The organism is Vibrio orientalis CIP 102891 = ATCC 33934, from assembly GCF_000176235.1.
GTDB classification, from domain to species: domain Bacteria; phylum Pseudomonadota; class Gammaproteobacteria; order Enterobacterales; family Vibrionaceae; genus Vibrio; species Vibrio orientalis.
Genome location: NZ_ACZV01000005.1, coordinates 2,249,188 through 2,306,858, shown reverse-complemented (window position 1 = coordinate 2,306,858; position 57,671 = coordinate 2,249,188). Strand labels below are relative to the sequence as shown.

Below are 57,671 nucleotides of genomic sequence, written 5' to 3'. Positions count from 1 at the left end.
GTACCAAACCTGACCTTCGGTGCGCCAATCTGTCAGGCGCTACGTGACTACGGCATCACGGCACCAATTGATGTTCACCTAATGGTTAAGCCAGTTGACCGCATTATTCCTGATTTTGCGAAAGCGGGCGCGTCGATGATCACTTTCCATATTGAAGCATCAGAGCACGTTGACCGTACTCTGCAACTGATCAAAGAACATGGCTGTAAAGCGGGTGTGGTATTAAACCCTGCAACGCCGCTATCTCACCTTGAGTACATCATGGACAAAGTCGATATGATTCTGCTGATGTCGGTAAACCCAGGTTTTGGTGGACAGTCATTTATTCCTAACACACTCGATAAGCTGCGTGCAGTACGTAAGATGATTGATGAATCTGGCCGCGATATCCGCCTAGAAATCGACGGTGGCGTGAAGGTTGATAACATCAAAGAGATCGCAGAAGCAGGCGCAGATATGTTCGTAGCAGGCTCTGCTATCTTTAACCAGCCAGATTACAAACAAGTGATCGACCAAATGCGCGCTGAGCTAGCAAAGGTAAAGTAATTCGATGAGCAGTATTAAACTTATCGCTTTTGATTTAGATGGTACGCTGCTTGATAGCGTGCCAGATTTGGCGGTTGCAGCGGACCAAGCAGTACAAGCTCTGGGTTACCCAGCGGTAACAGAAGAGCAGGTTCGCGATTACGTGGGTAATGGCGCAGATATCTTAATTGGCCGCGCATTAAGTCGTAGCTTGACGGTCTCTCCTGAGCTTGATCCTGAACTGCACGCCAAAGCGCGTGTGATGTTTGATGATTACTACGAAAAGAGTGGTCACAAGCTTAGCCACCTTTACCCTGCAGTAAAAGAGACGCTAGCTGCGCTCGATAAAGCGGGCTTTACCATGGCACTGGTAACCAACAAACCATCGAAGTTTGTACCAGACGTGCTGGCGAAACATGGCATTGATAAGTACTTTGTTGATGTGATTGGCGGCGATACTTTCCCAGAGAAAAAACCCAACCCGATGGCTCTGAACTGGCTGCTAGAAAAACACGGCTGTCAGCCACAAGAGATGATGATGGTCGGCGACTCAAGTAACGACATTAAAGCGGCTAAGAATGCTGGATGTCATTCGTTCGGTCTGACATACGGCTACAACCACGGCGAGCCAATCTCGGTGTCACAACCTGATTATGTCGCGGATACCATCGCAGATTTGGTTGAAGCTGTCGCTGTTTGTACTGAAGCCTAATAAAAGGTCTTCCAAAATACTCGTTAATGAGTACACTGAGTAAACCGTGTTTCTAGGTGATTAATCCCTAAGTCGACACGGTTTTTTCATTTATTTAGATTAAGAAGTCAAAGGAACTATTCCCATGAGCAAACCCATCGTATTGAGTGGTGTTCAACCATCAGGTGAACTAAGTATCGGTAACTACTTGGGTGCTCTACGTCAATGGCAGCAGATGCAAGACGATTACGATTGCCAATACTGTGTCGTAGACCTTCACGCGGTTACGGTTCGTCAAGATCCGAAAGCACTGCATGAAGCGACTCTAGATGCATTAGCAATCTGTCTGGCTGTTGGTGTTGACCCGCAAAAGAGCACGCTATTTGTTCAGTCACACGTACCAGAGCATGCTCAACTTGGTTGGCTTCTTAACTGTTACACCCAGATGGGTGAACTGGGCCGAATGACTCAGTTTAAAGATAAATCAGCACGTTACTCGAAAGATTCATCGAGCCAGTTTGGTGATGTAAACGTCGGTCTGTTCGATTACCCAGTGTTGATGGCAGCAGACATCCTGCTATACGGTGCGCATCAAGTGCCAGTAGGTAGTGACCAGAAGCAACACCTTGAGCTAGCGCGTGATATCGCTAACCGCTTCAACAACATCTACTCGCCAGAGCAGCCTATCTTCCAAGTGCCAGAACCTTACATTCCAACAGTGAATGCACGTGTAATGAGCCTGCAAGATGCAACGAAGAAGATGTCTAAGTCTGACGATAACCGTAAGAACGTGATTACTCTGCTTGAAGAGCCGAAATCAATCATCAAGAAGATTAACAAAGCTCAAACTGATGCAGAGACTCCACCGCGTATTGCTCACGATTGGGACAACAAAGCGGGTATCTCTAACTTGATGGGTCTTTACTCTGCCGCGACGGGTATGAGCTTCGAAGAGATTGAAGCGAAGTACCAAGGCGTGGAAATGTACGGTCCATTTAAGAAAGACGTTGGCCAAGCATTGGTTGAGATGCTAGAGCCAATTCAAGCTGAGTACCACCGTATTCGTGCTGACCGTGCTTACATGGACCAAGTGATGAAGCAAGGTGCAGAGAAAGCATCGGCTCGCGCAGCGGAAACGCTGAAGAAAGCATACCAAGCGGTTGGCTTTGTGGCTCGTCCATAGACCTAGCTGTTTTCGCGAAACATAAAAAAACGGACTCATTGGAGTCCGTTTTTTTGTCTTAGTATTTTGTCATTCCATAGAGTGACGCAGGAGCGAGTAGGGAATCTCTTAAGGTTTGTGACTACTGGAAGAGATCCCCAATTCGTTCGTTCCTCTCTCTTGAGGATGACAGAGGTGAATCCTTAACTTCGCTCTATTGAGCGCCTTCAAAGCCCATTTGACGCCATGCTTCAAAGGCAATAATCGCAACGGCGTTGGAGAGGTTTAAGCTGCGTGCATCTGGCATCATTGGAATGCGAATGCGCTGTTCCATCGGCATACTTTCGATCAGTTCAGCAGGCAGGCCACGTGTTTCTGGGCCAAACAGCAGTACATCGCCTTTTTGGAAATTGGCATCTACATGGTGACCAGTTGTTTTGGTGGTACACGCGAAGATGCGGTAGCCTTCACGCTCTTTCTCTAGGTACTCAACAAAGGCTTGGTAGTCTTTATGGCGAGTGACTCGCGCAAGGTCGTGGTAATCCAATCCAGCTCGACGCACTTTTTTCTCTTCTAAATCAAAACCTAAAGGTTCAATTAGGTGAAGATTCGCCCCACAATTGGCACATAGGCGGATAATGTTACCAGTGTTCGGTGCAATTTCAGGTTCGTATAGCGCAATATCAAACATATTGATTTCTTTTTAGCTGAGTGGAGAAAGGCTAGAAAGTATAAGGCGGCTTAGATAAACCGCCAAGTCTGACGTTGTCAGTTTTTATGTATGGTTGGCACTATTTGGCTTGGGCAAGTGCAATGGCGTAGTTTTCACTGACCGCATCCCAGTTGACCACGTTCCACCAAGCGTCAATATACTCAGGACGGCGATTTTGATAGCTGATGTAGTAAGCATGCTCCCAGACGTCAAGCGCTAAGATGGGTTCGCCTTGAAGCTCTGCCACATCCATTAACGGGTTGTCTTGATTGGTGGTTGAGGTGATATGCAGGGCGCCATCTTTGACGATCAGCCAAGCAAAACCAGAACCAAATGTATTTATCGCCGCTTGAGCAAATAGCTCTTGGAATTGTTTATAGCTGCCAAAAGTGGTGATGATAGCTTCAGCGAGTTCCCCGGTTGGTGTGCCGCCGCCGTTAGCGGTCATGCAGTTCCAGTAGAGAATATGGTTGTAGTAGCCGCCACCATTATTACGTACCGCCGGAGAGTGCTGAGAGATTTGAGCAAAAATATCATTGAGGTCGGTGGACTCTAGCTCGCTGCCTTTGACCGCGGTAATAAACTTATCAAAGTAAGTTCGGTGATGCTTACTGTAATGGACTTCCATTGTCTTAGCATCAATGTACGGCTCTAACGCATCGTATGAATAGGGAAGTTCTGGGAAAACATGAGACATAGTAAATCCTCCATAATTGAAGGATTTACTTTAAATGATAATGAGATCTATTATCAACTGTCTATTTGTAAGGTTATTCAGGACCACCCAGTGGCAGAGTGATTTCCACTCTTAGGCCACCAAGCTTACTGCGCTTGGCTATGATGCTCCCACTGTGTTGGCGAATGGCACTTTCTGTAATCGTTAGTCCTAGGCCGGTACCACCACTGTGTCGGTCACGGGCGGTGGAGACGCGATAAAACGGACGGAATATCGCATCCAATTCCTGCTCAGGGACGCCTTCACCATTATCATCAACAGCAATGACAATCTGACTCTCAGACGTAGACATCTCAACTTCAATTCGATCTTTGCCGTAATAGATCGCATTACGAACGATATTGTCCAACGCGCTCATCAACAGCTTAGGGTTGCCTGAGATGACCTGATCCGGTATTGCGTTAAAGGTCAGGGTTTTATTCATCTGCTCTGCTTCAAACTGTGCATCGGACAAGATAGCTTCCCACAGGCTGACCATAGGTTGCTCTTCACGGGTTAGGTGACTGTCGGCCTGCATTCTCGACAGTTCAAGCAACTCGGCGATCATCTGTTCTAAACGCTGCGCTTCGGTATCGATACGAGTTAGCTCTGGGCTTTCTCCCTGTTTACGAGTGGCTAGAGCATTGGCCATTCTTAAGCGGGTCAGTGGAGAGCGTAGCTCATGAGAAATATCAGAAAGCAGCCGCTGTTGACCGGAGATCATCTGATTGACCGCCTCAACCATTTGGTTAAAGCTCGCGCCTGCTTGGCGGAATTCACTGGTGCCTTTTTCCAACGCAGGATCGACGACAAATTCCCCTTTCGCTACCCGCTTTGCCGCACGTTCTAATTTTCGTGCCGGTTGACTGAGTGCCCAAGCCAGCCAAAGTAGTAGTGGTGTACTGACCAGCATCACAGCAAAGAGTAGCTGAAACGGCTTATCAAACATACGCAGTAAGAAAGGTGGTGGCTCGTTCCATTTCACACCGACATATAGGAGTAGATCTTCTTTGGCTAAAGTGATCGGCAGTGGGCCAGCCACCATGTAGTGACCATACAGTTTCTGTTGTGGTTGCCCAGGAACTTCGACGCTAGTGATAAAGTTTTGTAGCGCACGATATTTGTAATGTTTCCTATCTTGAGTGGTGAGTATATTGCCTTCAAGATCAGTAACAAAAAAACGTGGTCGCGGGTCTTTTGGGGAACGTTTTGGCTCTTCAAGTTTGTACAGCACGCGAGCAAGGTTATCTTCGTTGCGAAATTTCTTTTCAATACTGGTCTTGATGTCGATTAAACGGTCATAGTGATCGGCTGGGATATCACGCGCTTTTCTTGGGTCGAGGTGAGGTAGTGAGAGCACGGCCACCAAAACCAAAAACATCGTGAACCAAAAGATCGCAAAGATACGGCCATATAAGCTGGTGATCTTAGGTAGACGCATTAGTCCTCCTCAACCAGAAGGTAGCCGCGACCACGAATGGTCTTGATACGTGATTTGCCATCAGCACGTTCAGGTAGTTTTTTGCGTAGATTAGAAACGTGCATATCGATGGCACGATCGAATGCGGCTAGACGCTTGCCAAGTACATCTAAACTGAGTGCTTCTTTGGTTAGGGTATCGCCTGGGTGCTGAATAAAGTGCGCCAACAGGGCAAACTCTGTGGTGGTTAAATCGATCAGTTCACCTTGGCAATAGGCTTCTTGTTTACCCGGAAAGGCCTGAATATCTTGATACTCAATGCAGTCTGAGTTTTTTGCGGCTTTATTGTTCGATGATTGGGTGCGGCGTAAAATCGCGCGGATTCGAGCCATCAATTCTCGGTCGCTAAAAGGTTTTGGTAGATAGTCATCAGCGCCTAACTCTAGGCCGATAACTCGATCAATCTCTTCTCCTTTTGCGGTCAACATTAACACTGGGGTTTCCCATGTTTCACGCAGCCTCTTTAGCGTTTCCATTCCATTGAGTTTAGGCATCATTACGTCGAGTAAGATTAGGTCAATTTGGTCGTTTAATAGCGCCAGACCTTCTTCACCATTGTTTGCCTCCGAAACCTCAAAGCCTTCAAACGACAGCACTTCTTTGAGTAGGCTAGTCAGCTCGGTATCATCATCGATTAATAAAATGTGTGGCATAGCAAAGTCTCTAGGTAATTCTGATACGGTTATATTACTGCTAATTGTGCAATAGATTTAGGGCTAATGTGGCTCTTTACGAATCTTTACGCTCCCTAGACGTTCCTTTACATCCTAGGTCGTATTCTACACTCAAGCGCTGCAGAGAACCGCAGCACAATCCAATAGATAAAGTGAAGGGTACGATTATGAAATTAGCAAAGAAACTAGTATTGGCAGCCGTTGTTGTTCCATTAACGCTTGGTACTGCAAGTGCCTTCGCATTCGGTGGCAAAGACCACAAGAAAGGCGGTCACGGTGAGTGTGGCGGTGGTTTTGACCGTAGCATTATGCGTAAGCTTGACCTAACTGATGCGCAGCAAGATCAGCTAAAAGAGATGCGTGAAGCGGGCAAGAAAGAGATGAAAGCCAACTTCAAAGATAACTTTGAAACGCGCCACGCTGAAATGCAGGCTCACAAGGCAAAAGTTCAAGAGTTGGTATTGGCTGACAACTTTGACCAAGCACAAGCAAATGAACTCGCTAAAGCGATGGTTGAGAAGCAAAGTGAGCGTAAAGTGAAGATGCTAGAGAAGCAGCACCAAATGCTAAGCATTCTAACACCGGAACAGAAAGCGAAGTTTGTTGAGCTATCTCAAGAGCGTGCAGACAAGTGTGCTGAGAAAATGCAAAAGCGTTTAGCAGACTAATTACCTCAAACTGAATCTCGAAAGGCGGCCAATAGGCCGCCTTTTTTATGTCACTTTTATTCAATACTGAAGGCGTTATACTAAAGCTAATGATGTTTTATTGTTCAGAGAGTTATGAAACAAGAGTATGCACGCTTAGTCACAATGGCCGCTTGGACGGCAACCATTGTGGCAACGTTATTGTTGGTAGTAAAAGTCGGGGCTTGGTGGGTAACAGGGTCGGTGAGCTTATTGGCGTCTTTAATCGACTCAATGCTGGATATTGCCGCGTCACTGGTGAATCTGATCGTGGTGAGATACTCGCTGCAGCCGGCGGACCGGGAACACACCTTTGGCCATGGCAAAGCAGAATCATTGGCTGCGTTAGCGCAAGCGATGTTTATTTCTGGTTCTGCGGTGTTCCTGATTCTTAATGGTATCGAACGCTTCTTTAGACCGCACGAACTTCAGTCGCCCGAGTATGGGGTTTACGTTAGTTTATTTGCTATTGTGGTGACCTATGGCTTGGTGACTTTCCAAAAGCATGTGGTGAAGCGTACTGGCAGCCAAGCAATTGCAGCGGACTCGTTGCACTATCAATCTGATTTGTATATGAACGCGGCGATTATGCTGGCGTTAGGCCTGAGTTGGTTTGGCATCACTCAAGCTGACTCAGTCTTTGCGGTAGGGATTGGCGTATATATTCTTTATAGCGCGTTCAAAATGGTGCAAGAAGCGACGCAAACTCTGCTGGACCGTAAATTGCCAGATGAAGAGCTTAAAGCGATTCGTGAGACTTGTGTAAAAGTGGAAGGAGTATTGGGCGTGCATCAATTGCGCACTCGTATGTCTGGGCCAACTCGCTTTATCCAGCTGCATTTAGAATTGGAAGATAATATGCGCTTGCTAGAGGCACATCGAATCTCTGACGAAGTGGAAGAAAAATTACTTGAGCTTTTCCCGCATTCGGATGTATTAATCCACCAAGATCCTTATTCGGTGGTATTAGGGGCGGAGAAAGCGCAGAAGTCTCAAGGTTGGTAAAAAGACACACAGACAAACGGTGACTTATTGACTATCTTTTCAGCGTTACGACTTTTAACGGTGATCCTGATATGTATCAATTAAGTGAAATAGCAAAGCTGTAATACTCTTACATAAGTAGAAAAGTTACATAATTTCGTGCAAATAAAAGTAGTATTCCTGATTAGGAAAGGTAACATATTGCACAGTTAAAGGAATTAAGTCAGTGACTGTTAATGAAAGTGGCTGACGTAAAAATTGAAATAAGATTCCCAAAAATCGAGGGTGAGCATGATTAAGAAGATCGGTGTCTTGACTAGTGGCGGTGACGCACCAGGTATGAACGCAGCAGTTCGTGGCGTGGTACGTACAGCCCTATCTGAAGGTTTAGAAGTTTACGGTGTGTTTGATGGCTACTTAGGTCTGTACGAAGATCGCATCGAAAAGCTAGATCGTTCAAGCGTTTCTGACGTGATCAACAAGGGTGGTACATTCTTAGGCTCTGCACGTTTCCCTGAATTTAAAGAAGTGGAAGTGCGCCAGCAAGCGATCGAAAACCTACAAAAACACGGCATTGAAGCGCTAGTGGTTGTGGGTGGTGACGGTTCTTACATGGGTGCTAAGAAACTAACAGAAATGGGTTACCCTTGTATCGGTCTACCAGGCACTATCGATAACGATATCGCAGGTACGGATTACACTATCGGTTACCTAACAGCACTAAACACTGTTATTGATGCGATTGACCGCCTACGTGATACTTCTTCTTCACACCAGCGTATCTCTATCGTTGAGATCATGGGCCGCCACTGTGGTGACCTAACGCTAATGTCTGCAATTGCAGGTGGTTGTGAGTACATCATCACTCCAGAGACTGGTTTAGATAAAGAAAAGCTTATCAGCAACATCCAAGATGGTATTGCGAAAGGTAAGAAGCACGCAATCATTGCTCTTACTGAGCTGATGATGGATGCAAACGAGCTAGCAAAAGAGATTGAAACGGCAACAGGTCGTGAAACTCGTGCAACGGTTCTGGGTCACATCCAACGCGGTGGTCGTCCTACTGCATTTGACCGCGTTCTTGCATCACGCATGGGTAACTACGCTGTTCACCTACTAATGGAAGGCCAAGGTGGTCGTTGTGTTGGTATCCAGAAAGAGCAACTTGTTCACCACGATATTATCGATGCAATTGAGAACATGAAGCGTCCAGTACGCAGCGATCTGTTCAAGGTAGCTGAAGAGCTATTCTAAGCAAGCCTGCTTAATGCTTTAAATAAAAAGCCAGTTGGGAAACCAACTGGCTTTTTTCGTTTTGCTTGGTGTTAATTACTTGAAACTAGTTAACCAGCATGGTTGAGAGTACGTAGCCGACCGTTGTTGCGGTAATCACGCCAATAAAACCTGGGAGCAAGAAGCTGTGGTTGAGCACGTACTTACCAATCTGAGTGGTACCAGAGCGGTCGAAGGTAATTGCAGCAAGGTCGCTTGGGTAGAACGGGAAGAAGAAGTAGGCATAACAGGCAGGAAGCACACCTATCAACACCGGAGCTGGAATTCCCATTGCAAAACCAAGTGGCAGCATAATGGTTAATACCGCAGCTTGGCTCTTTAAGAACACTGACACAACGAACATTGCAATGGCAAAGGTCCAAGGGTGAGCCGCGACAATATCACTGACTAAGCTAATCAGATATGGTTTGTGGAAACCAATAATGGTGTCACTCATCCAAGCGATACCAAAGATAATGATTACCGCTGTCATACCAGCGATAAACACATTGCTGTGCACAATCTTCTTCGGTTCAACTTTGGTGGTTAACAGAATCAACGCGCCAACGGAAAGCATCAAGAACTGAATCGCCACCGACATTTTCACGCCGTCTGGCAGTAGACCTAGATCTTTACCGAACATAGCGACAAAGATAACCGTCGCAATACCCGCTAGGAAGATGGTTAAGCCTTTCTTAGCTATTCCTTCATGAGCTTGGTTATCTTCTTCGTCACTAGTGGCATCAACCAGCTGTGCTTTGAACTCAGGATCTTGGCAACGCTCAATAAACGCTGCGTCTTGGTCGAGCTCTTGACCGCGTTTTAAGCTCCATAGACAGCCGACGAGCACGCCAATCAGAGTGGCTGGAATGGTCACAAGTAATACGTTAACTAAGCTGATATCTAGGCTGTTATCTGCTGCGGTTGCCATGACGACCGCTGCTGCTGCCGCGATTGGACTGGCGGTAATGCCCATTTGTGAGGCTACGGTTGCCATTGCCATTGGGCGCTCAGGGCGAATGCCTTTCTTATAAGCGACATCGTAAATAACAGGCAGTAGTGGGTAAACGGAGTGACCCGTGCCGACAAGTACCGTTAATGAGTAGGTACAAAGTGGGCCGAGGAAGACGATTTGACTTGGGTGCTTACGTAATAAACGTTCGGCAAATTTAACTAGCAGCTTGAGACCGCCAGTGGCTTCTAAGGTTGCCGATGCGGCGACCACCGCAAGGATAATCAACATCACGCTAATTGGTGGCGAGCCCGGAGCGATACCAAAAACAAAAGCGAGGACCGAAACGCCTAGGCCCCCGAGTAGACCAAAAGCAATGCCTCCGTGGCGGATACCGATAAATATCACCGTCAGAAGCAGGAGCATATGCACGTAAAACATAACTAAACCCTACAATGGTAATGAAACTATCTGTACATTACCCAAAAGTGGTAGGTGTTAATGTGAGGCTTAGTGCTTATATTATGACAAGCTTTTGTTTTCGAACGCTTCCTTGTCTTTCATCAAAATGCGGCGCTGTATCGATAGATTTGTTTCGATTTCGCCGCAATGATCATGGTTTTGGACGAGATACTTTGCGGCTATGGAATTTTTGGTGCACACCACGGCGCAATGCTTTGATTCTATTTTCGGCTCTATCTACCCCAAGCAGGACACTTAATACCAGCAGTGTGATGACAACAGATTGTTGTAAGTAGCCGAGTCCGATCATCATACCTAGCGCAGCTAATACCCAGATAACTGCTGCAGATGTGACGCCATGGATCTTACCATCTAAGGTCATCATTACACCGGCGCCTAAGAATCCAACACCGGTAATGATCTGGCCGAGCACACGCGCTTGATCTAGGGTGTTTGGCGACAGAGAGACTGCCATCGACATAAAGAAATAGGTGCCAGAAATGATCAAGATTGAGGTTCTGATACCAACAGGTTTACCACGAGTCTGACGCTCGACACCGACTAAAATGCCATTGATGGCGCAGCAAACAAGTGCCGCCCAGCTAAAAGGACCAAGGTCGAGAAGTTGTTCGATAGTTGGTTGAATATCTGGTTGCATAGTGACCTCCAAAACGTCGGAGTATGCAGATAATAGACCCGCCTATCGAACAAAAGATTTTTGTCTTGATGATAAAAGTACGCGATCAGCAGCCGTTGGTGGTTAAGGTGTAACTTGGCGGCGCTGTGGATGTCGCTTCATCATATTGAAGAAAGCAGTTTAATCCCGCTTGGCGACGGCTTGCCGGCATATATAGGATAATGCCATCAGTTGGATTGGTATTACTGAAATACCAGTCAGCGCCGTCATCACCCCATGTTGCATCATCAATATTGGCGTCAATGATTTGTGCCCACGCACCAGCGTTGTCTGCACTGGCATAACCAAAAGCAATATCGACGTTATCACCTTCAATGGTGACCGATGCACTGGCGGCGGTATCTAACCCTTGTACAGAAGAAATGCCAATCAATTGATCATTTGCTCCTTGCATCGCCCCTTGCAGTCCATTTAGTGCCGAGATGCGAGCATCACTCTGTAGGTCAATCAGCCTTGGCATCGCGGTAACGGCGAGAATCGCCAGTATGACAATGATGATGACAAGTTCAATAAGGGTAAAGCCTTTGGATTTCATAATTACTCTAAATGCAGATCGAGTGGTGTCTTACTGGCTCTTCCGCCAATTTCACGGGTTAGTTTTGGCACGAGGTAGCCGGAGACTTTTTCCATCACACCCGCCATGATGATTTTGGCTTGTTGATCCGAAATAAAGAAGTGCGCCGCACCTTGCACTTTATCAAGCACATGCATGTAATAAGGTAGGACCCCTGCGTCAAACAGTGCTTGGCTCAAAGTCACTTGGTCATCGATACTATCATTGACCCCTTTAAGCATAACTCCCTGATTTAGAAGAGTAACACCCGCGCGCTTTAGCGTCGTTAAGCTATCTCGCAATTCTTGATGAATCTCTTGTGCGTGATTGATATGAGTGACCAAAATCGTTTGTAGTCGCGTGTTTTCCAGCAGATTAGCCAATGCCGGAGTAATACGAGCCGGAATCACAACGGGCAGTCGTGAGTGAATTCGCAGTCGCTTGATGTGTGGAATATCGGCGATGTGATTGACCAGCCAGTTCAGTTCTTCATCTTTAGCCATCAGCGGGTCGCCGCCGGAAAGGATGACTTCGTCAATCTCAGGGTGCTGCTGAATATAGTCTAAGCTTTGCTGCCAGACCGATTTTGAGCTCTTATTCTCGTCATAAGGGAAGTGACGTCGAAAGCAATAGCGACAGTTGATCGCACAGCCGCCTTTTACGATCATCAACGCGCGATTATGGTATTTGTGTAGTAATCCTGGAATTGAGTTGTTTTGCTCTTCTAGAGGATCATTAGAGTAACCTTCGTGAATTTCAAACTCTTCACTAAGCGGTAGGACTTGGCGTAAAAGCGGATCAAAGGGATTGCCTTTTTCCATTCTATCGACAAAACTTTGCGGCACACGCTGCGCAAAAAGCTTACGAGCGTCAAACCCGCTTTGCCAAGGAGTAGGATCAATTTCAAGCTCCTCAAGCAATTTTGCGGGATCAGAGATCCCATTCGCTAGCTGTTTGAGCCAGTTTTGCTCAACAGAAACAAGTTTTCGGGTTATGATGTGCGGCATTGAATTTAGCTCTAAGAATGTAAGAGGAAAAAATGGCTACTGTTAGCACCAATGAATTTAAAGGCGGTCTAAAACTAATGCTTGATAACGAGCCTTGCGTTATCTTGGAAAACGAATACGTTAAGCCGGGTAAAGGCCAAGCATTCAACCGCGTAAAAATTCGTAAACTTCTTTCTGGTAAAGTGCTAGAGAAAACCTTTAAGTCTGGTGAAACTTGTGAAGTTGCAGACGTAATGGATACTGACCTAGATTATCTATATAACGACGGCGAATTCTACCACTTTATGAACAATGAAACGTTCGAGCAGATCGCAGCAGACGTGAAAGCAGTCGGCGAAAATGCTAAGTGGTTGGTTGAAAACAACACTTGTATGCTAACTCTTTGGAACGGCAACCCAATCGTTGTAACTCCACCAAACTTCGTTGAGCTAGAAGTAACAGATACGGATCCTGGCCTAAAAGGTGATACTCAGGGTACTGGTGGTAAACCAGCAACACTTTCAACTGGTGCAGTTGTTCGTGTTCCTCTATTCATCTCAATTGGCGAAGTGATCAAAGTTGATACTCGCACTGGTGAATACGTAGGTCGCGTAAAATAAGCTCGACTTATGTCAAGTTTTCGAAAAAGGTCACTTCGGTGGCCTTTTTTGTTTTTCACTACATGTCTTGATGTGCCACAATTTTAGTTTAGCCATAGGTCACTACACTAATATTCATGAAACAGTCTCTTAGAATCTGGCTCGATGCCGCTCGCCCTAAAACTTTGCCACTGGCATTGGTCTCTATCCTAACGGGTAGTGTATTGGCGTACTCAACTCATCAATTTTCTCCCGTTGTTGCGCTATTGGCGTTCTTAACGGCGACCTTTTTGCAGATATTGTCGAATCTTGCTAATGATTATGGTGATGCCGTCAAAGGTACCGATAACGAAAACCGTTTGGGGCCAGTACGTGCGATTCAATCTGGTGCGGTGACGCAACAAGATATGAAACATGCCATGGTGATCAACATTATTTTGACCATAATTTCTGGCTTGGTGTTGGTGACTTATGCACTTGAAAGCCTGCAAAGTATTTTGGCCTTTATTGGGTTGGGGGTGCTGGCGATCATTGCTGCGATTGCTTATACCGTGGGCAATAAACCATACGGTTATGTTGGATTGGGCGATATTTCCGTGTTTATCTTCTTTGGTTTACTCGGTGTCGCGGGAACCTATTTCCTCCATACCGGTATTGTCGCGCCACAATTGATTCTTCCGGCTATAGGTTGTGGTTTACTTGCGGTGGCGGTGCTTAATATCAACAATATGCGTGATATCGAAAACGATGAAGTGTGTGGTAAAAAAACCGTTGCGGTGCGCTTAGGACAAAGACGGGCTAAACAGTATCACTTTGCTTTGTTGTCGGGCGCGGTTTTGGCGTTTGCGGCTTATTTGATTCATCAACCAACGCCATTATGGATTAGTTTGCCGTTCTTGCTTAGCCTGCTGGTCACTTATAAGCACGGCAAGGCAGTATGGCTGGCGGACAATCCGGCGCAGATTGCGCCAATGATGCCAGTGATTGTGAAATGTTCAATGGTGACAAACCTGCTTTTTGCGGGTGTGGTTATTGCTCAAACACTAGTGAGTTAAGTGATGCATGTCATTGCATTGACTTACTGACCCTTTATACTCGATTAAGAAACCAACGGTATGGGAAGGAATACTATGGAATACAATACTTCTGCTTTGTGTGACATTTACTTAGAGCAAGTGGATGTTGTTGAGCCAATGTTCAGCAATTTTGGTGGCAGTGCATCATTTGCTGGTCAAATCACCACCGTTAAGTGTTTCGAAGACAATGGCTTAGTTCGGGAGATATTAGAGCAAGATGGTCTTGGCCGAGTTTTGCTGATTGATGGTGGTGGTTCACTTCGCCGTGCATTGATTGATGCTGAATTGGCGTCACTTGCCGAAGAGAATGAGTGGGAAGGCATTGTTGTTTATGGCTGTGTGCGCGAAGTCGATGAGCTAGAAGATATGAGTATCGGCATTCAGGCGCTAGCATCGATCCCCGTTGGGGCAACCTCCCAAGGTGTTGGTGAAGTCGATGTGCCTGTCAACTTTGGCGGTGTTACCTTCCTGCCAGAAGATTACCTTTATGCCGACAATACCGGTGTTATCTTGTCTCAAGAACCGTTGGATATTGAGCTTGAAATTGAAGATGAAGACGCCGCCGCGTAGATAACGAGGCGTCAGTCAATGAAGAGGTTTCCGGTGAGTTCATAGTGGGCTCAGAGGAGCCTCTTTTTAGTTTGTACTAGAGGCGAGATTACTTAAGTACTTTTGACGCAACCTTAATGCGTAAAGGTAGCCCATTAGCCCACCTAAAATATTGCCGCAAGCAATGCCAATAAACAGCCCTTCAATATCATACAGCTGGCTGCCTAACCAAGCACAAGGCAGAGTGAACACGAACAGTCGCATAAAGCTCCATTGGAATGCCTTCAGTGGTTCATGCAGCGCGTTTAAGCCAGAGACCAACATCATCATTACCCCTTGAAAACCATAACTGAATGGCACCACCAGTAGGTAATGCCACAGCAGATCTTGCACCGCTTGCTCTTGGGAGAATAATGCAGCCAAAGGAATACTCAGCGGCACCATCATGACAAAAACGCCTAGCTGAAACACCATTGAAAATCTCATGCTAATAAACAGCCCAGAAAAGCTTCGGCCGGGGTTATTTGCGCCCATATTCTGGGCAATAAAAGGCGTTAGCGCTGAGGTGAGGGACATCAACACTAATATCAAAATCGATTCAACTCGCTGCGCGGCACCATAAGCGGCGACTGCGGCAGTGCCGTGAGCAGACAGCATCACCATGAGCAGTGCGCCTGAGAGAGGCGTCAACGCATTCGATAACGCCGCGGGTGTGCCAATCTTTAAAATTTGTCGCCAATCAGAAATGATGGTTGCTAAGCAGGGTAGCGCAATTAACTTTTCGCGCTTAGCCAATACATAAAGTGAACCACATAACGCACCCAGCCAACTAAACGCACTCGCTATTGCAGCCCCTTGAATACCCAATTCTGGGAAAGGGCCATAACCGAAGATCAGGAGTGGGTCGAGAACGCCGTTAATCATACCGGCAAGCATCATTATTTTGGCGGGCGTTTTGGTATCGCCTGTGGCTCGAATAGCGGCATTGCCTGCCATTGGGATGACCAACAGAGGAATGGTGAGATACCAAATATCCATGTATTGGTGAATGAGTGGCAATAGCGCGCGATCGGCGCCGAGTAATAGAAACAACGGTTCAATTGTGGCTAAGCCGAGCATGGACGCAAGCGCGACAAGCAATACCGCTAACACAAGCCCATGAGTGGAAAAGCGAGCAGCATCTTGGGCGTGACCTTGGCCAAGCAGCCGACCGATGTTGGTCGAGAGCCCCATGCCAATGCCCATGGTAATACAGTTCACGGCGAAGGTGACGGGGAAGGTATAGCTGATCGCTGCCAATGCTTCGGTACCGAGCAAGGAAATAAAGAAGGTATCCACTAGGTTAAACATCAGAATGGCCACCATACCGAAGGTCATCGGGACGGTCATTTGACGTAATACGGTAGGGATGGAGCCGGTTAAGAGGCCATGCTTATCCTGCATCGGGAACAACTAAGTTAGTGACAGAACAGCTAGGATACTTGATTGACGTGTGAGACACAAAAAAGGCCAGCCGAAGCTGACCTTTAGTATCTATTTTTCAATCGACTGAAAAATTAAGCTTTTGCTTTAGCTGCTGCTTTAGCGATAGCTGCAAAGCCTTGAGCGTTAAGAGCTGCACCGCCAACTAGAGCACCGTCGATGTCTGGTTGTGCGAAGTAAGATTCAGCGTTTTCTGGCTTAACAGAACCACCGTATTGGATGATTACTTGTTCAGCAACTGCTGCATCTTTTTCAGCGATCATTGCACGGATAGAAGCGTGGATGCGTTGTGCATCTTCAGCTGTAGCTGCTTTACCAGTACCGATAGCCCAGATTGGTTCGTAAGCGATGATTGCGCCGTTAAGAGCTTCAACACCGTACGCGTCGATAACTGCGTTGATTTGACGTGCACATACTGCTTCAGTTTCGCCAGCTTCGTTTTGAGCTTCAGATTCGCCGATACAGAAAACAGGCTTAAGACCGTTCTCTTGTAGGAATTTGAATTTCTTAGCAACGAACTCGTCTGATTCGTTGTGGTACTCACGACGCTCAGAGTGGCCGATGATGATGTGAGTAGCACCGAAGTCTTTCAGCATCTCTGGAGACATGTCGCCAGTGAATGCACCGCTGTTGTTTAGGTCAGTGTTCTGTGCACCTAGGATGATCTTGTTACCGCCTTCAGCGATTAGACGCTCAGCAAGGTCGATGTAAAGTGCAGGTGGAGCTACTGCTACGTCAACACCTTCAACGCCTTCAAGTTCTGCATTAAGACCAGTTAGCAGCTCAGTTACCATTGCTTTGCTACCGTTAAGTTTCCAGTTACCCATCACTACAGGACGACGCATAGGAATATCTCCGTATTTAATCAGTTAATGTAAAAAATCTTCGTAAGAATATAACAGATAAAATTGACCAGATCATGATTACCGTCATGTCTTATCGGGATATCATGGATTGGTTGGAGCAGTCAGCCCACAGATATCTCTTTATTATGTGGTATATCAGTGATCCATTGAACAAATTGGCGGGAAGCGTCTCGGAATTCAGGATAGAAGTTGTTAATAGTGGGTGTTAATTTTTCCTTTTTATGAAATTCACTTACATCTGAGGATGACTATGCCGAACCTAGTAATGGAATACTCCAACTCTGTTGATGAGCGCGTCAATGTACAAGGGCTGTTAGAGGACTTACATCAAGTGACACTTCAATGTGGCTTGTTTGACGTGGGATCCGTAAAATCTCGCGCATTACGCTGTCATAACTGGTTGATTGGTGATGAGGGTGATAGTGTCGATTTTATTCATATCAGTTTTGAGCTCTTGGCAGGGCGTAGTGATGAACAAAAGCGCGATCTGTCACGTCAATTGATGGATGTGCTACAACAACAAGCTAGCCATGTGCGTAGTTTGACAGTCAACATACGTGACATGGATACAGAATGTTTTCAGAAGGTGATCAATTAACTTGAATGCACCGGCTGCTTTTTTATTTGGTAATAAAATTTAGGTAATGAAGGATGTCGATTAAAGAATTGCTATTTTCGTTTCAAGGTCGAATCGGACGTAAAGTCTATTGGATTTGGAATGCGGTTTACTACTTATTGATTGTGGGTTTTGCGATGGGGATGAATGTCGTCTTCCCATCGATGGCACACTTGATTCTTCCGGTGTTCCTGATAGTGGTCTTGATCCCTGACTTAGCGATTACCGCCAAACGTTGGCATGACCGAGGTAAGTCGAGCTGGTGGTTATTACTCAATATCCCGTTAGTGATCGGCCGCATGACTGTGCCGATTGGTGATCCAAGCCTCGCGACGGATACGACTATGCTTCAAGCGTTCAGCTCTTTTGCTGCACTAATCTGTGGCGCTTGGATTCTAATCGAATGTGGTTTCCTCAAAGGCACTAGCGGTGATAACCAGTACGGACCGGAACCGAAGTAGAAAGGGGAAAGGGGGTTGTCTTGCGAGAAACTAACCGTCATTCCATAGAGTGACGAAGGAGCGAGTAGGGAATCTCTTTGAGTTTCCTGCTTGCTTTGAGAGAGCCCCAATTCACTCGAGTCTCGCTGTTAGGAATGACAGCTTAGTCTCTAAAACAAAAAGGGTTGGCACCAGTGCCAACCCTTTGTCATTTCGTTCTTGTTCCTACTTGCGTAAAAATACTTGTTCAACCTTATGACTCTGGCTCTTTTTGAGAATCAGATGGGCACGCCCCTTAGTCGGCAAGATGTTGGCATCCAAGTTCACGCCATTGATTGATTGCCAAATGCTGTGCGCTTTTTCGATCGCTTTGGGTATGGATAAGCGGGTGTAGTGGCTAAAATAAGAGCCAGGTTTAGTGAACGCGCCTTTACGGAAGTTAAGGAATCGTTCTACATACCATTGCTCGATGACATTGCTCTCTGCATCGACATAAAGAGAGAAGTCGAGAAAGTCAGACACAAAGACGCGGTGAGGATCGTGTGGGTAGTCCATACCGCTTTGCAAGACATTCAAGCCTTCAATTATCAACACATCCGGTCGATCAACCACTTTCACTTCATCAGTGATGTCGTAAGTGATGTGTGAATAGACTGGCACTTCTAAATTTGGCTTAGCGGCTTTGACATCAGAGACGAATTGCACCAATTGCTTAATATCATAAGATTCCGGGAATCCTTTACGGTGCATAATGCCGCGCTCGTCGAGCACTTTCTTCGGATATAAAAAGCCGTCGGTGGTGACCAACTCAACTTTAGGGTGGTTATCCCAACGAGACAGGAGCGCTTTTAACAAGCGAGCGGTAGTGCTTTTACCAACCGCGACACTGCCAGCGATACCGATGATGAAAGGAGGCGCACTTTCTTGGTTACCCAAGAAATTGTTTAGAACACTGTTTCGATTTTGCCTTGCTGCAATATACAGGTTCAACAAGCGAGCCAGTGGTAGGTATATCTCTTCTACCTCTTCCATGGTTAGGCTTTCATTGACGCCTTGCAGCTCGACCAGATCGGTCTCGGATAATGTCATTGGCACTGAATTGCGTAATTCAGCCCATTGTTGACGATTAAAAGAGAGATACGGGGTCATAGTCATCCTAACTTGGTTTTACGATAGAGCTGCGAAAATACAACAACCAACAAATATTGCAAATGACGGATACGACATTCGCTGCTTTTATAAAAAGAATTGCCTGAATTTTCAGCAAACAAGCAGAAAGTTTGTAAAAAGAGAATTTTTTTTAAATTTGCTATTGCAAGGTAGAAAATCATTCAATAGAATGCGCACCACTTATGCCGACTTAGCTCAGTAGGTAGAGCAACTGACTTGTAATCAGTAGGTCACCAGTTCGATTCCGGTAGTCGGCACCATTTCTCCGCTTATCTCTATTTTAGAGAACGAGAGATTTGGAGTAAAAATTTGGAGGGGTTCCCGAGTGGCCAAAGGGATCAGACTGTAAATCTGCTGGCACTGCCTTCGATGGTTCGAATCCGTCCCCCTCCACCATATTCTTAAGGAAATAGCTCACAGAGTTACGTGTTGCGGGCATCGTATAATGGCTATTACCTCAGCCTTCCAAGCTGATGATGCGGGTTCGATTCCCGCTGCCCGCTCCACTCAATAGTGATGCTGATATAGCTCAGGCGGTAGAGCGCATCCTTGGTAAGGATGAGGTCCCCAGTTCGACTCTGGGTATCAGCACCAGCTCTCAAGCACACTTTTCCTTTTGATACTTTCTTTCGACTAAACTACGTTTAGTGATTGAGGGTAACTATATCACCAATACTTTTTTGGTTGCGTGGTCATTAAAGCCACCTAAATCCGTACCTAGAGGGACAACTCATGTCTAAAGAAAAATTTGAACGTACGAAACCGCACGTAAACGTTGGTACTATCGGCCACGTTGACCACGGTAAAACAACTCTAACTGCTGCTATCTGTACTACACTTGCAAAAGTGTACGGCGGTGTTGCGAAAGACTTCGCATCTATCGATAACGCTCCAGAAGAGCGTGAGCGCGGTATCACAATCGCTACTTCTCACGTAGAGTACGACACTCCATCACGTCACTACGCACACGTAGACTGTCCAGGACACGCGGATTATGTTAAGAACATGATCACAGGTGCTGCACAGATGGACGGTGGTATCCTAGTTGTTGCTGCAACAGATGGTCCAATGCCACAAACTCGTGAGCACATCCTACTAGGCCGTCAGGTTGGTATTCCTTACATCATCGTATTCATGAACAAATGTGACATGGTTGATGATGAAGAGCTTCTAGAGCTAGTAGAAATGGAAGTTCGTGAACTTCTATCTGAGTACGATTTCCCAGGTGATGACCTACCAGTTATCCAAGGTTCTGCACTAGGCGCACTAAACGGCGAAGAGCAGTGGGAAGCGAAAATCGTTGAGCTTGCTGAAGCACTAGACTCTTACATCCCAGAGCCAGAGCGTGCAGTAGACCAACCATTCCTACTACCAATCGAAGACGTATTCTCAATCCAAGGTCGTGGTACAGTAGTAACTGGCCGTATCGAGCGCGGTATCCTAACTGTAGGTGACGAAGTAGAAATCGTTGGTATTAAAGAAACGACAACAACTACATGTACTGGTGTTGAAATGTTCCGTAAGCTGCTTGACGAAGGTCGTGCAGGTGAGAACGTTGGTGCACTACTACGTGGTACTAAGCGTGATGACGTTGAACGTGGCCAAGTACTTGCAGCACCTGGTTCAATCAACCCACACACTAAGTTCGAGTCAGAAGTATACGTACTTTCTAAAGACGAAGGCGGCCGTCATACTCCGTTCTTCAAAGGCTACCGTCCACAGTTCTACTTCCGTACAACTGACGTAACTGGTGATATCTCTCTACCAGAAGGCGTAGAAATGGTAATGCCTGGTGACAACATCCAAATGCAAGTAGAGCTAATCGCTCCAATCGCAATGGATGAAGGCCTACGTTTCGCTATCCGTGAAGGTGGCCGTACAGTAGGTGCTGGTGTTGTTGCTAAGATCTTCGACTAATTCTTAGGAATTAGCTAAAGACTTCGGAAAATCTACTAATTAGATTTGACGAACCAGTAGCAAAAAGGGCATCATTTGATGCCCTTTTTCTGCACTAAATAAAATGCCTGTTGGTTTCTTATCCAAATAGGTGTTTAGCAGGAATTTTTTGGTCGAGGTGTTGCGTCTTGATCAATAAAAAGAGTACGTCAATTCATTAAGATTGTCGTTTCATGGATTTGCCCTGCAACAGCGGGGTTGTTGTCGTCTATATTAAGACTTAGACAGGTTGGTTTTATGAAAGCAAATAATGCTGAAACTCCTGAGAGCTCGAATGGCGCAGATATCTTTAAGTGGATTGTCACTTTTGCTCTGTTAGCTGCTGCTGTTGTGGGTAATTACCTGTACGGAGAGATGTCTGTAGTTATTCGCGCTGCAGGTGTTGTTGTACTAATCGCTGCGGCACTTGGTGTTGCTGCTACAACAACGAAAGGTAAAGCTGCGATCGAGTTTGCAAAAGAATCTCGTATGGAAGTACGTAAAGTTGTTTGGCCTACACGCCAAGAAACTATGCAAACAACACTGATCGTTTTAGCTGTAAGTATTGTAATGGCTCTAGTGCTATGGGGTATTGACGGCATTATGGTTCGTCTTGTAGCTCTAGCAACTGGGGTATAGAGGGTTTTAATTCATGAGTGAAGCTCCAAAAAAACGCTGGTATGTGGTTCAAGCCTTCTCTGGATTTGAAGGCCGTGTAGCCCAATCTCTTCGCGAGCATATCAAAATGCACAGCATGGAAGAGCTGTTTGGTGAAGTACTAGTTCCTACTGAAGAAGTAGTAGAAATGCGCGCTGGTCAGCGTCGTAAATCTGAACGCAAGTTCTTCCCTGGTTACGTCCTTGTTCAGATGATCATGAACGATGAATCATGGCACTTAGTACGCAGTGTGCCGCGTGTCATGGGCTTCATTGGTGGTACCTCTGATCGTCCAGCTCCTATCACTGATAAAGAAGCTGATGCGATTCTTAACCGTCTAGAGAAAGCAAGTGAAGCTCCTCGTCCACGTACTATGTACGAAGCGGGTGAAGTGGTACGTGTTACTGACGGTCCATTCGCAGACTTCAACGGTACTGTTGAAGAAGTGGATTACGATAAGAGCCGCGTAAAAGTGTCTGTATCGATCTTTGGTCGTGCGACACCAGTTGAGCTTGAATTTGGTCAGGTTGAAAAACTTGATTAAAAAAACACCTTAACAGGGTTGTTTAGGGCGCGAATTATGACTATAATTTCGCGCCTTATTATTTTGGCTGAAGCGAAAGTGACAGCTGAAGTAAAAAGTATTTATATCAACGGGGAGCTGATCAGCCGATTAGCGTTTGTACCCAAAATTAGGAATAATCATGGCTAAGAAAGTTGAAGCTTACATCAAGCTACAAGTTGCTGCTGGTATGGCAAACCCAAGTCCACCAGTTGGTCCTGCACTAGGTCAACACGGTGTTAACATCATGGAATTCTGTAAAGCGTTCAACGCAAAAACAGAATCTCTAGAGAAAGGTCTACCAACACCAGTTGTTATCACAGTATACAACGACCGTTCTTTCACGTTCATCACTAAGACTCCACCTGCTGCTGTTCTTCTTAAGAAAGCTGCTGGCGTTAAGTCTGGTTCTGGTCGTCCAAACACTGAAAAAGTGGGTACTGTAACTGACGCTCAAATCCAAGAAATCGCAGAAACTAAAGCTGCTGATATGACTGGTGCTGACATCGAAGCAATGAAGCGTTCAATCGCTGGTACTGCTCGTTCAATGGGCCTAGTGGTAGAGGGTTAATAAGATGGCTAAACTAACTAAGCGCATGCGCGTAATCCGCGAAAAAGTTAACGTAACTAAAGAATACGAAATCAACGAAGCTGTTGCTCTTCTTCAAGAACTAGCGACTGCTAAATTTGTTGAGTCTGTAGACGTTGCTGTTAACCTTGGCATCGATGCTCGTAAATCTGACCAGAACGTACGTGGTGCAACTGTACTACCTCACGGTACTGGCCGCGATATCCGCGTTGCAGTGTTCACTCAAGGTGCAAACGCTGAAGCAGCTAAAGAAGCTGGCGCAGACATCGTTGGTATGGAAGATCTTGCTGAGCAAGTGAAGAAAGGCGAAATGAACTTTGACGTAGTTGTTGCTTCTCCAGATGCAATGCGCGTTGTAGGTCAACTAGGTACTATCCTAGGTCCTCGCGGTCTAATGCCAAACCCTAAAGTTGGTACTGTAACTCCTAACGTTGCTGAAGCGGTTAAGAACGCTAAAGCTGGTCAGGTTCGTTACCGTAACGACAAGAACGGCATCATCCACACTACTATCGGTAAAGCAAACTTCTCTGCTGAGCAGATCAAAGAGAACCTAGAAGCACTTCTAGTTGCTCTGAAGAAAGCTAAGCCGTCTTCTGCTAAGGGTACATTCCTTCAGAAGGTAAGCATCTCTACTACAATGGGTGCTGGTGTTACTGTTGATCAGGGTAGCCTGAACACAGTTGCGTAATTAATTTTACGACACACTTATTTACTTAGGCGCAAAGTTTATGTATAATTTTGCGCCTAATATTTGTGGTTGGGGCTGAACTTTGGTTCATTAAATTCGCAAGAATTTAGTCTGAATTATGACCCAGTCTCCGTCCAAGACCGTAGGTGTTTGCTTTTGTAAACTTAATTTTCCTACGTAGATGGTGCCCGAACTGACAGAAAGCTCTATGCAAATAGTTACTTTCTTCTGGGAAGCACCTGAATAACTCTCACTGTCGTGATGATAGTGAGTGGTGTAACGACAACCAGGAGTAAATCCAAGATGGCTTTAAACCTTCAAGACAAAAAAGCAATTGTTGCTGAAGTCAACGAAGCTGCCAGTGGTGCACTTTCTGCAGTTGTAGCTGATTCTCGTGGCGTTGAAGTTGGTGCTATGACTTCACTACGTAAACAGGCTCGTGAAGCTGGTGTTTACGTACGTGTTGTTCGTAACACGCTTATGCGTCGTGCGGTTGAAGGTACTGACTACGAGTGTCTAACTGACACTTTCACTGGTCCTACTCTAATCGCATTCTCTAACGAGCACCCAGGTGCTGCAGCGCGTCTTTTCAAAGACTTCGCTAAAGAGAACAAAGACTTCGAGATCAAAGCTGCTGCATTTGAAGGCGCGCTAACTGACGCTGAAGTACTAGCGACACTACCAACTTACGACGAAGCTATCGCACGCCTAATGATGTGCATGAAAGAAGCTTCTGCAGGCAAGCTGGTACGTACTATCGCTGCACTACGCGACCAAAAAGAAGAAGCTGCGGCTTAAGCCTTGCTTTTCACTGGTTGCTATTTAAACTTATTGTTGATTTAAAAGAGAATTGTTATGTCTATCACTAACGAGCAAATCCTAGACGCAGTTGCAGAAATGTCTGTAATGCAAGTTGTTGAACTAATCGAAGCAATGGAAGAGAAATTCGGTGTTACTGCAGCTGCTGCTGTTGTAGCTGGCGGCGCTGCTGCAGGCGAAGCTGCTGCTGAGCAAACTGAATTCGACGTAATCCTAGAATCTGCTGGCGGTAACAAAGTTGCTGTAATCAAAGCAGTACGTGGCGCAACTGGCCTAGGCCTTAAAGAAGCTAAGGGTCTAGTAGACTCAGCTCCTGCTCCACTAAAAGAAGGCATCGAGAAAGATGAAGCTGAAGCTCTTAAAGCTCAGCTAGAAGAAGCTGGCGCAACTGTTGTTGTTAAGTAATTATTACTTAAGCTTCTTAGCCTAACGGCTAATGGCTGGTGGTTTTATAACCACCGGCCTTTTTGCGCTGTAGGGGTTGGGTGATTTTTCCGCTGTTTGAGCACCCAGGTTCCTAGCAAAAAACATGTCATTATCTCTTAATGATATGTCACTACTATCAAACAGATTTTCAGTCACTGTCTCATAACGATTGGAGACAGTTTGGGTCACTTATCAGCGAGCTGAGGAACCCCATGGTTTACTCTTATACCGAGAAAAAGCGCATCCGTAAGGACTTTGGTACTCGTCCACAAGTTTTGGACATTCCATACCTGCTATCGATCCAGCTCGATTCGTTCGAAAAATTCATCGAACAGGATCCTGAGGGTCAATACGGTCTTGAAGCTGCTTTCCGTTCTGTATTCCCGATTCAGAGCTACAACGGCAACTCTGAGCTGCAATACGTTAGCTACCGTCTTGGTGAGCCAGTATTTGATGTTAAAGAATGTCAAATTCGCGGCGTAACGTACTCAAAGCCACTACGCGTTAAACTGCGCCTAGTTATTTTTGATAAAGACGCGCCGGCAGGCACCGTAAAAGATATCAAAGAACAAGAAGTCTACATGGGCGAAATTCCGCTTATGACAGACAATGGTACTTTTGTAATTAATGGTACCGAGAGGGTTATCGTATCCCAGCTGCACAGAAGCCCTGGCGTATTCTTCGACAGCGATAAGGGTAAGACCCACTCATCAGGTAAAGTTCTTTATAACGCACGTGTTATTCCTTACCGTGGTTCATGGCTTGATTTCGAGTTTGATCCTAAGGATAACCTATACGTACGTATCGACCGCCGTCGTAAGCTACCAGCATCTATCATTCTTCGCGCACTAGGTAAGACGACAGAAGAGATCCTGGACATCTTCTTTGAGAAGGTGAACTTCGAAGTTAAAGATCAAACTCTACTTATGGAGCTTGTTCCTGATCGTCTACGTGGTGAAACTGCGTCATTCGATATCGAAGCAAATGGCAAGACTTACGTTGAAACAGGTCGTCGTGTAACTGCACGCCACATCCGTCAGCTTGAAAAAGATGGCGTTGAGCATATCGAAGTACCAGTTGAGTACATCGTAGGCAAAGTTGCATCGCAAGATTACATCAACGAAGCGACTGGCGAGATCATTGTTGGTGCAAACCAAGAAATCAGCCTTGAAGCACTAGCTAACCTTTCTCAGGCAGGCCACAAAGCTCTACAAACGTTATTTACTAACGATCTAGACCACGGTCCGTTCATGTCAGAAACGGTACGTATCGACAGCACTGTTGATCGTATTTCTGCACTGGTAGAAATCTACCGCATGATGCGCCCGGGCGAGCCGCCAACGAAAGAAGCTGCTGAATCACTATTCGAAAGCCTATTCTTCTCAGAAGAGCGTTACGATCTATCGACTGTTGGTCGTATGAAGTTTAACAGCTCTATCGAACGTGAAGATGCTCAAGAGCAAGGCACACTTGATGAAACTGATATCATCGAAGTGATGAAGAAGCTTATCGCTATCCGTAACGGCATCGGTGAAGTGGACGATATCGACCACCTAGGTAACCGTCGTATCCGTTCTGTTGGCGAAATGGCAGAGAACCAATTCCGCGTTGGTCTAGTACGTGTTGAACGTGCGGTTAAAGAGCGTCTAAGCCTTGGTGACCTTGATGCAATCATGCCTCAAGATCTAATCAATGCTAAGCCGATCTCTGCTGCGGTTAAAGAATTCTTTGGCTCTTCACAGCTGTCACAGTTCATGGACCAAAACAACCCGTTATCAGAAGTAACGCACAAGCGTCGTATTTCTGCATTGGGTCCTGGCGGTCTAACTCGTGAACGTGCTGGCTTCGAAGTACGTGACGTACACGTAACTCACTACGGTCGTCTATGTCCTATCGAAACGCCGGAAGGTCCAAACATCGGTCTGATCAACTCTCTATCTGCGTTTGCGCGTTGTAACGAGTACGGTTTCCTAGAGACTCCATACCGTCGCGTAGTAGATGGCATTGTAACAGACGAAGTAGATTACCTATCTGCTATTCAGGAAGGTCAGTACGTTATCGCTCAGGCGAACACTGTTCTTACTGAAGAAGGCACATTTGCTGAAGAGCTAATCACAGCTCGTCAGAAAGGTGAATCTGGCCTACACCCACGCGAACATGTTGACTACATGGACGTTGCGACTAACCAGGTTGTATCTATCGCTGCATCGCTTATCCCGTTCCTAGAACACGATGATGCGAACCGTGCATTGATGGGTGCCAACATGCAACGTCAGGCAGTTCCAACACTTAAGGCTGATAAGCCTCTAGTTGGTACTGGTATTGAGCGTAACATCGCAGTTGACTCTGGTGTTACAGCAGTATCGAAACGTGGTGGTGTAATCCAGTCTGTAGATGCTTCTCGTATCGTTGTTAAAGTTAACGAAGACGAGCTGATCCCAGGTGAAGCTGGTATCGATATCTACAACCTAACTAAATACACTCGTTCGAACCAAAACACGTGTATCAACCAGCGTCCATGTGTGATGCCGGGTGAACCTGTAGCACGTGGCGATGTTCTTGCTGATGGTCCTTCAACAGACCTTGGTGAGCTAGCGCTTGGTCAGAACATGCGTATCGCATTCATGCCTTGGAACGGTTACAACTTCGAAGACTCGATCTTAGTATCTGAGCGCGTAGTTCAAGAAGACCGTTTCACTACGATCCACATTCAAGAGCTATCTTGTGTGGCGCGTGATACTAAGCTTGGTGCTGAAGAAATCACAGCTGACATTCCAAACGTAGGTGAGTCTGCTCTGTCTAAACTAGACGAGTCAGGTATCGTTTACATCGGTGCGGAAGTGAAAGGCGGTGACATCCTTGTAGGTAAAGTAACGCCTAAAGGTGAAACTCAGCTAACGCCTGAAGAGAAGCTACTACGTGCTATCTTCGGTGAGAAAGCGTCAGACGTTAAAGACACGTCTCTACGCGTACCAAACTCTGTATCAGGTACGATCATCGATGTTCAAGTATTTACTCGTGACGGTGTTGAAAAAGACAAACGTGCACTTGAAATTGAACAGATGCAGCTTAAAGAAGCGAAGAAAGACCTAACTGAAGAATTCCAGATTCTTGAGGGTGGCCTTCTAAACCGTGTTAAAGCTGTACTTATCGACGGTGGTTACACTGAAGCGAAACTAGACTCTATCGATCGTAAGAAGTGGCTAGAGCTAACGCTTGAAGATGATGCGCAACAGTCACAGCTTGAGCAACTTGCTGAGCAGTGGGACGAGCTAAAAGCTGACTTTGATAAGAAGTTTGAAACTAAGCGTCGTAAGATCACACAAGGTGATGATCTAGCACCTGGCGTACTGAAGATCGTTAAGGTTTACCTAGCGGTTAAACGTCGCATCCAGCCTGGTGATAAGATGGCGGGTCGTCACGGTAACAAGGGTGTAATCTCTAAGATCAACCCTGTTGAAGACATGCCTTACGATGAGAAAGGTCAGCCGGTTGACATCGTACTAAACCCACTGGGTGTACCATCGCGTATGAACATCGGTCAGATCCTAGAAGTACACTTAGGTCTGGCAGCGAAAGGTATCGGTGACAAGATCAACCAGATGGTGAAAGAGCAGCAAGAGCTAGCTAAGTTCCGTGACTTCCTACAGAAAGTTTACGATCTTGGTGAAACTCGTCAGAAAGTAGACATCGCGTCTCTATCTGATGGTGAAGTTCGTACGCTGATCAATAACCTGCGTGGTGGTCTACCGATCGCAACTCCAGTATTTGACGGTGCGAACGAATCTTCAATCAAAGAGCTTCTAAAACTAGGTGACCTACCTGAATCTGGTCAGCTAACGCTGTTTGATGGTCGCACAGGTGATGCGTTTGAGCGTCCTGTAACTGTTGGTTACATGTACATGCTGAAACTGAACCACCTTGTTGATGACAAGATGCACGCTCGTTCAACTGGTTCGTACAGCCTAGTAACTCAGCAACCACTTGGTGGTAAAGCTCAGTTCGGTGGTCAGCGTTTCGGTGAGATGGAAGTATGGGCACTAGAAGCATACGGTGCTGCTTACACGCTTCAAGAAATGCTAACAGTTAAGTCGGATGACGTTAACGGCCGTACTAAGATGTATAAGAACATCGTAGATGGCAACCACAGCATGGAACCTGGCATGCCAGAATCGTTCAACGTACTGTTGAAAGAGATCCGCTCGCTAGGTATCAACATCGAGCTAGAAGACGAAGAGTAATCCTTTCTCTTTAGAGAATACGATTATTTGGTAGAAGGTGCTCACTTTTGCGGGTGAGCTCCTTTTAACTCCTTACAGGAGCTGATTGTGAAAGACTTATTAAACTTTCTAAAAGCGCAGCATAAGACCGAAGAATTTGATGCAATCAAAATCGGTCTATCTTCACCAGACATGATCCGTTCATGGTCTTTCGGTGAAGTTAAAAAACCAGAAACGATCAACTATCGTACGTTCAAGCCTGAGCGTGATGGTCTATTCTGTGCGCGTATCTTTGGTCCAGTAAAAGACTACGAATGTCTTTGTGGCAAATATAAGCGTCTAAAACACCGTGGCGTTATCTGTGAGAAGTGTGGCGTTGAAGTTACACAAACTAAAGTTCGTCGTGACCGTATGGGCCACATCGAGCTAGCTTCACCAGTTGCTCACATCTGGTTCCTAAAATCACTACCGTCTCGTATCGGTCTACTAATGGATATCCCTCTACGTGATATCGAACGTGTTCTTTACTTCGAAATGTACGTAGTAACTGAACCAGGTATGACTGATCTAGAAAAATCTCAGATGCTTACTGAAGAAGAGTATCTAGATCGTCTAGAAGAGTGGGGTGATGAGTTCACGGCTAAGATGGGTGCAGAAGCGATCAAAGACCTACTTGCGTCTATGGATCTACCTGCTGAAATCGAAGAGATGCGTGAAGAGCTTCAGTCTACTAACTCAGAGACTAAGCGTAAGAAGATCACTAAGCGTCTTAAGCTAGTTGAAGCGTTCGTTCAATCTGGTAACAACCCAGAGTGGATGATCCTAACTGTGCTTCCGGTACTTCCGCCAGATCTACGTCCTCTAGTACCACTAGATGGCGGTCGCTTCGCGACTTCTGATCTGAACGACCTATACCGTCGCGTGATCAACCGTAACAACCGTTTGAAGCGTCTTCTAGAGCTAGCGGCTCCGGACATCATCGTACGTAACGAAAAGCGTATGCTGCAAGAGTCTGTTGATGCACTTCTAGATAACGGTCGTCGCGGTCGTGCGATCACTGGTTCGAACAAGCGTCCTCTGAAATCTCTTGCTGATATGATCAAGGGTAAACAAGGTCGTTTCCGTCAGAACCTTCTAGGTAAGCGTGTAGACTACTCTGGCCGTTCTGTAATCACAGTAGGTCCATACCTTCGTCTGCACCAGTGTGGTCTTCCTAAGAAGATGGCACTTGAGCTATTCAAACCATTTATCTACAGCAAACTTGAGACTCGTGGCCTAGCGACGACAATCAAAGCGGCTAAGAAGATGGTAGAGCGCGAAGAAGCGATCGTTTGGGATATCCTAGACGAAGTAATCCGCGAACACCCAGTACTATTGAACCGTGCACCTACACTTCACCGTCTAGGTATCCAGGCGTTCGAACCAGTACTAATCGAAGGTAAAGCGATTCAGCTTCACCCACTAGTGTGTGCGGCATACAACGCCGACTTCGATGGTGACCAAATGGCGGTTCACGTGCCTCTAACTCTAGAAGCACAGCTTGAAGCTCGTACACTGATGATGTCGACAAACAACATTCTGTCGCCAGCGTCAGGTGATCCGATCATCGTACCTTCTCAGGACGTTGTATTGGGTCTTTACTACATGACTCGCGACAAGATCAACGTGAAAGGCGAAGGTATGTACCTTGCTAGCCCAGCTGAGGCTGAGAAGGCATACCGCACTAAGACTGCTGAGCTACACGCTCGCGTTAAAGTTCGTATCACAGAGACAGTTGTTGATGAAGATGGTAATAGCACTACAGAGACTAAGATGGTTGATACAACTATCGGTCGTGCAATGCTATGGCAAATCGTACCAGCAGGTCTACCGTACAGCATCGTTAACCAAAAACTAGGTAAGAAGCAAATCTCTAACCTACTTAACGAAGCGTACCGTAAGCTTGGTCTTAAAGACACGGTAATCTTTGCTGACCAAATCATGTACACAGGTTTCGCTTACGCGGCACTTTCTGGTGTATCTGTTGGTATCGACGATATGGTTGTACCTGCAGCGAAATACACTGAGATCGAAGAAGCGGAAGCAGAAGTTCGCGAAATTCAAGAACAGTACCAATCTGGTCTTGTAACAGCTGGTGAGCGCTACAACAAAGTGATCTATATTTGGGCATCGACCAACGATCGCGTAGCGAAAGCGATGATGGAAAACCTTTCATCTGAAACGGTAATAAACCGTGAAGGTGAAGAAGAGCAGCAAGAGTCGTTCAACAGCATCTACATGATGGCTGACTCGGGCGCACGTGGTTCTGCAGCTCAGATTCGTCAGCTAGCAGGTATGCGTGGTCTGATGGCTCGTCCAGATGGCTCAATCATCGAAACGCCGATCACTGCGAACTTTAAAGAAGGTCTAAACGTACTTCAGTACTTTATCTCAACGCACGGTGCTCGTAAGGGTCTTGCGGATACGGCACTGAAAACAGCGAACTCGGGTTACCTAACTCGTCGTCTAGTAGACGTTGCTCAAGACGTTGTAGTACACGAACATGACTGTGGCACCCATGAAGGTGTTGACATGATGCCGCACATCGAAGGTGGTGACGTTAAAGTTGCACTTTCTGAGCTAGCACTAGGTCGTGTTGTTGCTGAAGATGTTCTTAAGCCAGGTACTGAAGAGGTTCTGATCCCACGTAATACTCTAATTGATGAGAAGTGGTGTCAGATCATGGAAGACAACTCAGTAGATAGCATGAAAGTGCGCTCAGTTGTTACCTGTAATGCGGACTTCGGTTGTTGTGCACAGTGTTACGGTCGTGACCTAGCACGTGGTCACCTTGTGAACCAAGGTGAAGCAGTAGGCGTTATCGCTGCTCAGTCTATCGGTGAGCCGGGTACACAGCTTACGATGCGTACGTTCCACATCGGTGGTGCGGCATCTACTGCAGCAGCAGAGAACAGCATCCAAGCTAAGACAACGGGTACAGTTAAGCTACACAACGCTAAGTTCGTAACGAACAAAGACGGTAAGCTTGTTATCACTTCTCGTGCATCTGAACTAACTATCATTGATGAGTTCGGTCGTACGAAAGAGAAGCACAAACTGCCTTACGGTTCTCTACTATCTAAAGGCGACAACGACTCAGTTGAAGCTGGTGATACAGTAGCTAACTGGGAAGCGCACACTATGCCAATCATCACAGAAGTGGCAGGTCGCATCCAGTTCGTTGACATGATCGACGGTGTAACAGTTTCTCGTCAAACAGATGATCTAACAGGTCTATCTTCAAGCGAAGTAACTGAAGCGGCAGCTCGCCCAGCAGCAGGTAAAGATATGCGCCCAGCTATCAAACTTGTTGATGCGGCAGGTAACGACGTAATGATCCCTGGTACTGATATGCCAGCTCACTACTTCCTACCTGGTAAAGCTATCGTTAACATCGAAGACGGCGCAGAAGTAGGTGTGGGTGATACACTTTCACGTATCCCTCAGAAATCTGGCGGTAACAAAGATATCACCGGTGGTCTACCTCGCGTAGCTGACCTATTCGAAGCTCGTAAGCCTAAAGAGCCTGCGATTCTTGCTGAGCACACAGGTACTGTGAGCTTCGGTAAAGAGACGAAAGGTAAACGTCGTCTAGTAATCACTCGTGACGGCGGCGACGCTTACGAAGAGATGATTCCTAAGCACCGTCAGCTTAACGTGTTCGAAGGCGAGAAAGTTGAACGTGGTGACGTGATCGCAGATGGTCCAGAGTCTCCACATGACATTCTACGTCTACGTGGTATCCACGCTGTGACTCAATACATCGCGAACGAAGTTCAAGAAGTATACCGTCTACAGGGCGTTAAGATTAACGATAAGCACATTGAGACGATCGTTCGTCAGATGCTACGTAAGTGTACAATCACACACGCTGGTGACTCTACAGAGTTCCTAGTGGGTGAACAGGTTGAATACGCGAACGTTAAGATTGCTAACCGTCAGCTAGAAGCTGAAGGTAAAGAGCTAGTTCGTTTCGAACGTGAGCTTCTAGGTATCACTAAAGCATCTCTAGCAACTGAATCGTTCATCTCTGCGGCGTCGTTCCAGGAGACAACTCGCGTACTAACAGAAGCTGCAGTTTCTGGTAAGCGTGATGAGCTACGTGGTCTGAAAGAAAACGTAATTGTTGGTCGTCTAATCCCAGCAGGTACAGGTTTCGCATACCACCAAGAGCGTCAAGCTAAGCGTGTAGAAGAGCAAGAAGGTCCTTCAGCTGAACAAGCTACTGACAACCTTGCAGCACTGCTTAACGCAGGCTTCTCTTCTGACGAGTAATCGTTAAGAGCTTAAGAAAAAAGGCACCTTCGGGTGCCTTTTTTGTTTTTGTGAAATGGAAAGTTTCATTCCATAGAGTGACGAAGGAGCGAGTAGGGAATCTCTGTTTGCTTACGACTCACTTTTAGAAACCCATCGGTTGATGACCGTTCTGAAAACGCAAAAGGGTTGACGCATACACGTCAACCCTCAAGAATGAATCTCGCTTCTCGCTTCTCGCTTCTCGCTTCTCGCTTCTCGCTTCTCGCTTCTCGCTTCTCGCTTCTCGCTTCTCGCTTCTCGCTTCTCGCTTCTCGCTTCTCGCTTATGCGCCTGGCGGGATGGCTAAGCTATCGGCAATAAGCTGAATTAGGTTATCTTCTACTTCAAAGCGTACTTCGAGCAGCTCACCTACTTTTGACATATCTACTTCAAAGTTAGGCAGCTCATCATCCGCATTAACTTTTACATATTTGTCGTTAAATTCGAGTAGTGGCTCGGTGGTCAGGACGATCTTCGCGTAGGCAGAATCGATATCATCATTGGTTTTGAAGCCAGTAGCTTGCCACTTTTCCATCACCATATCGTAGATTTTGAAATGACCTTCAGAGATGTAGTCGACAACATGATCACAGAATGAACTGATCTCTTTTGGGGAAGGAAGTTCAACAACGTTAGCGTGCCCATTGACGGGTTGAAGGGAGCCTAGCTTACAATATTCAACGATAAGTGACTGACGGGTCTCAAGCCAGTGATCGATGACTTCGCTTGAGCCACCCCATTGTTCTTGTGTCTGTTTGAATCTATTTAGCATGACCATATCCTCATGATCGGGTCACTTCTTGGGTGACCATTAAGCTTTGAGCTTAAAGCGTGTGCAGAGATACAAGCTCTTGTCCTTACTAGAATTTATAGTCTCAAAATTGATGGACTACAAACTCTGGTATGAATTTAGATTGCCAGTAAAATAGATGAACTGCAAGTGAAGAGGGGGTGGAATGTTAAATAAAAGTGACACAAACCGTACGCAAAATTGTTATTGGTGCGTTGTATCAGGAAGTGACGTTTGGTTAGTTGATAATGCAATTCCTTTTGGTAACGCTCAGGACTTTCATCTGCCAACGAGCTCTGCAATAGAAATTGGTCGCTACAACAGTGCACCAGTATTATGGCTAAATGCAGCTGAGATAGAGCATGAAATCGAGCTTGTTTCACTGCGAGAGTGCCTCGATTTCCCTCGTGAGCTGTTTTTATTATTTAGTAAGGCAGTGCAATACAGCCATATGACGCAAAGTATGCGTTTTTGCCCTTTGTGTGGTGGCCGAAACCATTTAAACCATAACCAATTGGCTATGCAATGTGGTGATTGTCGGACACTTCATTATCCAAGAATTTTCCCGTGTATCATTGTCGCTGTGCGTAAGCAGGGGCAAATATTGTTGGCTCAACATCCAAGGCACCGCAACGGCATGTACACAGTGATCGCCGGGTTCGTTGAAGTGGGTGAGACATTGGAGCAGTGCGTCGCTCGCGAAGTGAAAGAAGAGACCGGAATAAACGTGAAAAATATCCAATATTTCGCCAGTCAGCCATGGGCATTCCCATCTAGCTTAATGATGGGCTTCATCGCGGAATATCATTCCGGAGAACTTAAACCGGATTATAGCGAGTTAAGTGATGCGCGTTGGTTTGATTTCAATGCACTACCTGCGATTGCGCCTAAGGGCACTATTGCGCGAGAACTGATAGAGCACACTTGTGGTGATGTTTAATTATCTTTCTGAAAGTAAGCAAAAAAAACCCTCCAGAAGGAGGGGGTAAGTAAGATGTCGTTATGAGATGCCAAGCACTGAGTGCTCGGTTTATAATTGTAGTTTTCGCTAGCAAACAAATTTTTAACACTGTTACAGATTGGGTGCAAATTAAGCATTGATTTAAAAGTTAATAACTTGATCTAGGTTGCAAAGCACACAGCTTTTGAGAGCCAAACAGTGTTAGAATAGCCGCAACAGAAACAAGCCTAATAATCGGAAAAACGGAATGACTGAATTAAAGAATGACCGCTATCTTCGTGCCCTGCTAAAAGAGCCAGTAGATTACACTCCAGTATGGATGATGCGTCAGGCAGGTCGATACCTTCCAGAATACAAAGCGACACGCGCAGAAGCGGGTGATTTCATGTCTTTGTGTAAGAATGCAGAACTTGCGTCAGAAGTAACCCTTCAACCACTACGCCGTTTTCCACTTGATGCCGCTATTTTATTCTCAGACATTCTGACGATCCCTGATGCAATGGGTCTAGAGCTGCGTTTTGCTGCGGGTGAAGGTCCTGTGTTTGATAAGCCAATCACATGTAAAGCGGACGTAGAAAAAATTGGTTTGCCAGATCCTGAAGGTGAGCTCCAATACGTAATGAATGCGGTTCGTCAGATCCGTAAAGATCTTAACGGTGACGTACCACTGATTGGTTTCTCTGGTAGCCCATGGACTCTCGCGACTTACATGGTTGAAGGTAGTAGCTCAAAAGCATTCACTAAGATCAAAAAGATGATGTACGCAGAGCCACAAACGCTACACCTATTGCTTGATAAACTCGCAGACAGCGTGATCGAATACCTAAACGCACAGATCAAGGCCGGCGCTCAATCGGTGATGGTATTTGATACTTGGGGTGGTGTGCTTACTCCACGTGACTACAACTTGTTCTCTCTACAGTACATGCACAAAATCGTTGATGGCCTGATTCGTGAGAATGATGGACGTCGTGTGCCGGTAACACTATTTACTAAGAATGGTGGCATGTGGTTAGAGCAAATCGCAGCGACAGGCTGTGATGCTGTCGGCCTAGACTGGACAATCAACATTCAAGACGCTGTGAAGCGCGTAGGCGATAAAGTGGCACTGCAAGGTAACATGGATCCGTCAATGCTATACGCTTCTCCTGAACGTATTCGTGAGGAAGTGGCGACTATCCTGGAAGGCTTTGGTGATGCAGGTACTGGCCACGTATTCAACCTTGGCCACGGTATCCACTTGGATGTGCCGCCTGAAAATGCCGGTGTATTTGTTGATGCGGTGCACGAGTTATCTAAGCCGTACCACAAATAACTAAGAAACATATGAAAGCGTCTGGTCTAATCAGGCGCTTTTTTGTTATTGGTTAATATACTCAGTTATACTGTTTAGATTAATGGAATAGGGTTCGGGAAAGAATGAAAACACGCGATAAAATCGTGCTTGCAGCACTAGAGTTATTCAATGAGCACGGTGAGCGCAATATCACAACCAATCATATTGCGGCTCATATCGATATCAGCCCGGGTAACCTCTACTACCATTTCCGTAATAAGCAAGAGATTGTCCGCGAGATCTTTGCGCTCTACTCCAATGAGCTACTAGAGCGTTTCACCCCGATTCAAGGGCGACAAGAAAGCCTAGTGCTGTTAAAGCATTACCTAGACTCTATCTTTACGCTAATGTGGAAGTATCGTTTCTTCTACGCTAATTTGCCTGAAATCCTACAGCGTGACGAACAACTGCATGAAGAGTACATTCAAGTTCAAGAAAAGCTACAAGCCAACCTGATCAACATTATGCGTGCGTTTGTCGACTTAGAGTTAGTCTCTGTAGAAGACAGTGAGATGAAGTCACTGGTGACCACATTGCACCTAATTGCATCAAGCTGGTTAGGCTATCAAGCAGCAATGTCGCCACGTACTCAGATTACTGAGCAAGTGATCCATCAAGGCATGCTACAGATGATTTCAGTTGTGAAACCAAAGGCAACGGCGCAAGGTTTAGAGCAGCTTCAGCTATTAGAAGATGGTGTTAAAGCTATTCACGCTTAAACGTGTGGATCCTAGCTATAACTAATTGAAATTGTTAAAACGCGTAGAACCCATTAGAGTATCGAGAGATAGTTTAATGGGTTTTCTTTTATGCACTTTGATGTTTTTAACGGTGATGCCGATGGTATTATCGCGTTGCTTCAACTTAGGCTTGCAGAGCCCAAGCCCTCCACATTGGTCACCGGAGTAAAACGCGATATTCAGTTGTTGGCGAAGCTGTCTGTCAGCGCTGAGGATTCGGTCACAGCACTTGATATCTCGATGGAGAAGAACAAAACGGGCCTTGAAAAAATATTGAGTGCAGGGGCTAAGGTTTTTTACGCCGATCACCATAAATCCGGCGATATTCCCCAGCATGAGAATTTAACGGCTCATATCGATTTGGATGCTAACACCTGTACAGCCTTGATTATCGATGAGTTGCTCGCAGGGTGCTATCACACTTGGGCGATTACTGCTGCTTATGGTGATAACTTAATTGCCAAAGCGGATCAGTTAGCGAGTAAAGCTGGTCTAAGCGTTGAGCAGCAAGTGCAGCTAAAAGAGTTAGGTACCTTGATCAACTACAACGGTTACGGTTCAAAGCTTGATGACCTTCATTTTGACCCAGCGGTACTGTTTCAAGAGCTTTTGGCCTACGATGATCCGTTTGCTGTTATTGCTGATCAAGACTCGCCGTTCCACGTACTTCAATCTGCTTATCAGCAAGATATGGATAAAGCATTGGCGATAGAGCCTCAATATCAAAGCGCCACATTAGGGCTATTTGAGCTGCCAAATGAAGCATCATCACGTCGTATTAGTGGTGTCTACGGCAATCTACTAGCGAATCAGTCACCAGACTCTGCTCACGCAGTATTAACCGAAAATAGGGACGGCACTTATACTGTTTCATTGCGTGCACCGCTGAAAAATAAGCAAGGGGCGGGAGATATCTGTGCGCAGTTCCCATCTGGTGGCGGTAGAGCTGCGGCCGCTGGCATTAACGCCCTGCCGAAAGAGCAGCTAACCGCTTTCATTGATGCGGTAGAAAAGCATTATCGTATCGAAGCTTAAAAAATAAGGCGTCTTTTCGAGAGGAAAAGACGCCTTATTGGTATCTGCTCAGCGCTGATTATCGTGTTAACCAGCTTTTCGGGTTTTGCGTTTTACTGTTGCGGCGAATCTCAAAGTAGAGTGACGATTGCGATTGTCCACCCGTGTCTCCTGCAAGCGCGATTGTTTCGCCTTTTGTCACTTTATCGCCTTCTTTCTTCATCAGGCTCTGGTTGAATCCGTACAGCGTCATATCCCCTTTACCGTGATCAAGTAGCACCACTAAGCCGTAGCCACGAAGGTAGTCGGCGAATACAACAGTGCCAGAGTAGACGGCTTTAACGGATTGACCGTAGTTGGCATCGATCACCATTCCTTTCCATTTGATTTGACCTGTCTGGCGTGAGCCGTAGTTATGCAACACACGCCCCTTTACTGGCCAAGGAAGCTTACCTTTTTGGCGGCCAATGCCGTCCATCGGAACCGCATTACGTTTAGCGGCTTTAGCAATCTCTGCTTTTAAGCGGGTCTCATTGCGCTGCAGTTCAGATAGGTACACTTTATCGTTCGAAATGCTGTTACGAATTTTAGATACGGTCCCTTTACGTTGAGACTGAGTTTTCGCTAGCTGGTCGCGTTTTTGAGTCTGTTTTCTCAATAAGCTAGTAAGCTGCTCTTTCTCAAGCTTGAGCTGCTCTTGGCTGTCATCTAACTCTCTGACGGTTGCTTCAAGTTCACTGATGGTCTCGGCTCTTGCTTTGGCTAGGTGTTGAAAGTACTGACTCATACGGTCTTCTTCGACGCCTTGGTTGAGAATATTCGTTGAACTCTTCGCTCGTTGAGTCACGTAGTAGGTTTGAATCAGTTCTGCCAGCCTATCGCTTTGCTGCTTTTTTTGATCCAGTAAGTGATCAACCTTTTTGTCCAAGTTGGCGATATTGGCGTTAGTGGTTGCCAGCGAAGCCTTGGTCTCTTTGATTTCTTTTCCCAGACGGGTGATGGTGGTCTCTTGATTTTTTAGCGATTTCTGTAAGGAGTCGAGCTTTTGTTGCTGACTGGAGAGTGATTGTTTTTGACGTGAGATTTCACCGCTGACACCTTTGAGCTCAGCATTGTTTGCCGCATAGCTAGGGGAAAGTGAGCTGGCAGTAAGTATCAACCCGAGCGCAAACCAAGACTTGCGAGAGAGAAGTGTCCTTAATGGGGTGATCGCCATTGTTCAAATTTGTCCTAACTATTTGAGAGATAGCCAGTATACCCAAACCTTTTGATTGGAAGAAAGGGGAATGTCAAAAGTTGCTGGTGGCGCAAAATGAAAATAAAAAGGCCCAAGCATTGCTCGGGCCTCGATAGTATTGATGTTATCTAGTTAATTACTTAACCAGTACATCGCCAGTCATTTCAGCTGGGATCTCTAGACCCGTTAGCGATAGCATAGTTGGCGCTAGGTCAGACAGTTTACCGCCTTCTTTGAACTCAACTTCTTTGTCGCCAATGTAGATTAGAGGTACTGGTAGGTTAGTGTGAGCAGTGTGAGTGCCGCCTGTCTCTGGGTCTACCATCATTTCCGCGTTACCGTGGTCAGCAGTAATCAGCATTTGGCCGCCTACTTCTTCGATAGCCGCAACAATTTTAGCAACACAGCCGTCGATGGCTTCGATCGCTTGCTCAGCTGCTTCGTAAACACCAGTGTGACCAACCATATCTGGGTTAGGGTAGTTACAAATGATCGTGTCGTACTTGCCAGACTTGATCGCAGCAACCATTTTTTCAGTGAGCTCTTCAGAGCTCATTTCTGGCTGTAGGTCGTAAGTTGCTACTTTTGGAGAAGCAACAAGTTGACGCTCTTCGCCTTCGAATTCGTTCTCAACACCACCGTTGAAGAAGAAAGTGACGTGCGCGTATTTCTCAGTTTCAGAGATACGTAGCTGAGTTTGACCTTGCTTAGATAGCCACTCACCGTATGTGTTCTCTAGAGATGCTGGTGGGAATGCGATTGCTAGCGGGATGTCAGCAGCGTATTGCGTTAGCATTACGAAGTTGATTGCTGGGAATACCGCGCGCTCGAAGCCGTCGAATGCAGGTACGAAAGTACGTGTGATTTGACGAGCACGGTCAGCACGGTAGTTCATGAAGATTACTGTATCGCCGTCTGCGATTACTGCATCTTCTTGACCTTCTGCTTTGATTGCTGTTGCTTTCACGAACTCATCGTTCTCGTCACGAGCGTATGCTGCTTCAAGACCCGCTACAGCTGTATCGAAAGTGAACTCAGCTTTAGCTTGAGTAAGAAGATCGTAAGCAACTTGAACGCGATCCCAGTTGTTATCACGGTCCATTGCGTAGTAACGGCCTACTAGAGAAGCCACACGGCCTTTACCTAGTGTCGCGAATAGGTCTTGGAAGCGCTGTAGCGAGTTCTCTGCGCTACGCGGTGGTGTGTCACGGCCGTCTAGGAAGCAGTGTAGGTAAATCTTCTCTGCGCCACGTGCTGCTGCCATTTCAACGGCTGCGTAGATGTGGTCTTCGTGAGAGTGTACGCCACCTGGAGACATAAGGCCCATGATGTGTACCGCTTTGTCTGCTTTTACAGCAGAGTCGATAGCTTCTACTAGCGCAGGCGTTTCAGTGAACTCACCGTCTGCGATAGATTTAGTGATACGAGTAAGATCTTGGTATACAACACGACCAGCGCCAATGTTAGTGTGACCCACTTCTGAGTTACCCATTTGACCATCAGGTAGGCCAACATCCATGCCAGAAGCAGAGATTAGAGTGTTTGGCTTGTTAGCAAACAGGCTATCAAGGAATGGAGTTTTTGCGTTCGCGATTGCGTTGCTTGCTGTATCTTCACGGTGTCCGTAACCGTCAAGAATAACTAGAGCCATAGGCTTCTTAGCTGTCATAGTGATGACCTCGTCAAATTTCAAAGTAACTTTGGAAACTAAATTAGCGTAATTTTACTACACTTTTTAACCAAAACTGTAGGTTAAGATCAAATATTGTTTGTGAAATATTGTTGTTATCTTTCATCTTACAAAGAGTGTGTGCAACGCCAACCTGTTCATGCGGACCTTTTTTCTTGCTCTATTCTCTCGCTTAAGACAGAAAAATAAAGCGGGAATTGCCGATTGCTGCGATAGGTTAAGAGACCAAAATACTGGTTCCAACGACGGCGACAATCGCGCCAATCCAAGCAAAGCGATTAGGTCGTTTACCGGAATAAATCCATAGTATCGGCAACAGCATGATCGGGGTTGTCGAAGAGAGCAGGGCAACCATACCGACATTACCTTCTTGCAGAGCGTACAGAATTAATGTCATACCAACCGCCATGGCTAAAAAACCATTGAGAGCGGTAATCGAAAAGATCTTGATGTTCATTGGTTGAGTCGCACGCGCCAGTTTGGCTCCTGTAAAGAAAAACAAGCAGTGAGCGGCAAAGGCGGTCATCATCCGCATCGCTGACGCAGCAACAGGGTCGATATTGGTTTGCATAATCGGTTTAGCGATGATACCGCCTAACGCTTGGCAAAGTGCCGCGAGTAAGCCTAAGCCGATTCCGACCCAAACCTTACCTTTAATCGACTCAAGTTGATTGTTAGTTTGTCCGCGGCGGCCAAAGAAGATTGCAGTTAACACGCCAGAGAAGACCAATAGAGATCCTAGTAGCTCTACAGAGGTCATGGTTTCGCTAAACAGAAAGTAGCCAAGTACGGCTGAGAAAACAGCGTGACACGAGAAGAGTAAACCCGCTTGCCTTGGCCCCATACGATTGAGGCAAGCAAATAGGGCAGTATCACCAATAAAAATACCGATGACGCCTGATAGCATCATGGCTGAAATGGCGCTCGTCTCAACACTGCTCCAGCCGCCAGTGTATAAAGCCATAGAGCCTAAAATGAGCGAGGTGCAGCCCATGCGCCAGCGGCTATAGGCAAAGGTTCCTAAATGTTGGGCAGGCACCACAGAAAGTATGCTTGCTACTGCCCAAAGAAATGCCGCAGCAAGTGCCAGCCATTCATAACCCATCGACACGTTATCCTTGTGAGTGTGGAGTAATCCAGGCTGACAATATGCATGAAATCTTGCTTAAAACAAAGTTATACCTTGAAGCGAGTTACCTCCATGCGCATGGTCTCTGCTGACTCACGCATACTATCCGCGCTGTCACTACTTTGCTGAGCTTGTCCGGCGAGTACGTCTGAAGCATCCTTGATTCCTTGGGTATTACGGCTGATATCTTCACTCACGGCGCGTTGCTCTTCCGCAGCGCTGGCGATTTGTAGCGCCATGTCGTTAATTTTATCGATCGCGTCGGTAATGTCCGTCAGACTTTGCGCCGCTTGCTGAGCGTAGTCGACACTGGTGTCAGCTAACGTGGTACTGGTCTTCATGCTATTTACCGCAAGCTTAGTATTGTTTTGCAGCGTTTCGATCATGTGACGAATTTCTTCGGTTGAACCATGGGTACGTTGACTGAGTACGCGCACTTCATCGGCTACCACGGCAAACCCACGTCCTTGCTCCCCTGCACGCGCTGCTTCAATGGCTGCGTTGAGTGCTAACAAATTGGTTTGTTCGGCAATTTCTTGAATGGTTGAGAGGATCTGATTGATGCTTTGGGTATTGTGTTCAAGTTCAGAGATAACACCAGAGGCCGCTGCGACCTGCTCTGCTAGCTCCACAATCGACTCGCGGTTCTTCTGAATGACTTTTTGACCGTCTTGGCAGGCATTAGATGAAGTCTGAGAAGCATCAGCTGTCATTTCAGCATGACTTGCCACCTCTGCAGCCGTCGCAGACATCTCATGGATTGCAGTGGCAATTTGGTTAACGTCATTTTGCTGAACTTCCACTTGCTGCGCTGACTGCATCGAAAGGCTGTTAGCTTGGCTGGCTTGTTGCACTAACTGTTCACTGTGACTGATGATATCAGCCAGCATACGCTGCATCTGGCTAAGGAACTGATTAACGTGCTCAGCCACTTCACCAATTTCGTCACGGCGTTTAATCTCGATTCGCTGGGTGAGGTCCCCTTCGCCTTTTGCCAGTTGAGAAAGTGAAGATGACAAATCTTGCAGAGGTTTCAGTAGTTTAGTAATGGTATAGGTACTGAATGTTGCAATGATCAGGTACAGCACTAAAGATGCGATGGCGGTGAATTGAATCTGTTCACTCACTGAAGCGAACGCCAGTTCTTTATCAACCACAATGCCCAAAGACCAGTCTGTGGATGGGACATTAGCAACGTAAATCAGCTTGTCTCCTTGTTCTGGCCAACTAATTGTCGAAATCGACGAGTTGCTGACAAGTTCTTTTACTTGAGTTGCAGAGAGCTGAGGATTTAACTTGGTTAATGGCTGCTGGCTTAACGATTCATCTTGGTAAGCGACGATGTTGTTATTGCCGTCAACAAGGAAGGTAAAACCGTCATTATCTAAAGTGATATTTAGCACTTCATCAATGATATTGGTGACGGTAAGGTCAGCGGCGAGAACACCGTTTTTGTTGCCGGAAAAGGCTTTAGCGAAACTGATAACAATACTGCCATCGAAGTCTTGGTAAGGTTCAGTAATGATCAATCCTGAAGCGTTCATCGCATCTTGATACCAAGGACGAGTGCGCGGGTCATAGTCAGTCGGCCAATCTTCAGCTTTATCACCATAAGCAATTGAGCCATCTTCAAACCCTGCGTACACGGAAAGAAAGTCCCCAGCTCGTTTAGTAAGCAGCATTTCACGATCAGAGTTATTCGATTCAATGATGGTTTTTTCATTGGCCAACATCATATCGCTACGGATCGCGAGCCAATCACTGATATAGCGTGATGTGGAGTGGCTGATATTGGCCATTTCGCTATTGAGGGCAGAAGTGGTTTCTTGCTGCAGTTGATTGACTGAGATCCAAGCTTGAACACCACTGACCACTGCAATGACCACGGCAATGGCGATTTGCATTTTTAGTTTGATTGTATTTCTCATTGCCTTTCCTTATTTTTCAGACAGCAGGACGAGAAGAATAGGGCCTATCACCACTGTTTCACGTGAATGAAAAAGGGGGCATTGATGGTGATATCGGCACAATGTTATAGATGGCGGGAATGTAGATTGTTGATCTATATGCTGCTTTTAAGAAAAGCCCTACGCACTTGTAAGAATTTGTGACCTCTAGCCCAGCATGCTAGAGGTCAGTTTCATTTGTTTCTTAAGTGATAATTAGGGTCGCAGCATAAACAATAAGCAGTCCTATCACACCAATGATCACGCCAGTTTTTGCCATGTCTTTACTTTCGATTAAGCCTGTCGAGTAGGCCAGTGAATTAGGCGGAGTTGATACCGGTAGGATCATGCCAAGTGAGGCTGAGAATGCCACGACCACAAGTAAACCTTGCAGTCCACCCACTGTAGCAAGGCTTTCCATGGACGCGCCTATTGCTGCGGCAATCGGCATTAGTAAGTTAGCGGTAGCCGTGTTTGACATAAAGTTGGCCATCAACCAGCAGACAATCGATAGAGTCAATATCACGGCAAGCGGAGAGAGAGATTCATAATCAATGGCATGAGCAAGTGCTGAAGCGAGTCCGGTTTTATCTAAACCAATACCAATCGCGATACCACCGGCAACCAGCCATAAAACGTCCCAGTTAATCAACTTGAGCTCGGCTTTGCCCATAATTCCGGTGAGCGTAAAGACCGCGAGTGGAATGATGGATACTACGTAGGTGTTCATTCCGTGTAATTTGGTTGTCATCCACAGCAAGATAGTTGAGGCAAACGTCGCATAGACGACGATAGCGCGCCAATTTTTTTGAAATTTACCATCCAGTTTTAGCTTCATCTCTTTCTGTGCTGATGGAAAGAGCTTTTGCAGCAAGAACCATGCGATAGTGAGCTGAATGACGACAAAAGGTAGGCCCATCATCATCCAGCTGAGAAAGTCGATGCTGTTCTCACCAGTTAAATACTGCAGCGCAATGGCGTTCGGTGGCGTACCAATTGGTGTCGCGATGCCCCCGGTGTTTGCTGCAATAGGAATACACAGCACCAGCGCCTTGATTCCGAGATCGCCCTTTGGCGCAGAAGCGACTATTGGTCCTAGTAGTGCCAGCATCATCACAGTTGTTGCTGTATTCGACATAAACATTGAGAACACTGCTGTGATCAGCATTAAGCCCAGCATGATGAATCTAGGCTGGTGGCCAAACGGTTTGAGTAACACTCGCGCGAGGTTATTGTCCAACTCATATTTGGACGCCGAAATGGCGAGCGCAAAACCGCCCATAAACAGGATGATAATGGGTGAAGAGAAAGCACTAAAAATATCGGTGTATTTCATCAGCTCGCCAAGGTCATGGCCAGCGGGTGGCGTTCGAAACAGGTGTAAGCCTTTGTCTGAGATCATCACTAGTTCTAGGGCGATGATCAAAATGGAGGTAGCAAAGACTGGGACAGGCTCTAATACCCAGAGTAGGGCTGCGAGGAGAAAAATGGCCAATAATCGATGCTGAATGAGCGTCAGATCATCGATTGGGATCCAATCAATTGGCATAAATAGCACACCAATTGGCAAGCCGAAGCTAATCAGTAGCTTAACTATCACCCCAAGATCTATTTTTGCCATATCGACATCAACCCCAATTCCAATGTTTGAGGCCATAGCTTAATTTACAATAAAATGAGTGTCTTAGACCGAGTCTGGAATTTTAACAAACAGTTAAAATTGTTGCAGTGAGTTTGTTTTGGGTCAAAAAAAGCCCCGACGAATCGAGGCTTAGAAAGAGGCTTGGAATTTAGGCTTGTTCTGATTCCACTTGCGCTGTATGTGCGTAAGGTGTGCCCATCACAGTCGATTGACCGTTTTGCATCGTCTCATCAAAAGTGATTGCCCCTTTAGCGAAGAGGTTGATTACGGTAGAGCCCAACTTGAAGCGGCCCATCTCTTGACCTTTTTTCAGGATCACCGCTTTATCGCCTTCGGCAGGGTAGTCCCACTTGTAGACGCTGTTGCCGCGTGGTGGTGTTACCGTGCCCGCCCAAACTTGCTCGATACTACCCACAATCGTTGCACCAACAAGGACTTGCGCCATAGGGCCAAACTCGGTATCAAAAATACACACGACACGTTCGTTACGTGCAAATAAATTAGGTACATTTTCTGCCGTGAGTGGGTTTACTGAGAATAGATCGCCCGGTACATAAATCATCTGACGCAGTGTACCATCGCATGGCATGTGAACGCGGTGGTAATCACGTGGTGACAAGTACAGTGTAGCGAACTCGCCATCAGTGAACTCTTCAGCAAGTGCAGCATCGCCGCCAAGTAGCTCTTGAGCTGTAAAGTCATGCCCTTTAGCTTGAATAAGCTTACCGTCGGTAATTGGACCAAACTGGCTAACGCATGCGTCAGCAGGGTGAGTAATTACGCTTTGTTCTTCAGTAATTGGGCGTGCGCCTTCTTTTAGCTCACGTACAAAGAACTCGTTAAACGTCTTGAAATGTTTTGGATCTGAATGCAGCGCTTCATCCATATTGACGTTGTATTGTTTGATGAACCAGCGAATGATTGCTGTTGTTAGACCGCCAGCTTTTGCAGAAGCTAGCTTGCCCACTAAGCGAGTAAGTCCATGCTGTGGGATCCAATATTGCAGTCCAACTTTAATCTTATCCATGGTGTTCAATTCCAATGCTATTTTCATGATTGACTATATTCTGGGCGCGAGATGTTACTCAAATTGCGCCCAAAAGTCAGTAGTTGCGATGGTTTGCTTGCAAATTTGCGGCTACAAATCTGCTTTTTTGCTTCGGGAGTATTGGCGATTGGCTTTCACTTCCGCCATGCTTTCTAGAATACGGTGATAGTTTGCAAAACGGATCTGATTGATCTCACCATCCTCAACTGCTTGGCGTAATACACAACCTGGGTCATCATTGTGCTTGCAGTCACGGAACTTACAGCTGCCAAGGAAAGGTCGGAATTCGACAAATGCCTTGGTCACTTCTTCTGCTTCCAAATGCCACAAACCAAACTCGCGCACTCCAGGAGAGTCAATTAGGTCACCACCTGTTGGAATGTGGTAAAGACGTGAAGCGGTTGTGGTATGTTGGCCAAGTCCTGAGTTTTCCGAAACTTCGCCTTCTTCTACATTGAATTGCGGCATCAGCGCATTAACTAAGCTCGATTTACCAACACCAGATTGACCAACGAAAATATTGATGCGGTCTTTAAGCTCAGCCTCAAGTTCAGCGATACCTTCTCCGGTTTGCTTACTAACGAATAGAACCTTATACCCAATACGCTCGTACTCTTTTAGCCATTCGCGGTACTGCGTCAATTGCTCCGATTCAAGTAAATCGATTTTATTCAATACCAGCAGTGGTGCGATATTGAGGGTTTCAGAGGCAACCAAGTAGCGATCAATAATATTGAGCGACAGTTCTGGCAGCACTGAAGAGACAATGATCATTTGATCAACGTTAGCCGCGACTGGTTTTAAACCGTCATAGTAGTCAGGACGAGTAAGAATTGAAGTTCGAGGCTCGACAGCTTCAACAACGCCACTGATGCCTTCCATCGATTCTAGTCCTGGACGCCAAATGACTTTATCGCCAGATACAAGAGTCTCGATACCACGACGAAGGTTACAGCGCTGAACTTCACCAGTTTCGCTGTCTTCGATATCAGCGTGCTGTCCAAAGCGGGTGATAACCAGGCCGGTTTTACTGCTACCTAGCATGGACTCATCCCATTGAACGGAATCTTCTTGCTTAAGTTTGCGCTTCTGGTTATGACGAACTCGTCTCACCTGACCTTTGGTTAGCTTTTTCTTTTTAGCCACGTTTCTCTACTTCAGTTCATTAATTTATCGAGTGATACCAGCAAAGTGGTGAGTATCTCACGCTATCTTGGGTATCGGAATTTGGGTATAGTACCTTTTTTATTAGAAAACCAATAGGCAACGATTTATGTCCTTTAGCGATCAGAACTTGATTTGGATTGATTTGGAGATGACGGGACTGGACCCTGAAACTCACAAAGTGATCGAAATCGCCACCATTGTCACTGATAGTGAATTAAATATTTTAGCTGAAGGACCTGTACTTGCCATTCATCAGCCTGATGCTGAGCTTAAAAAAATGGATGAGTGGTGTACAACAACTCATACTGGTAGTGGCTTGGTCGATCGTGTTCGTAAAAGTAACATCGATGAACAAGAAGCAGTTCGTCAAACCATTGAGTTTCTTGAGAAATGGGTACCTAAAGGTAAGTCACCGATTTGTGGCAACAGCGTTGGTCAAGATCGTCGTTTTTTGTACAAGCATATGGCTGAATTGGAAGAATACTTCCACTACCGTTATATCGATGTGAGCACTTTAAAAGAACTAACTCGCCGATGGAAGCCAGAAGTGCTAGGTGGTTTTACTAAGCAAGGTAGCCATTTAGCCTTGGATGATATTCGAGAGTCGATTGCGGAGCTGCAATATTACCGCAAAACGATTATCTCAATCTAATCATGAAAACCAGCACTCGATGCTGGTTTTTTTCTGCTGTGTTATGGGACGGGTAAAAAGACAAATTGCGCCACACCATGTGCGACTTTAGTGATGCCGCGGTTGGTTTTATCCGCCACAATCAGCGCCATCATGTCTTGAATCATCACCATCTTAGTAAATAAACGGTCGAAGCTAATATCGCCGCCATTTTCTGTCGTTTGGTTGGTATAGATGAGTGGCTTGCCGTTTTCATCTTTGCGATGGTAGAGCCGCCAAACAAATATCTCGATGTTTCGAGCACTGTTATACAGAGACTGCTCATCCAAAGAGTCGATAATAAAAAACTCTTGCTGGTGGTTGTAAGAACGCCTTAGCATCTCTGACAACCCAACGGTTGCGGCAAATACGCGATCGCCCTCAAAGCCCTCATCAAAACTGAGTAATATCGCGTCAATCCCGGTGACGCCACCAAGCTCATCAAAAACCAACGGTGGTAGGGTGATACTCTCTTCAGGCCCAAATATTTGCTCAATACGACTGTCGATGGTAGCTGATGGATTCTTGCTCAATTGAATTGGGTTTCTGACGTAGAGCTTACGTGTTAGCTCTACCAGTTGAACTTTAAGCTGCCTGGCATGCACATCCATGACAAAATCTACATCACTTTTCCCTAGGTTTCTCATTGGTTTAGGCATCGAGCCACAACCTGCAACTAGTGCTGTAAGTAATACAGTACAAATGAGCTGAAATAACCTTGCTCTGAATTGCATATGTGCCTCTTATCCTTAAGTAGCTTCAGGAGTTCAAATTAATACTGAGCAGTTATATAAGAAACGGGAAATATTCGCGATGAGTAACTTTCAAAACATCGCTGAATCTCGCACTTTGGTGTTTCCTCGCAAGGCCTAATTGACATTTAGTATATTTTTCAAGCTTTTTGATTGATAAGTGTGTGCTTTTTATCCGATAAGAAAAAAAAAGATGATTTTTTTGATGAAGGACTTGCATCACAAAAAAATGCTCTTATAATTCGCAGCCCTGAATGACGGAAACGTTGTTGATGCGACACTAGCTCAGTTGGTAGAGCGCAACCTTGCCAAGGTTGAGGTCACGAGTTCGAACCTCGTGTGTCGCTCCACTTTTCTTTAAGTGGAAAGGAAAAGGCTTTCATCATGCCTCAAATGGTGAAATACGGACGCGGGGTGGAGCAGCTTGGTAGCTCGTCGGGCTCATAACCCGAAGGTCGTCGGTTCAAATCCGGCCCCCGCAACCAAATTAAAAGGTGTTGTGATTCGCTAGCTCGTCGGGCTCAGCCATTCATAAAACCTCGCGAAGGTCACTGGTTCAAATCAGTCCTCGCAACCAATTCTCTTAACGAGAATATGCGACACTAGCTCAGTTGGTAGAGCGCAACCTTGCCAAGGTTGAGGTCACGAGTTCGAACCTCGTGTGTCGCTCCACTTTTCTTTAAGTGGAAAGGAAAAGGCGTTCATCATGCCTCAAATGGTGAAATACGGACGCGGGGTGGAGCAGCTTGGTAGCTCGTCGGGCTCATAACCCGAAGGTCGTCGGTTCAAATCCGGCCCCCGCAACCAATTCTCTTAACGAGAATATGCGACACTAGCTCAGTTGGTAGAGCGCAACCTTGCCAAGGTTGAGGTCACGAGTTCGAACCTCGTGTGTCGCTCCAAAATTTAAAGGCGTTCATCATGCCTCAAATGGTGAAATACGGACGCGGGGTGGAGCAGCTTGGTAGCTCGTCGGGCTCATAACCCGAAGGTCGTCGGTTCAAATCCGGCCCCCGCAACCAATTCTCTTAATGAGAATATGCGACACTAGCTCAGTTGGTAGAGCGCAACCTTGCCAAGGTTGAGGTCACGAGTTCGAACCTCGTGTGTCGCTCCAAAATTTAAAGGCGCTCATCATGCCTCAAATGGTGAAATACGGACGCGGGGTGGAGCAGCTTGGTAGCTCGTCGGGCTCATAACCCGAAGGTCGTCGGTTCAAATCCGGCCCCCGCAACCAATTCTCTTAATGAGAATATGCGACACTAGCTCAGTTGGTAGAGCGCAACCTTGCCAAGGTTGAGGTCACGAGTTCGAACCTCGTGTGTCGCTCCAAAATTTAAAGGCGCTCATCATGCCTCAAATGGTGAAATACGGACGCGGGGTGGAGCAGCTTGGTAGCTCGTCGGGCTCATAACCCGAAGGTCGTCGGTTCAAATCCGGCCCCCGCAACCAATTCTCTTAATGAGAATATGCGACACTAGCTCAGTTGGTAGAGCGCAACCTTGCCAAGGTTGAGGTCACGAGTTCGAACCTCGTGTGTCGCTCCAATTTATAGTTGTCATCGTACTCAACGGTGAAGAATGCGACACTAGCTCAGTTTACCGAGTGCAACCTTACCAAGGTTGAGGTTACGCCTTTCTGTTTATGAATAGGGAACCTCGTGTGTCGCTCCAATTTGATAGTCCTCATCGTACTTAACGGTGACAAAATGCGACACTAGCTCAGTTGGTAGAGCGCAACCTTGCCAAGGTTGAGGTCACGAGTTCGAACCTCGTGTGTCGCTCCAAATCTCCTTCAAATGACACATTCATTTGAAACGGCCATAGGCCACCGCTCTTTAGCTAATGCTGCGAAGCATGAACCCCAAAAATCATAAGAAGTCCTCCTAACTATTAGGTGGGCGTTTTTATGTCTGAATTTATTGTTTAAGCACGGGATGTGCTGATAAAAAAACGATAGCGAACCTTGTGTGAGCTAGGCATCTACACATCAATCAACAGACTTATCCACATATCTCTTGTTGTGGATAACTTGGTGGGTAACCCATATTTAACGACTAAATAGTGCCTAGATAAAAAGATCTTTTTGTTTTTGAAACTTTCTTACTTACTGCTTTGGTTTGTGTAAGTTGTTGTTTTAATTGTGAAATGTTGCATTTCTCTTACCTGGTTCAATAGTGCGTTACGATCATTAAGTCACTGTTTTTTGATCCTAGTCATTTCTTTGTATTGTGATTAACTTCTTTATCTGTAAGAAAATAAGGAATCATCCTTTCTTTTTTCCACATTTTAATTTTTGGAGCTAAATCAACTTATCAACGACTAGGTTCGGCAAGTATTATGCATCTCTAGGTAGTCCTTTTTCGACAATCCTGATAAGACGATTGAGCTTTGTGGTGCTGATAGGTAGTTGAGACTGCTGTTCAGCTAAAGCCCAGTGAATATGCTCATCTAAAACTTCAGTGAGTCCTATACGTGCTTGTAGCGCATCGATAATAGCTTGCGAGAAAGGGGCATTGCCCATCGCAACGGACAAATTGCGTAGCCATTGTAGGTGGCCAATACGACGAATCGCCGAACCTTCCATGTTTTTTAAGAAAGTCTCTTCGTCCCACATGAACAGAGTCACCAGATCTGAATCCTCAAATGCTTCACGTCGATGAAAATCACTTTGCTCGGTAATATCTGAGAAACGATTCCAAGGGCAGACCAGTTGGCAATCGTCGCAACCATAGATGCGATTGCCCATCGCGTGGCGAAACTCTTCGGGAATGACACCATCAAATTCAATTGTCAGATATGAGATACAGCGTCTAGCATCAACAACGCCGTCAGCAACGATAGCTTGCGTTGGGCATGAAGTGATGCAGGCTTTGCATTTACCACACTCATCGACACTAGGTTCATCCACAGGTAGAGGAAGATCGATCAATAGCTCACCCAAGAAGAACCAAGAGCCACAATCTTTATCGAGCACTAAGGAGTGTTTACCTGTCCAGCCAAGTCCTGCTTTTTGAGCTAAGGGGCGTTCTAGAATGGGGGCAGAGTCCACAAAAGGTCGATAACCGAATTGACCAACTTCTTGTTCTATTTTTTGACCGAGTTTCTTAAGCTGATTGCGGATCAGCTTGTGGTAATCACGACCAAGTGAGTAGCGGCTAACATACGCTTGGCTTGGATCGGCTAGATTTGAGGCAAAGCGCGCTTCTGGGGGTAAGTAGTCCATGCGGGCACTAATGACCCGCACCGTTCCAGGTAGCAGTTCATTTGGGCGTGCTCTCATCATGCCGTGGCGCGCCATCCAATCCATATCACCGTGGTAGCCCGCATCTAACCATCTTTGCAGCTCTTGCTCGTGTGCTGAGAGGTCTACATCGCAGATGCCAACTTTTTGGAAGCCGAGTTCTTGGCCCCAAATTTTGATCTTTTCGACGAGCTCTTGATAGTTCATGCGGATACGCCTTAGTGGAAGGGGGCAGGATCTTAACGGATCTTATTCATAGGATCTAGGCAGCTAATGGGGAAAAATACCAAGAAATCGCTGATTTTTCGTTTTACTTACACAAGATCGCTTGTCTCCTAATTCCAACCCAGTTTACTATTCCTGTTCTTTTGATTTTTTATAGTCACCGTATTCGACCCTAGAGATTGATCTTCATGACCACCAAACAATTTGCCCTAAAAGATGAACAAGCAACGATTCAGCTAGGGACAGCCTTAGCTAATCTGTGCTCTCAACAAACCACGATCTATTTGCATGGTGATCTTGGTGCGGGTAAGACCACATTCAGCCGTGGTTTTGTACGTGCGTTAGGACATCAAGGTAATGTAAAGAGTCCAACCTACACACTAGTGGAACCGTATCAGCTCGATCAATGGCAGGTTTATCATTTTGATCTTTATCGCTTAGCTGATCCTGAAGAGTTGGAGTTTATGGGAATTCGTGATTACTTTACTCCTGATGCAATCTGCCTTGTTGAGTGGCCAGAAAAAGGGCATGGCTTATTGCCAGAACCAGATCTGGATATTGACCTGCGCTATCAAGGTGAAGAGCGTGTGGTTGAGCTGACTGCAAACAATCAATATGGATGTCAATTATTAGAACAGTTGGAGTTATGTTGAAGAGTCGATTATTAAGAGCTGTTTTCTTTCCGTTTCTCCTCGCTCTTACCCTAGTACCTAGTTTGGTTTTTGCGAATGCTTTAGAAGGCGTTCGTGTTTGGCCATCACCCGATGAGACGCGTGTTGTTATCGATTTAAAGTCGGAAGCGGAATATAGCTATTTCACGCTTTCTAGCCCGTCACGCCTAGTGGTCGATCTGAAAAAGACCACTTTAAGCACTAAGCTGCCTATCAATATCACTGATAGCCCGGTGTTGAAGAAAATACGCAAGAGCTCACCGCCAGATAAGGGGACGTATCGTTTGGTGTTTGAGTTGAGCCGCAAAGTGACGCCTCAGCTATTTAAGCTGGCCCCAACACCAGGCGGGCAGTATGGTCACCGATTGGTGATTGATATGCCTCATGGTAGCCAAAAAGGCTCCACCTCAACGTCTAATACGTCAACTAGCTCAACAACGGTTAGCCGTGATGCCTCTCAGCTACTTGGTACCGCAGATATTGTAGTCGCGATTGATGCTGGCCACGGTGGCGAAGACCCGGGTTCGATCGGACCGACTAAGAAATATGAAAAGCATGCGACATTGTCGATTTCGAAGAAAATTGCTGCGCAAATTAATGCTGTGCCAGGGATGAAAGCAGTATTGACGCGAGGTGGTGACTACTACGTTAACCTCAATAAGCGCTCATCAATTGCACGTAAAAACAAAGCGCATTTGTTAGTGTCAGTTCATGCGGATGCTTTCCGCTCTCCACAACCGCGCGGTGGTTCGGTGTTTGTGCTCAATACACGTCGAGCGAATACGGAGATTGCACGCTGGGTTGAAAACCACGAAGAGCAATCTCAACTGCTCGGTGGTGCAGGTGATGTACTGGCCAAAAACACCAATGATAAGAACGTCAGTCAAACTTTACTCGACCTACAGTTTAGCCATTCGCAAAAAGAGGGCTATAAAGTCGCGACGAAGATTTTAAGAGAGATGGGTCGTGCTGGTATTCACTTACATAAGAAAGAACCAGTGAACGCAAGTCTTGCGGTACTTAAGTCGCCAGATATTCCCTCTGTGTTGGTGGAAACAGGCTTTATTTCCAACCCAACGGAAGAAAGACTGCTGTTCCAGCGTAGCCACCAAGACAAATTAGCTCGCTCTCTAACTAAAGCGATAGTGCAGTACTTTGAAGCAAACCCACCAGAGGGCACATTGTTTGCCAATCGTGGAAAAACCATCAAACATAAAGTATCGCGTGGTGAATCGCTCTCTGTGATTGCTAAGAAATATGGTACAAGCACCAAAGCGATCATGCAGACCAATAAATTGAAGAGTAGTGGTTTGGCCGTTGGTCAAGTGCTAACGATTCCAGGTGCATCGAAAGCGGTCATTGTGCCGACTATCAGTAATCCTGTTGAGACTAAAACACTCACGCATGTGGTTCAAAGAGGTGACTATCTCGGTAAGATCGCCGCTAAATATAAAGTGTCAGTATCAACGATTAAACGTGAGAACAACTTAAAGTCAGACACGCTTAAGTTAGGTCAGAAACTCAAGATTACTGTCAGCATGAAGGATCAGCCGCTGCGTAAGCATACGGTGAAAAGTGGCGAGTTCCTTGGCAAGATTGCCAGCAAATACAGCGTGAGTGTCAGTGGCATTCGTAAGGCGAATAATCTACGTTCAGATCAACTGGCGGTTGGCCAAGTGTTGATTATTCCTCGTAACTAACAGTGTGATCAGACATGACGATTAAAATTCTTCCAGCACGTCTTGCAAACCAAATAGCAGCGGGTGAAGTGGTTGAAAGGCCTGCTTCTGTTGTCAAAGAGTTGGTGGAAAACAGCTTAGATTCAGGTGCGACGCGTATCGATATTGATATCGAGAAGGGTGGCGCTAAGCTGATTCGTGTGCGAGATAACGGCAAAGGCATTGTTAAAGATGAGCTTGGTCTTGCGCTCAGTCGTCATGCTACTTCAAAGATTCACACCTTAGATGATCTTGAAGCCATCATCAGTTTGGGTTTTCGTGGTGAAGCACTGGCAAGTATCAGTTCTGTTTCTCGTTTGACTATGACATCCCGCCCAGCAACACAAGAGCAAGCTTGGTCTGCATACAGTGAAGGGCGAGAGATGCAGGTGAAATTACAACCTGCAGCGCACCCGATTGGCACCACGGTTGAAGTGCTCGATCTGTTTTTCAATACGCCGGCAAGACGTAAATTTCTCCGCACCGAAAAAACAGAGTTTGCTCATATTGATGAGCTACTCAAGCGTATCGCTTTAAGTCGTTTTGATGTGACGATAAACGTTAGGCATAACGGCAAGTTGATCAAACAGTACCGAGCTGCGAAAACCGACGCTCAGGCAGAGAAGCGTATTGCGGCAGTGTGTGGCAGTGCGTTTGTGCGTCATATGTTAAAAATTGAACTTGAGCATCAAGGGTTAAAGCTGCATGGTTGGATCACTGCACCGGAAGGGGCTCGTCAGCAAAGTGATCTTCAGTACTGCTACGTCAATGGACGGATGATGCGCGATAAGTTGATCAATCACGCGATCCGTCAGAGTTACGAAACCAGCCTACGCCCGGATCAATTTGCTACCTATGTGTTGTTTATTGAGCTTGATCCGCACCAAGTCGATGTTAACGTTCACCCTGCTAAGCATGAGGTTCGCTTCCATCAAGCACGACTAGTGCATGATTTTATCTACCAAGCGCTAAGTGACGCTCTAGCGCAAAGCGCTCATATCGATAAACCAGAGCAAACTGCTTCCGCTTTCCATATCGAGCCTGCGCATACTGAGTCAGAGGCGGCACCTGTCGAGTCATCCCCGCAAGTCTCTTCGCAAGAATATCAAGCGATCGAATCGGTCCCTTCCTATCCAGGTAAAGTGGATTATCAGCAAAGTCGAGATAATCTTCGTGAATCGCGACCACGTAGTGAGTGGAATGAGTCGCGCCCTACCAGTAAGCCAAGGGTTACTGAGCGTTATAGCGAACCTGCGCCAAGTCAGCGAGAAGTAAAGGTCTACCAAGAGCTAATGCAGACGCCAGAGTGCGATCCCATTCAAGCAGAGCAGCCTAAGCAAGAAAAAATCACGGAACAAGCACCGTTGCCTGTGGTCGAAGATTTAGGTAAAGCGATGCATGTGGTTCAAGGGCATTATCTGGTGATGGGTGGTAAGACTGGTACGTGTTTGGTGAGTTTGGCGAAAGCTGAGTGGCTGCGAGTCAATGGTCAGCTTGCAACGCACCGCGGCAGTTTAAAGAGTCAGCCGCTATTAGTGCCACTGGCGTTAAAACTGGATGAAGAGCTATTGAACACCGCCAGTAAGTTAGAGCCTGTGTTGAAGGTCTTTGGCATTGAGTTGAAAGCACGCGGTAGCAAGGCGTTGATGATCATGGGCGTGCCACAGCCACTTAGGCAACAAAACCTACAACAACTGTTACCAGATCTGTTATCTTACGCCGCTTCGTATGTCGCCAGCGAACAGCCTCTGGATCATACTCAGTTAGCAAACTGGCTAAGTGATCAAATTACTCAGGTAAAAAGCGACTACACTTTGTCGGAAGCAATTCAAATCATTGCTGATATTGAACAACTTTGGCAGGGGCAGCTCCCGTTAGGGGATGCCACCTTCGTAAGACCTGTTGATTTTTCTGCAACCATTGCAGCTTTAGAATTATGAAAAACAAAGAATTACCTTTGGCTCTGTTTTTAATGGGGCCGACCGCATCAGGCAAAACAGATTTAGCCATTCGCCTAAGAAAGAGATACCCGGTTGAAATTATTTCGGTCGACTCAGCGTTGATCTACAAAGGAATGGACATTGGTACCGCGAAGCCAGATGCCGAGGAGCA

50 protein-coding genes and 16 tRNA genes (2 of these 66 only partly in view) are annotated in these 57,671 nt (G+C 46.2%); 45 read left to right on the top strand and 21 right to left on the bottom strand.

The features are described from left to right. The 3 genes from rpe to trpS form a co-directional block, all read left to right on the top strand. Positions 1-546: the 3' portion of a ribulose-phosphate 3-epimerase gene (gene rpe, locus VIA_RS21280; RefSeq protein ID WP_004415927.1), read on the top strand. Its footprint begins 126 nt before the window's first position; only the last 546 of its 672 coding nucleotides appear in the window; its start codon lies beyond the left edge, outside the window; the stop codon is at positions 544-546. Positions 547-550: 4 nt separating this feature from the next. After that, the gene (locus tag VIA_RS21275; RefSeq protein WP_004415926.1) at positions 551-1,237 is read left to right on the top strand and encodes a phosphoglycolate phosphatase; all 687 of its coding nucleotides are present in this window, start codon (positions 551-553) and stop codon (positions 1,235-1,237) included. 124 nt (positions 1,238-1,361) lie between these two features. After that, a complete protein-coding gene (gene trpS, locus VIA_RS21270; protein ID WP_004415924.1) occupies positions 1,362-2,399 on the top strand; it encodes a tryptophan--tRNA ligase in 1,038 nt (345 codons plus the stop codon). A 193-nt stretch (positions 2,400-2,592) separates the two neighbouring features. Here trpS and trmL read toward each other — a convergent pair whose 3' ends face one another. The 4 genes from trmL to VIA_RS21250 all read right to left on the bottom strand — a co-directional run bounded on the left by trmL (position 2,593) and on the right by VIA_RS21250 (position 5,938). Beyond that, entirely contained in the window at positions 2,593-3,069 is a 477-nt protein-coding gene (gene trmL / locus VIA_RS21265) for a tRNA (uridine(34)/cytosine(34)/5-carboxymethylaminomethyluridine(34)-2'-O)-methyltransferase TrmL (RefSeq protein WP_004415923.1), read from the bottom strand. Positions 3,070-3,169: 100 nt separating this feature from the next. After that, positions 3,170-3,787, bottom strand: coding sequence for a superoxide dismutase (locus tag VIA_RS21260; protein ID WP_004415920.1), 618 nt, complete (start codon positions 3,785-3,787; stop codon positions 3,170-3,172). 73 nt (positions 3,788-3,860) lie between these two features. Then, entirely contained in the window at positions 3,861-5,246 is a 1,386-nt protein-coding gene (gene cpxA / locus VIA_RS21255) for an envelope stress sensor histidine kinase CpxA (RefSeq protein ID WP_004415918.1), read from the bottom strand. After that, complete coding sequence (locus VIA_RS21250; protein ID WP_004415916.1) at positions 5,246-5,938, bottom strand: response regulator; 693 nt, start codon at positions 5,936-5,938, stop codon at positions 5,246-5,248. Before VIA_RS21250 ends, cpxA begins: the two co-directional genes overlap by 1 nt. A 188-nt stretch (positions 5,939-6,126) precedes the next feature. Here VIA_RS21250 and VIA_RS21245 point away from each other — a divergent pair, with 188 nt between their 5' ends. From VIA_RS21245 to pfkA, 3 genes are all read left to right on the top strand, one after another. Next, entirely contained in the window at positions 6,127-6,627 is a 501-nt protein-coding gene (locus tag VIA_RS21245) for a CpxP family protein (protein WP_004415914.1), read from the top strand. A gap of 114 nt (positions 6,628-6,741) precedes the next feature. Next, positions 6,742-7,650 (top strand): CDF family cation-efflux transporter FieF, encoded by a 909-nt coding sequence (gene fieF / locus VIA_RS21240; protein WP_004415912.1) that lies wholly within the window; start codon positions 6,742-6,744, stop codon positions 7,648-7,650. Positions 7,651-7,920: 270 nt separating this feature from the next. Further along, positions 7,921-8,883 (top strand): 6-phosphofructokinase, encoded by a 963-nt coding sequence (pfkA, locus tag VIA_RS21235; RefSeq protein WP_004415910.1) that lies wholly within the window; start codon positions 7,921-7,923, stop codon positions 8,881-8,883. 85 nt (positions 8,884-8,968) lie between these two features. On the opposite strand, the gene VIA_RS21230 is transcribed toward pfkA, so the two are convergent. From VIA_RS21230 to epmB, 4 genes are all read right to left on the bottom strand, one after another. Next, positions 8,969-10,294, bottom strand: a complete 1,326-nt coding sequence (locus VIA_RS21230) for an anaerobic C4-dicarboxylate transporter (protein WP_004415909.1) — start codon at positions 10,292-10,294, stop codon at positions 8,969-8,971. A gap of 172 nt (positions 10,295-10,466) precedes the next feature. Beyond that, positions 10,467-10,973 carry an MgtC/SapB family protein gene (locus VIA_RS21225; RefSeq protein ID WP_004415908.1) on the bottom strand — a complete coding sequence of 169 codons (507 nt, stop codon included), beginning with the start codon at positions 10,971-10,973 and terminating at the stop codon, positions 10,467-10,469. 85 nt (positions 10,974-11,058) lie between these two features. Continuing rightward, positions 11,059-11,547: a prepilin-type N-terminal cleavage/methylation domain-containing protein gene (locus VIA_RS21220; RefSeq protein WP_004415906.1), complete on the bottom strand. Its 489-nt coding sequence runs from the start codon at positions 11,545-11,547 to the stop codon at positions 11,059-11,061. 2 nt (positions 11,548-11,549) lie between these two features. After that, entirely contained in the window at positions 11,550-12,572 is a 1,023-nt protein-coding gene (gene epmB / locus VIA_RS21215; protein ID WP_004415905.1) for an EF-P beta-lysylation protein EpmB, read from the bottom strand. A 32-nt stretch (positions 12,573-12,604) separates the two neighbouring features. Between epmB and efp the strand changes: the two genes are divergently transcribed. The 3 genes from efp (at position 12,605) to rraA (ending at position 14,796) form a co-directional block, all read left to right on the top strand. Further along, complete coding sequence (gene efp / locus VIA_RS21210) at positions 12,605-13,171, top strand: elongation factor P (RefSeq protein WP_004415903.1); 567 nt, start codon at positions 12,605-12,607, stop codon at positions 13,169-13,171. Positions 13,172-13,287: 116 nt separating this feature from the next. Then, complete coding sequence (locus VIA_RS21205; RefSeq protein WP_004415901.1) at positions 13,288-14,205, top strand: 1,4-dihydroxy-2-naphthoate polyprenyltransferase; 918 nt, start codon at positions 13,288-13,290, stop codon at positions 14,203-14,205. A 75-nt stretch (positions 14,206-14,280) separates the two neighbouring features. Continuing rightward, entirely contained in the window at positions 14,281-14,796 is a 516-nt protein-coding gene (rraA, locus tag VIA_RS21200) for a ribonuclease E activity regulator RraA (protein WP_004415899.1), read from the top strand. Positions 14,797-14,862: 66 nt separating this feature from the next. Here rraA and VIA_RS21195 read toward each other — a convergent pair whose 3' ends face one another. Both VIA_RS21195 and tpiA read right to left on the bottom strand, forming a co-directional pair. After that, positions 14,863-16,218, bottom strand: a complete 1,356-nt coding sequence (locus VIA_RS21195) for an MATE family efflux transporter (protein ID WP_004417316.1) — start codon at positions 16,216-16,218, stop codon at positions 14,863-14,865. A 113-nt stretch (positions 16,219-16,331) separates the two neighbouring features. Next, the gene (tpiA, locus tag VIA_RS21190) at positions 16,332-17,102 is read right to left on the bottom strand and encodes a triose-phosphate isomerase (RefSeq protein WP_004415895.1); all 771 of its coding nucleotides are present in this window, start codon (positions 17,100-17,102) and stop codon (positions 16,332-16,334) included. A 271-nt stretch (positions 17,103-17,373) separates the two neighbouring features. Here tpiA and VIA_RS21185 point away from each other — a divergent pair, with 271 nt between their 5' ends. Together VIA_RS21185 and VIA_RS21180 are read left to right on the top strand one after the other, a co-directional pair. Continuing rightward, positions 17,374-17,721, top strand: a complete 348-nt coding sequence (locus VIA_RS21185; protein WP_004415894.1) for a 5-carboxymethyl-2-hydroxymuconate Delta-isomerase — start codon at positions 17,374-17,376, stop codon at positions 17,719-17,721. Positions 17,722-17,774: 53 nt separating this feature from the next. After that, positions 17,775-18,200 carry a DUF805 domain-containing protein gene (locus VIA_RS21180; RefSeq protein ID WP_004415890.1) on the top strand — a complete coding sequence of 142 codons (426 nt, stop codon included), beginning with the start codon at positions 17,775-17,777 and terminating at the stop codon, positions 18,198-18,200. Positions 18,201-18,404: 204 nt separating this feature from the next. On the opposite strand, the gene coaA is transcribed toward VIA_RS21180, so the two are convergent. Further along, a complete protein-coding gene (coaA, locus tag VIA_RS21175; protein WP_004415888.1) occupies positions 18,405-19,328 on the bottom strand; it encodes a type I pantothenate kinase in 924 nt (307 codons plus the stop codon). A 205-nt stretch (positions 19,329-19,533) separates the two neighbouring features. Here coaA and VIA_RS21170 point away from each other — a divergent pair. The 13 genes from VIA_RS21170 (at position 19,534) to rpoC (ending at position 33,559) form a co-directional block, all read left to right on the top strand. Further along, positions 19,534-19,609 (top strand) — tRNA-Thr (locus tag VIA_RS21170). Positions 19,610-19,660: 51 nt separating this feature from the next. Further along, positions 19,661-19,745, top strand: a tRNA-Tyr gene (locus VIA_RS21165). Positions 19,746-19,780: 35 nt separating this feature from the next. Continuing rightward, a tRNA-Gly gene (locus tag VIA_RS21160) sits at positions 19,781-19,855 on the top strand. Between the two features lie 12 nt (positions 19,856-19,867). Next, a tRNA-Thr gene (locus VIA_RS21155) sits at positions 19,868-19,943 on the top strand. 138 nt (positions 19,944-20,081) lie between these two features. Continuing rightward, a complete protein-coding gene (gene tuf / locus VIA_RS21150) occupies positions 20,082-21,266 on the top strand; it encodes an elongation factor Tu (protein ID WP_004415826.1) in 1,185 nt (394 codons plus the stop codon). A gap of 276 nt (positions 21,267-21,542) precedes the next feature. Then, on the top strand, positions 21,543-21,923 hold the full coding sequence (secE, locus tag VIA_RS21145) for a preprotein translocase subunit SecE (RefSeq protein ID WP_004415886.1): 381 nt from the start codon (positions 21,543-21,545) through the stop codon (positions 21,921-21,923). A gap of 13 nt (positions 21,924-21,936) precedes the next feature. Beyond that, positions 21,937-22,485 carry a transcription termination/antitermination protein NusG gene (gene nusG, locus VIA_RS21140; protein WP_004415884.1) on the top strand — a complete coding sequence of 183 codons (549 nt, stop codon included), beginning with the start codon at positions 21,937-21,939 and terminating at the stop codon, positions 22,483-22,485. Between the two features lie 160 nt (positions 22,486-22,645). Continuing rightward, positions 22,646-23,074 (top strand): 50S ribosomal protein L11, encoded by a 429-nt coding sequence (gene rplK, locus VIA_RS21135; RefSeq protein WP_004415883.1) that lies wholly within the window; start codon positions 22,646-22,648, stop codon positions 23,072-23,074. Positions 23,075-23,078: 4 nt separating this feature from the next. Beyond that, entirely contained in the window at positions 23,079-23,780 is a 702-nt protein-coding gene (gene rplA, locus VIA_RS21130; protein ID WP_004415881.1) for a 50S ribosomal protein L1, read from the top strand. 303 nt (positions 23,781-24,083) lie between these two features. Then, positions 24,084-24,578, top strand: a complete 495-nt coding sequence (gene rplJ / locus VIA_RS21125) for a 50S ribosomal protein L10 (RefSeq protein ID WP_004415880.1) — start codon at positions 24,084-24,086, stop codon at positions 24,576-24,578. Positions 24,579-24,635: 57 nt separating this feature from the next. Continuing rightward, complete coding sequence (gene rplL, locus VIA_RS21120) at positions 24,636-25,004, top strand: 50S ribosomal protein L7/L12 (protein WP_004415879.1); 369 nt, start codon at positions 24,636-24,638, stop codon at positions 25,002-25,004. A gap of 233 nt (positions 25,005-25,237) precedes the next feature. After that, the gene (gene rpoB, locus VIA_RS21115; RefSeq protein ID WP_004415878.1) at positions 25,238-29,266 is read left to right on the top strand and encodes a DNA-directed RNA polymerase subunit beta; all 4,029 of its coding nucleotides are present in this window, start codon (positions 25,238-25,240) and stop codon (positions 29,264-29,266) included. An 87-nt stretch (positions 29,267-29,353) separates the two neighbouring features. Beyond that, complete coding sequence (rpoC, locus tag VIA_RS21110) at positions 29,354-33,559, top strand: DNA-directed RNA polymerase subunit beta' (protein ID WP_004415877.1); 4,206 nt, start codon at positions 29,354-29,356, stop codon at positions 33,557-33,559. Between the two features lie 304 nt (positions 33,560-33,863). Here rpoC and VIA_RS21105 read toward each other — a convergent pair whose 3' ends face one another. Then, the gene (locus VIA_RS21105) at positions 33,864-34,358 is read right to left on the bottom strand and encodes an Rsd/AlgQ family anti-sigma factor (RefSeq protein WP_004417580.1); all 495 of its coding nucleotides are present in this window, start codon (positions 34,356-34,358) and stop codon (positions 33,864-33,866) included. Positions 34,359-34,536: 178 nt separating this feature from the next. Here VIA_RS21105 and nudC point away from each other — a divergent pair, with 178 nt between their 5' ends. The 4 genes from nudC (at position 34,537) to VIA_RS21085 (ending at position 38,442) form a co-directional block, all read left to right on the top strand. Next, on the top strand, positions 34,537-35,310 hold the full coding sequence (nudC, locus tag VIA_RS21100) for an NAD(+) diphosphatase (RefSeq protein ID WP_004415875.1): 774 nt from the start codon (positions 34,537-34,539) through the stop codon (positions 35,308-35,310). Between the two features lie 268 nt (positions 35,311-35,578). Beyond that, a complete protein-coding gene (gene hemE, locus VIA_RS21095; RefSeq protein WP_004415874.1) occupies positions 35,579-36,646 on the top strand; it encodes a uroporphyrinogen decarboxylase in 1,068 nt (355 codons plus the stop codon). 104 nt (positions 36,647-36,750) lie between these two features. Next, positions 36,751-37,386 carry a TetR/AcrR family transcriptional regulator gene (locus VIA_RS21090; RefSeq protein ID WP_004415873.1) on the top strand — a complete coding sequence of 212 codons (636 nt, stop codon included), beginning with the start codon at positions 36,751-36,753 and terminating at the stop codon, positions 37,384-37,386. 90 nt (positions 37,387-37,476) lie between these two features. Further along, complete coding sequence (locus VIA_RS21085; protein WP_004415872.1) at positions 37,477-38,442, top strand: DHHA1 domain-containing protein; 966 nt, start codon at positions 37,477-37,479, stop codon at positions 38,440-38,442. A 58-nt stretch (positions 38,443-38,500) separates the two neighbouring features. Here the strand turns inward: VIA_RS21085 and VIA_RS21080 are convergent, their stop codons facing one another. The 7 genes from VIA_RS21080 to rsgA all read right to left on the bottom strand — a co-directional run bounded on the left by VIA_RS21080 (position 38,501) and on the right by rsgA (position 48,259). After that, complete coding sequence (locus VIA_RS21080) at positions 38,501-39,637, bottom strand: murein hydrolase activator EnvC family protein (RefSeq protein ID WP_004415870.1); 1,137 nt, start codon at positions 39,635-39,637, stop codon at positions 38,501-38,503. 157 nt (positions 39,638-39,794) lie between these two features. Beyond that, the gene (gene gpmM / locus VIA_RS21075; protein WP_004417584.1) at positions 39,795-41,327 is read right to left on the bottom strand and encodes a 2,3-bisphosphoglycerate-independent phosphoglycerate mutase; all 1,533 of its coding nucleotides are present in this window, start codon (positions 41,325-41,327) and stop codon (positions 39,795-39,797) included. Between the two features lie 238 nt (positions 41,328-41,565). After that, positions 41,566-42,453 (bottom strand): DMT family transporter, encoded by an 888-nt coding sequence (locus tag VIA_RS21070; RefSeq protein ID WP_004415867.1) that lies wholly within the window; start codon positions 42,451-42,453, stop codon positions 41,566-41,568. Positions 42,454-42,524: 71 nt separating this feature from the next. After that, complete coding sequence (locus VIA_RS21065) at positions 42,525-44,405, bottom strand: methyl-accepting chemotaxis protein (protein ID WP_004415866.1); 1,881 nt, start codon at positions 44,403-44,405, stop codon at positions 42,525-42,527. Between the two features lie 223 nt (positions 44,406-44,628). Then, positions 44,629-46,044, bottom strand: a complete 1,416-nt coding sequence (locus tag VIA_RS21060) for an SLC13 family permease (protein ID WP_004417586.1) — start codon at positions 46,042-46,044, stop codon at positions 44,629-44,631. 169 nt (positions 46,045-46,213) lie between these two features. After that, positions 46,214-47,092 carry an archaetidylserine decarboxylase gene (gene asd / locus VIA_RS21055; RefSeq protein ID WP_004415863.1) on the bottom strand — a complete coding sequence of 293 codons (879 nt, stop codon included), beginning with the start codon at positions 47,090-47,092 and terminating at the stop codon, positions 46,214-46,216. Between the two features lie 111 nt (positions 47,093-47,203). Beyond that, positions 47,204-48,259: a small ribosomal subunit biogenesis GTPase RsgA gene (gene rsgA, locus VIA_RS21050; protein ID WP_004415861.1), complete on the bottom strand. Its 1,056-nt coding sequence runs from the start codon at positions 48,257-48,259 to the stop codon at positions 47,204-47,206. Between the two features lie 127 nt (positions 48,260-48,386). Between rsgA and orn the strand changes: the two genes are divergently transcribed. Next, positions 48,387-48,932 carry an oligoribonuclease gene (gene orn, locus VIA_RS21045; protein WP_004415860.1) on the top strand — a complete coding sequence of 182 codons (546 nt, stop codon included), beginning with the start codon at positions 48,387-48,389 and terminating at the stop codon, positions 48,930-48,932. A gap of 41 nt (positions 48,933-48,973) precedes the next feature. Here orn and VIA_RS21040 read toward each other — a convergent pair whose 3' ends face one another. Then, positions 48,974-49,684 carry a hypothetical protein gene (locus tag VIA_RS21040; protein WP_004415858.1) on the bottom strand — a complete coding sequence of 237 codons (711 nt, stop codon included), beginning with the start codon at positions 49,682-49,684 and terminating at the stop codon, positions 48,974-48,976. 292 nt (positions 49,685-49,976) lie between these two features. Here VIA_RS21040 and VIA_RS21035 point away from each other — a divergent pair. The 12 genes from VIA_RS21035 (at position 49,977) to VIA_RS20980 (ending at position 51,488) form a co-directional block, all read left to right on the top strand. After that, a tRNA-Gly gene (locus tag VIA_RS21035) sits at positions 49,977-50,052 on the top strand. Positions 50,053-50,110: 58 nt separating this feature from the next. Next, positions 50,111-50,187 (top strand) — tRNA-Met (locus VIA_RS21030). Between the two features lie 111 nt (positions 50,188-50,298). Beyond that, positions 50,299-50,374: transfer RNA gene (locus VIA_RS21025), tRNA-Gly, on the top strand. Between the two features lie 58 nt (positions 50,375-50,432). Further along, a tRNA-Met gene (locus VIA_RS21020) sits at positions 50,433-50,509 on the top strand. Between the two features lie 19 nt (positions 50,510-50,528). Further along, a tRNA-Gly gene (locus tag VIA_RS21015) sits at positions 50,529-50,604 on the top strand. A gap of 43 nt (positions 50,605-50,647) precedes the next feature. Continuing rightward, positions 50,648-50,724: transfer RNA gene (locus VIA_RS21010), tRNA-Met, on the top strand. Positions 50,725-50,743: 19 nt separating this feature from the next. Next, positions 50,744-50,819 (top strand) — tRNA-Gly (locus tag VIA_RS21005). Between the two features lie 43 nt (positions 50,820-50,862). Beyond that, positions 50,863-50,939, top strand: a tRNA-Met gene (locus VIA_RS21000). A 19-nt stretch (positions 50,940-50,958) separates the two neighbouring features. Further along, positions 50,959-51,034, top strand: a tRNA-Gly gene (locus VIA_RS20995). A gap of 43 nt (positions 51,035-51,077) precedes the next feature. Further along, a tRNA-Met gene (locus VIA_RS20990) sits at positions 51,078-51,154 on the top strand. A gap of 19 nt (positions 51,155-51,173) precedes the next feature. Beyond that, positions 51,174-51,249: transfer RNA gene (locus VIA_RS20985), tRNA-Gly, on the top strand. Between the two features lie 163 nt (positions 51,250-51,412). Beyond that, positions 51,413-51,488 (top strand) — tRNA-Gly (locus VIA_RS20980). A 551-nt stretch (positions 51,489-52,039) separates the two neighbouring features. Here the strand turns inward: VIA_RS20980 and queG are convergent. Further along, positions 52,040-53,152, bottom strand: coding sequence for a tRNA epoxyqueuosine(34) reductase QueG (gene queG / locus VIA_RS20975; protein ID WP_004415856.1), 1,113 nt, complete (start codon positions 53,150-53,152; stop codon positions 52,040-52,042). Between the two features lie 206 nt (positions 53,153-53,358). On the opposite strand from queG, the gene tsaE reads away from it, so the two are divergent. The 4 genes in view from tsaE to miaA are tightly spaced (at most 14 nt apart) and all read left to right on the top strand, a layout consistent with a single transcriptional unit that may run on beyond the window. Further along, a complete protein-coding gene (gene tsaE, locus VIA_RS20970) occupies positions 53,359-53,823 on the top strand; it encodes a tRNA (adenosine(37)-N6)-threonylcarbamoyltransferase complex ATPase subunit type 1 TsaE (RefSeq protein ID WP_004415854.1) in 465 nt (154 codons plus the stop codon). Beyond that, on the top strand, positions 53,817-55,541 hold the full coding sequence (locus tag VIA_RS20965) for a LysM peptidoglycan-binding domain-containing protein (protein ID WP_004417591.1): 1,725 nt from the start codon (positions 53,817-53,819) through the stop codon (positions 55,539-55,541). The genes tsaE and VIA_RS20965 overlap by 7 nt, the downstream gene beginning before the upstream one ends. 14 nt (positions 55,542-55,555) lie before the next feature. Next, positions 55,556-57,499, top strand: coding sequence for a DNA mismatch repair endonuclease MutL (mutL, locus tag VIA_RS20960; RefSeq protein WP_004415852.1), 1,944 nt, complete (start codon positions 55,556-55,558; stop codon positions 57,497-57,499). After that, on the top strand, positions 57,496-57,671 hold the beginning of the coding sequence (gene miaA / locus VIA_RS20955; RefSeq protein WP_004415851.1) for a tRNA (adenosine(37)-N6)-dimethylallyltransferase MiaA. The gene runs 775 nt beyond the window's last position; 176 of the gene's 951 nt are visible here — the first part of the coding sequence; its start codon is at positions 57,496-57,498; its stop codon lies off the right edge, out of view. Before mutL ends, miaA begins: the two co-directional genes overlap by 4 nt.

Excerpts from the sequence above, each read along its gene's own strand:
- VIA_RS21230 (WP_004415909.1), bottom strand. The coding sequence starts at position 10,294 with ATGTTTTACGTGCATATGCTCCTGCTTCTGACGGTGATATTTATCGGT.
- nusG (WP_004415884.1), top strand. The coding sequence starts at position 21,937 with ATGAGTGAAGCTCCAAAAAAACGCTGGTATGTGGTTCAAGCCTTCTCT.
- VIA_RS21085 (WP_004415872.1), top strand. The coding sequence starts at position 37,477 with ATGCACTTTGATGTTTTTAACGGTGATGCCGATGGTATTATCGCGTTG.
- VIA_RS21185 (WP_004415894.1), top strand. The coding sequence starts at position 17,374 with ATGCCGAACCTAGTAATGGAATACTCCAACTCTGTTGATGAGCGCGTC.
- cpxA (WP_004415918.1), bottom strand. The coding sequence starts at position 5,246 with ATGCGTCTACCTAAGATCACCAGCTTATATGGCCGTATCTTTGCGATC.
- trmL (WP_004415923.1), bottom strand. The coding sequence starts at position 3,069 with ATGTTTGATATTGCGCTATACGAACCTGAAATTGCACCGAACACTGGT.
- VIA_RS21260 (WP_004415920.1), bottom strand. The coding sequence starts at position 3,787 with ATGTCTCATGTTTTCCCAGAACTTCCCTATTCATACGATGCGTTAGAG.
- VIA_RS21275 (WP_004415926.1), top strand. The coding sequence starts at position 551 with ATGAGCAGTATTAAACTTATCGCTTTTGATTTAGATGGTACGCTGCTT.
- VIA_RS21060 (WP_004417586.1), bottom strand. The coding sequence starts at position 46,044 with ATGGCAAAAATAGATCTTGGGGTGATAGTTAAGCTACTGATTAGCTTC.
- secE (WP_004415886.1), top strand. The coding sequence starts at position 21,543 with ATGAAAGCAAATAATGCTGAAACTCCTGAGAGCTCGAATGGCGCAGAT.
- VIA_RS21070 (WP_004415867.1), bottom strand. The coding sequence starts at position 42,453 with ATGGGTTATGAATGGCTGGCACTTGCTGCGGCATTTCTTTGGGCAGTA.
- nudC (WP_004415875.1), top strand. The coding sequence starts at position 34,537 with ATGTTAAATAAAAGTGACACAAACCGTACGCAAAATTGTTATTGGTGC.
- trpS (WP_004415924.1), top strand. The coding sequence starts at position 1,362 with ATGAGCAAACCCATCGTATTGAGTGGTGTTCAACCATCAGGTGAACTA.
- tpiA (WP_004415895.1), bottom strand. The coding sequence starts at position 17,102 with ATGCGTCGTCCTGTAGTGATGGGTAACTGGAAACTTAACGGTAGCAAA.
- epmB (WP_004415905.1), bottom strand. The coding sequence starts at position 12,572 with ATGCCGCACATCATAACCCGAAAACTTGTTTCTGTTGAGCAAAACTGG.
- VIA_RS21195 (WP_004417316.1), bottom strand. The coding sequence starts at position 16,218 with ATGCAGGATAAGCATGGCCTCTTAACCGGCTCCATCCCTACCGTATTA.
- VIA_RS21065 (WP_004415866.1), bottom strand. The coding sequence starts at position 44,405 with ATGAGAAATACAATCAAACTAAAAATGCAAATCGCCATTGCCGTGGTC.
- VIA_RS21040 (WP_004415858.1), bottom strand. The coding sequence starts at position 49,684 with ATGCAATTCAGAGCAAGGTTATTTCAGCTCATTTGTACTGTATTACTT.
- asd (WP_004415863.1), bottom strand. The coding sequence starts at position 47,092 with ATGGATAAGATTAAAGTTGGACTGCAATATTGGATCCCACAGCATGGA.
- VIA_RS21105 (WP_004417580.1), bottom strand. The coding sequence starts at position 34,358 with ATGGTCATGCTAAATAGATTCAAACAGACACAAGAACAATGGGGTGGC.
- coaA (WP_004415888.1), bottom strand. The coding sequence starts at position 19,328 with ATGACCCCGTATCTCTCTTTTAATCGTCAACAATGGGCTGAATTACGC.
- VIA_RS21205 (WP_004415901.1), top strand. The coding sequence starts at position 13,288 with ATGAAACAGTCTCTTAGAATCTGGCTCGATGCCGCTCGCCCTAAAACT.
- VIA_RS21180 (WP_004415890.1), top strand. The coding sequence starts at position 17,775 with ATGTCGATTAAAGAATTGCTATTTTCGTTTCAAGGTCGAATCGGACGT.
- rraA (WP_004415899.1), top strand. The coding sequence starts at position 14,281 with ATGGAATACAATACTTCTGCTTTGTGTGACATTTACTTAGAGCAAGTG.
- VIA_RS21090 (WP_004415873.1), top strand. The coding sequence starts at position 36,751 with ATGAAAACACGCGATAAAATCGTGCTTGCAGCACTAGAGTTATTCAAT.
- fieF (WP_004415912.1), top strand. The coding sequence starts at position 6,742 with ATGAAACAAGAGTATGCACGCTTAGTCACAATGGCCGCTTGGACGGCA.
- VIA_RS21080 (WP_004415870.1), bottom strand. The coding sequence starts at position 39,637 with ATGGCGATCACCCCATTAAGGACACTTCTCTCTCGCAAGTCTTGGTTT.
- tsaE (WP_004415854.1), top strand. The coding sequence starts at position 53,359 with ATGACCACCAAACAATTTGCCCTAAAAGATGAACAAGCAACGATTCAG.
- VIA_RS21220 (WP_004415906.1), bottom strand. The coding sequence starts at position 11,547 with ATGAAATCCAAAGGCTTTACCCTTATTGAACTTGTCATCATCATTGTC.
- queG (WP_004415856.1), bottom strand. The coding sequence starts at position 53,152 with ATGAACTATCAAGAGCTCGTCGAAAAGATCAAAATTTGGGGCCAAGAA.
- hemE (WP_004415874.1), top strand. The coding sequence starts at position 35,579 with ATGACTGAATTAAAGAATGACCGCTATCTTCGTGCCCTGCTAAAAGAG.
- mutL (WP_004415852.1), top strand. The coding sequence starts at position 55,556 with ATGACGATTAAAATTCTTCCAGCACGTCTTGCAAACCAAATAGCAGCG.
- rplL (WP_004415879.1), top strand. The coding sequence starts at position 24,636 with ATGTCTATCACTAACGAGCAAATCCTAGACGCAGTTGCAGAAATGTCT.
- rplK (WP_004415883.1), top strand. The coding sequence starts at position 22,646 with ATGGCTAAGAAAGTTGAAGCTTACATCAAGCTACAAGTTGCTGCTGGT.
- pfkA (WP_004415910.1), top strand. The coding sequence starts at position 7,921 with ATGATTAAGAAGATCGGTGTCTTGACTAGTGGCGGTGACGCACCAGGT.
- VIA_RS20965 (WP_004417591.1), top strand. The coding sequence starts at position 53,817 with ATGTTGAAGAGTCGATTATTAAGAGCTGTTTTCTTTCCGTTTCTCCTC.
- efp (WP_004415903.1), top strand. The coding sequence starts at position 12,605 with ATGGCTACTGTTAGCACCAATGAATTTAAAGGCGGTCTAAAACTAATG.
- orn (WP_004415860.1), top strand. The coding sequence starts at position 48,387 with ATGTCCTTTAGCGATCAGAACTTGATTTGGATTGATTTGGAGATGACG.
- rpoB (WP_004415878.1), top strand. The coding sequence starts at position 25,238 with ATGGTTTACTCTTATACCGAGAAAAAGCGCATCCGTAAGGACTTTGGT.
- tuf (WP_004415826.1), top strand. The coding sequence starts at position 20,082 with ATGTCTAAAGAAAAATTTGAACGTACGAAACCGCACGTAAACGTTGGT.
- rplJ (WP_004415880.1), top strand. The coding sequence starts at position 24,084 with ATGGCTTTAAACCTTCAAGACAAAAAAGCAATTGTTGCTGAAGTCAAC.
- rplA (WP_004415881.1), top strand. The coding sequence starts at position 23,079 with ATGGCTAAACTAACTAAGCGCATGCGCGTAATCCGCGAAAAAGTTAAC.
- gpmM (WP_004417584.1), bottom strand. The coding sequence starts at position 41,327 with ATGACAGCTAAGAAGCCTATGGCTCTAGTTATTCTTGACGGTTACGGA.
- VIA_RS21225 (WP_004415908.1), bottom strand. The coding sequence starts at position 10,973 with ATGCAACCAGATATTCAACCAACTATCGAACAACTTCTCGACCTTGGT.
- VIA_RS21245 (WP_004415914.1), top strand. The coding sequence starts at position 6,127 with ATGAAATTAGCAAAGAAACTAGTATTGGCAGCCGTTGTTGTTCCATTA.
- VIA_RS21250 (WP_004415916.1), bottom strand. The coding sequence starts at position 5,938 with ATGCCACACATTTTATTAATCGATGATGATACCGAGCTGACTAGCCTA.